Here is a 57,355-nt window from a genome sequence, read left to right on the forward strand (position 1 = left end):
TCTAGGCCGAGGGTCTTTTTAGGACAGTCAGGCGCGATTCTCATCGTGGCGCGGAGAACATTCTCCATCAAGACGCCGGATAGATTTAAGCAAGCCAACCACAACACCCGAAATCAAGGTTGCAAAAAAGGGGGTGACCATAGATTTTTTATGACTTGAGAAGCGAGAGGGGTCAGGCCCTGTCGACAGCCGCAACGGGAGCCGGCAGGCGGATGGTGAGGGAGAGCACCAGGGCCACCACCAGCAACACCAGAATGAGGTTGAATGTGGCCATGAAGCCGCCGAACAGGGAGGCCACAATGGAGCCGATGATGCTGCCCAGACCAAAGCCCAGATAGATGACGCCGTAGTTCTTGGTCAGGTTGTTGAGGCCAAAGAAGTCGCTCACCAGCGAGGGGTAGACGGTGATGGTACCGCCGAAGCTGAACGCCACGCAGGCCACCGCTACGAAGAAGAGGTTGGCATTGAGCGGCACGAACAGCAGCAGCGCCATGCCCGCCAGGGTAATCAACTGGGCGATGGTGATGACCCGGATACGGGACATCTTGTCGGAGAGGATGCCCAGCACCAGCCGGCCGCCCAGGTTGGCCATGGCGATGATGGCGACGGCGTTGGCGGCGACCACGGCCGGCAGGCCCACCATCTTCTCGCCGATGTCCTTGGCCACGCCGATGACGTAGAGACCGCTCATGCAGGCGGTGAGGAACATCAGCGCCAGCATCCAGTACTGCGGCTTGCGCATCGCCTCGGCCAGGGTGAAGTCGCGGCTCTCGCTCTGCTGCACGGCGGCGGCCTGCTTGGGCGCATCCTTCATCAGCATGCCACCCACCAGCACCATGGACATGGCGATCAGCCCCCACAGCTGGAAGGTGGTCTCAAGGCCGTTGCTGGAGAGCAGCAGCAGGTTGATGTACTTGAAGCCCAGGCTGCCGAGGCCGTAGGCACCGATGGAGCAGGCGGAGATGAGCCCCTTGCGCTCCGGGAACCACTTCACGCAGTTGGAGAGGGTCATCAGGTAGCCAGTACCGTCGGCAAAACCGACCAGGATGCCGGCGCAGAGGTAAAGCATCGCCAGGTTGCTGGCATGGGCGGTGAGGAAGAAGCCGATGCCGAGCAGCACGCCGGCGCCCAGGGTGACGTTGCGCACCCCGAACCGCTCCTGCAGCTTGCCTGCCAGGGAGGAGGCCACCGCCAGGGAGAGGCTGAGCAGGCCGAAGGCGAAGGCGACCTGGCTCACCGGCTCGTCCAGCTTGTCAGAGAGCTGGGCGTTGAACAGGCTCCAGGTGTAAACGGATCCCAGCGCGAACTGGGTGATGATGGTCCCCAACAGGGTGAGGTAACGGGTGCGATTCAGCTCTCTGGTCATGATGCGTCTCGAGGAATGGCCTTAAGGAAACTGGGGCCACTATAGGCAAGACGCCGCTCCCACCGACCGATTACGGCATGAAATGCAGATCGGCGGGAATGAATGACAATCAGAGCCGCATCAGCTGACGGAACGCCTTGATGTTGCTGCGGCTGACCGGCACCTCGAACGGCAGGTCATGGAGCCGGATGAGATAGGTGCTGTTGAACCAGGGCACTATCTCGCGGATCTTGTTGATGTTGACGCAGTAGGAGCGGTGGCAACGAAAGAACCCCTCGGCAGGCAACCGACTGACAAACTCGCTGAGGGTCATGGTCATCACGTAGCGATCGGTACGGGTGTAGACATGGGTCAGCTTCTCGTCGGCTTCCGCGTAGTAGATCTGCTCGCAGGGGGTGACGATGATGCGCTCCCCCTTCACCAGATTGACGGTGCGGTTCTGTGGCGTCCCGGACTCCGCACCCTGGGGCTGGGACTTGCCCGCCAGTTCGAGCTTCTGCAGCAGATTGATGAGGCGCGGCTCGTTGTAGGGCTTGAGGATGTAGTCGAATGCCTCCAGCTCGAACGCCTCCACCGCAAACTCCTTGTAGGCGGTGACGAAGACGATGTGGGGCGGATGGCTGGACTTGTGCAGGTTCTTGGCCAGCAGCAGGCCGTCGATGGCGGGGATCTGGATATCCAGAAACACCACGTCCACCTCGTGATCCTGCAGATACTTGAACGCCTCCAGCCCGTCCTCGAAGCTCGCCACTATCTCGATGTTGCTGTGCTGCCCCACCAGAAAGGCCAACTCCTCGCGGGCCAGATACTCATCTTCCACAATGATCGCTTTCAGCATGACATTGCCCCCATAAGGAGCACAGGAGAGGCCAGCTCCTCCCGTATCAAACATTCGTCTTCCACTATGATGGCTTTCAGCATGGCATTGCCTCCTGATCAGGCAGATAGAAACAGACTTCGGTCCCCGGCTCCAGCCGCTTGAGGTGCAGGCCGTCGCCATAGAGCAGCTTGACCCGCTGATGCACGTTCATCAGACCGATGCTGCGGCTTTCCACCCGACCGGCGGCGACCCCGTCGATCACCGCCTGGCTGATGCCGTAGCCGGTGTCGCGCACCGCGACCCGGATGCCGCCCGCCAGCTGCTTCACCTCGATGGTGACCCGACCCGGCGCACTGCGGGGCTGGATGCCGTGCAGGATGGCGTTTTCCACCAACGGCTGCAACAGCAGGCTCGGCACCTGGATATGCACGTCGTCCACCTCGAACACCACCTCCAGCTTGTCGCCGAAGCGGGCCTGCTCGATGGCCACGTAGTCGCGCACCTGCTGCAGCTCCTCCTGGATGTCGATGAGGGTGTCCCCCTTGTTGAGGTTGTAGCGCAGGTAGTCAGCGAGGTTCGCGATCAGCTGGCGTGCCTGCTGGGGACGGATGCGGATCAGCGACGAGATGGCATTGAGGGCGTTGAACAGGAAGTGGGGGTTGATCTTGCTCTGCAGCGCGGTGAACTCCGCCTTGCGGGTCATCTCCTTGAGCTGCTCGATACGCGACACCTCCATCTGGGTGGAGATGAGCTGGGAGAGACCCACCGCCATCTCCTTGAGGGAGCTGGTGATGCTGTGGGTGCGGCGATAGTAGATCTTGAGGGTGCCGCTGACGGCGCCGTTTTCCCGCAGCGGAATAATGATGACCGAGTGAAAATCGGAGAGGTGATACTGGCGCAGATCGTTGTTGATGATGATCTGGTCCAGCAGCACCGCTCTGTGGGTCATGTTGCTGATGGCGTGATGCTCGTCCAGCTCGTAGTAATCCTTGCCCACCCCCACATAGGCCAGCACGTCGCGGGTATCGGTGATGGCCACCGCATCGGCGCTGATCTCGCTGCGAATGATGCCGCACACCTGGCTCAGGGAGTGGCGATCGATGTTCTGGAAAAACGGCAACGTCTTGTTGGCGATGTCGAGCGCCAGCTTGGCCTGCTTGGCGGCAATCCGCTCCTTCTCGTCATCCAGATCCTGCACCAGCTTGATGATGAGCCCGATACAGAGCGCACCGGCGATCATCGGGTAGGCAATATGACTGACTATCTCCACACCTACCGCATGGGGCTCGGTCAGTTGCCAGATAAGCAGCATGGTCAGCCCCTCGCAGGCCATCCCCGCCAGGATGCCATAGAGCCAGAGCCGCGACTTGCGACAGCGCAGGTGCAGCCAGGTGGCCAGCAGGCCGGCGATGATGCTGGCGATGAGACAGGGAATGGAGGTGTGGCCATCCATGTCGATGAGATAGCGGTGCAGCCCCGAGATGACCCCGGCCGGAATGCCGACCCAGGGGCCGAACAGGATGCCGCCCGAGATGATGGCGATGATCCGCACATTGATGAGGGCCCCCTCCACCGGAATGCCGGTGTAGGTACTGAACACCGCGAACAGACAGAAGATGGCCGCCACCAGCACCAGCTCGGCCGGGGTGTGGTCACGCTTCTGGAACAATCGCTGAAACGGCCGGGTGCGGGTGAGAAGAAAGAGCGTCATCAGCATCAGAGCCGCCCGCTCAAACACCGCCAACAACATCATCTGATTTTCGAGCATGGCTCTCCTCCGTCAATGGCATGGCGCCAGGGGGCGGATCATACCCCTTATCTGCCGCCGACTCATGGGCGAATCCGGGGAGAGCGGTTCAGCCTTCGGGGAAAGCGCCGATAAGAGGAGGCCCTCGCCAAGGAGGGCCCAGTCCGACAAAGGAGATAACTATGTTTCAAAAAAGCATGGTGCTGGCAGTGATGATCGGTTGCAGCAGTGCCGCCGTTCACGCCAATACGCAGGTGAGCCAGCTGAACTGGCAGGCCACCGCCAGCAAAGAGACCAACATGGAAGTAGCGCTTACCCACCCAGGCCTCCAGGCCATCAATTCGGATCCGGCACAGGCTCCCGTCCAGATCCTCGCAGCAGACCTGGGCCACCCGGATTTCAACACCACCTATCGTTTGCAAGCCCGCGCACTCTACGGCTCCCTGCCACAGCAGGATGATCTCCGGATCACGCTGGCGCTCAACGGACAACCCCTCGAAGCAAGCCGCGCCCTCCCCCTGGCACAGGCGACCCGCTATTACCTCAGCTATCAAGCCCCGTCAGCCAGACCGGACCAGGTGGGCGACGCCGCCTATGAGTTGATGGTGTACTGGGGAAGGTGCGAATAAGTCATATGGCACGAGAGCATTTACTGGTAACCCATTGATATTAAATGACTAAAATTTTCATTTTTTGTTCGTGGGATACTTGTTCGCACTTTCCCTTGTCTTCGGAGGGCGTCAGCAATCCTTACAGGGAGGGGCAGGTTGGAAAAGACATTCTGAGCTTCTCATACAATATCTCTGATAGCGGCCCCATCAGTGCCGATATGCTGGAAATTTCTATTTCACAGGACAGAGGTTCGCCCTATCGGGGATATTGCACTTTCTATCCGGCAGGCTCCTTCGCACCTGAACAGGCCGTCCCCATCCCTACCAGGCTGGTATTCGATTCGGTGGTTCATGGCGCGGGTTCACGGCACGCCATTCGCTGCGATCGCACACCGGTGGATATTCGCACCCTCGGAATACAGGACAATCAACCACCGCAGGAGTGGAATGATCCCGTCAACGGCCAGGGCATCACCCGGTTTTACAAACTGGCGCTGGAATTCGACCTGACCGATCCCATGGTGCAGCGCACCATGGGCGACGAGATGTGGGAAGGCGAGGTGGAACAAAGCGGCACCATCACCATCAAGGGGACCTGGCGCTGACCATGGAGTACAACATGCATCGTCTACTTTGGCCCTTGCTGGGCGGCTTGCTGGCCTCACAGGCCGCCGCCCTCGACATCGGCGCCATGACTCTTGCCATGGCGACAGAGCAGGAGTTCATTACCAGAACCCTGACCAACAACAGTGCTTCACCCAAGCTGTACGACATACAGATGGAAAAAATCAGCGATCCCACGGTCAGAGGCAGAACACTGCCCACCGTCCCCGGTGAGCTGCTGTTTGCCCCCAGGCGCTTCACCCTGCACGCCAGACATGCCCAGAACGTCAAGTTCTACTACAAGGAGCCCGCCGATGACCATGAGCGTTACTACCGCATCACCTTCACCGAGTCACCGGCAGCCCAGGTGGATGAAGGCAGCCAGACGCAGCACCGGGGAACCGTCGAGGTGAAGCTGGCCCTGCAGTCCATCCTGGTGGTGCGTCCGCGTCAGTCACGTTTTGCATACCAGCTGGACCCGGCACAGAGCACCATCACCAATACCGGCAACACCTATTTCGAGTTCATGGTGAAACGGGGCTGCCAGCAGGCGGACAGCGAGGCGGACAGCAAGTACCTGCTGCCCGGGGAGACCTACCACAATCCCGGGATCAATCAGCCGGGCAACCAGAAGCTCATCGTCTACCAGTCCCGCTTCATCCCGGTGGGCAAGGATTGCTGGCCAGACTAGGTGCCCGACACCGGACGGTCAGCAATCCCCGGGGTCAGGAGGAGAGCGTCGCCAGCCTGGCCGCAAACCCCATGAAGAAGAGGCCGATAAGGCCGTTGCCGAGACGGGCCGCCGTCTGGCGCTGACGGAAAAAGCGGGCCATCAGGGTACCGCCGAAGATCAGCAGGGTCAGGTAGACGAAGCTCATCGCTTCCAGCATGCCAGCCAGCACCAGGTAGGATATCCAGGTGTGGGCATAGCTGAAGTCGATGAACTGCACGAAGAAAGAGACGTAGAACAGAATCGCCTTGGGATTGGTGAGGCTCAGGGTGAGGGCCTTGGTAAAATAGCGCTCACCGGGATCCATCTCGGACGCCGGTCCCGCCTTTTTGGCGATGAAGTTCGCGTGCAGGATCTTCACCCCCAGATAAAGCAGGTAGATCGCGCCCAGATAGCGCACCAGGGTAAACAGCAATGGGGTGGTGCGAATGAGGGACGCGATCCCCAGATAGGCGCAGAAAATGAGGATGGCATCGCCGACGAAGACGCCGAGGGCGGCGCGATAACCCGGGCCTATGCCGCGCACGGCACCGGTTCGCAGCACGTAGAGGGAGTTCGGGCCCGGGGCGATGATGATGAAGAAGAGACCGACCAGATAGGTCCAGACGTTGATGACACCCAGGCTTTCGAACATGTTCCCTCCATGGCGGGTGATGGGCCGGATAACGGCGGCAGGCCTTCTATACTAATCTGCCCTGCGCCAAGCACAAGATCTGACCAGCCATCCACACGCCGTCAGCATGAACGGCCTGCGCGCCACGCGAACGCAATCCGGGCGTTCGCCCACTTTGGTTATGTCCAGATGCGCCGGGATAGGGCATGGTAGAGGGAGTGATACCCCAGCCATGGACAAGACCTTGAGTACCGACACCCCGATCACCGCCCCGCCCGCGGTGGACAACCCGACTACCACCGCTTATCCGGTGATCGCCGCCATCAGCTTCTCGCACCTGTTGAACGACATGATGCAGTCGGTACTGCTGGCCATCTATCCCCTCCTGAAGCTGGGGCTCGATCTGTCGTTCACCCAGATAGGTCTCATCACCCTCACCTACCAGTTCACGGCCTCGCTGCTGCAACCCCTGATCGGCCTCTATACCGACCGCAGACCCATGCCCTACTCCCTGCCTCTGGGCATGGGCTTCACGCTGGTGGGGCTGCTCTACCTGTCGCAGGCAGGCAGCTTTGGCGCCGTGCTATTGTCGGCCATGCTGATCGGCATGGGCTCCTCCGTCTTCCACCCGGAATCCTCCCGGGTCGCCCGCATGGCGGCCGGCAACCAGCCTGGTCTGGCCCAGTCTCTGTTCCAGATCGGCGGCAATCTGGGATCGGCCATCGGCCCCCTGCTCGCGGCGCTCATCATCGTGCCGAAGGGACAGGGCAGTGCGGCCTGGTTCTCGTTGTTCGCACTCATCGGGGTCATCGTGCTCAGCTTCGTCGGCCGCTGGTCCAGCCACCATGCCGCCAGCTTCCATCGGCGGATGAGGGCCCATGCCGGCACCGGCCTGAGCCGCCGCCAGATTGGCTGGTCACTGGCCATCCTCGGTCTGCTGATGTTCTCCAAGTTCTTCTACATGGCCAGCCTGAGCAGCTATTACACCTTCTACCTGATGGACAAGTTCCACCTGTCGCTGGAGAGCGCCCAGCTCTATCTATTCGCCTTCCTGTTTGCCGTCGCGGCGGGGACAGTGCTCGGCGGGCCGCTCGGCGATCGCATCGGTCGCAAGCGGGTGATCTGGATCTCCATCCTCGGCGTCGCTCCCTTCACCCTGCTGCTGCCCCACGTCGACCTGTTCTGGACCTCGGTGCTGTCGATCGTCATCGGCCTCATCCTGGCGTCGGCGTTCTCCGCCATCCTGGTCTACGCCCAGGATCTGGTACCCGGCAAGGTCGGCACCATTTCCGGCCTCTTCTTCGGCTTCGCCTTCGGCATGGGAGGGATAGGGGCCGCCCTGCTGGGCAAATTGGCCGATGCCACCAGCATCGAAACCGTCTATCAGGTCTGCGCCTATCTGCCCCTTATCGGTCTGCTGACCGCCTTCCTGCCCAATATCAGGAGAGGCTAGAGGCCAAGCGGCAGCCAGCGACCGACCATAAAAAACGCGGCCTGAGCAGGCCGCGTCTGGTTCCATCACTCGGGCCGCCTGACACGGCCCGATCCGCTCGGACTCATCCGCCGAGCCTCTTTGTCAGCAGTACGGCCTCTCCCCCAGCCCGACGACCGGGCCCACTGGAAGTTGTCACCCGAGAGGCCGCTGACGGGACCATTCACAGCAAGGATGCGGCATCCCTCAGCAGTACTGGCCTGCCACCCAGCCCGACGACCAGGCCCACTGGAAGTTGTAACCACCGAGCCAGCCGGTCACATCGACCACTTCGCCGATGAAGTAGAGGCCGGGCACGGTGCGCGCCTCCATGGTCTTGGAGGAGAGCGCGTTGGTATCCACTCCCCCCAGGGTCACTTCGGCGGTGCGATACCCTTCGGTGCCGTTGGGCAGGATCTGCCAATCCCCCAGCAGGGTGGCCACCGCCTCCAGCTCCCGTTCGTTGTACTGGCGCATCGGCTTGCTCACCAGCAATTCCAGCTCCACCAGCTTGTCGACGAAGCGCTTGGGCAGCTCGCGCCCCAGCACGGTTTTCAGCTCCTGGGCAGGATGGGCCTGGGCCCAGGTCTTGAGGGTCTCTGGAATGTCGAGATCCGGCAGCAGATTGATGTGGATCTTCTCCCCCGCCAGCCAAAAAGAGGAGATCTGCAGGATGGCGGGGCCGGAGAGGCCGCGATGGGTGAACAGCATGGCCTCCTTGAAGCGGGTGCCATCCTCGGCGGTCACCGCCACCGGCAGGCTGACCCCCGCCAGATCGGCGAAGGCCTCCTTGTCGGCCTGATGCAGGGTAAAGGGCACCAGCCCGGCGCGAGTCGGCAGCACGGTGAGGCCGAACTGCTCCGCCAGCTTGAAGCCATAAGGGGTAGCACCGAGTTTCGGCATGGAGAGGCCGCCGGTGGCGACCACCAGCGACGAGCAGGCGATCTCCCCCTTGCTGGTGTCGAGCACGAAGCCTTCATCTGTCTTGCTGACGGTGAGGATCTCGGTCTGGAACTGCAGGGTCACGCCAGCCCAGTCGCACTCGGTCAGCAGGATGTCGACGATATCCTTGGCGCTGTCGTCGCAGAAGAGCTGGCCCAGCGTCTTCTCGTGGTAGTTCAGGCCATGCCTGTCCACCAGATCGATGAAATCCTGCTGGGTATAGCGCGCCAGCGCCGATTTGCAGAAGTGGGGGTTGGCCGAAAGGAAGGCATGGGGACCCGCCTGATGATTGGTGAAGTTGCAGCGACCGCCGCCGCTGATGAGGATCTTGCGGCCCGGCTTCTTGGCGTTGTCGAGCACCAGCACGGAGCGACCCCGGTAGCCAGCCTGGGCCGCACACATCAATCCGGCCGCCCCGGCACCGATCACCACCACATCCACCTGTTTCATCGTCACTCACCCATCAAAAGAAAAACGGCCCCTTTACCTTAAAGGACCGTCATTGTACCCGGCAGACACCAGCACAGCGGTACAAGGACACCTGCAAATAGAAAACGGCCCCTTTACAAGGGGCCGTCATTGTACTGACTGAACACTAAGTGTCCACGACTATCAGGCGTTGCCGTCCATGATGCTGGCCGGGGCGCCCTTGGCCAGCTCGGCCAGCTCCTTGTCGATGAAATAGAGGCCCTTGCCATCCTCGCCCACCAGGCTCAGACGGTCGACGATGCTCTTGAACAGCTTCTCCTCTTCGTGCTGCTCGGCCACGTACCACTGCAGGAAGTTGAAGGTGGAGTAATCCTGGGTGGTGAAGGCGACGTGGGCCAGACCGTTGATGCACTTGGTGATGTGATACTCGTGCTCGAGGGTGGTGCGGAAGATGTCACCCAGGGACTTGAATTCGTGGGGAGGCGCTTCGATGGCCCCCAGTACCGGCATGGCGCCGGTCTCGCTCACGTAGGTGAACAGGCGTTCCATGTGCTGGCGCTCCTCGACCGCATGCTGGCGCAGGAAGGTGGCGGCCCCCTCGAAGCCCTTGTCCTCGCACCAGGCGCTCATCTGCAGGTAGAGGTTGGAGGAATAGAATTCAAGATTAATCTGCTCGTTCAACTTCTCGATCATGGCTTTGGCCAACATGATGATTCTCCACTGTGATTTGCCCACGATTGTCGCCACTGTTGCATCCTGACGCAACCAGAGACAACCGACGCACCCCGCAGTTGCGACGACTTTTCACCTCATCCTCTCCCCCATACGGTTATAGAGAAGCAAAGAAACATGGTGTAGGTGACATCAGCCATTATGATGGCGCCATTGGTCGGGGAAAGGATTCAATGAGATTCATAATGGCACTGGCGCTGCTCTGGATGACCCAGTTGCAGGCAGCTCCCTCCTTGCTGAAAGAGGCTGAATTGCAGGCGGCGCGCGATCCCGTCGGCTATCTGCAGCACCTCGACGCCAGTCCCCAGCAGGATATGGAACTGTTCTACGCCAGGTCCCTGGCCCAGGCAGCCCTTGGCCGCTATCACCAGGCACAGCGCGACAATGCCCGCGCCCGCGGTCTGGCCAATGCCCAGCAGGAGACCCTGCGCCTGCTCGACTTCCGGTTGCAGCAGATTGCCCTGACCCTGGATGCCGATACGCCGGATCAGGCGCTCGAGCTGCTCACCCAGCTCTGGCCGGCGGTCCGGCATCACCCCAGGCAGGTCTCGGAGTGGCATGCCCTCAACGGGCTCGCCCTCTACCGTACCCAGCAGATGAAAGAGGCGATCCTCGAGCTCAAGACCGCCTATCACCTCAAGCAGAAAGAGCCGGATTCCATCCTCTCCACCTTGCAGTGCGGCCGTCTGCTGATGACCCTCGGCAATCTCTATGCGGACCTCAATCTCTACCGTGAGGCCGAGACCTATTATCAGGATGCCCTCGGCCAGATGGTGCAGCTCAACGAACCCAACAGCCAGGCCATCATCCGGGCCAACATGGCCAGGCTCTACATCGACATGGGCCAGCCTGCCAGAGCCAGCCAGTTGCTCGATACCCTGCTGGCCACGCCGAGCCTGTCACCCCACTATCGCGCCATCGTCCTCGGCTACCAGGCCATGGTGTTCAACGCACGGGCGGACTGGCACTCAGCCTGGCGCAGCCTGGAGGAGGCACAAGCCATCTATGACAGGCTGGATAGCCCGCAGGCGGCCTCCCGTCTGACCGAGATCAGGGCAAGAACCCTGCTGGGTCGTGGCGAGAAGCAGCTGGCCCTGCAACTGCTGATGGAGCACACAGCCCCTCTCTCCATGGATGGTCGGGCGATGCAGGCCAGGTTACTGGCCGATCTGGGCCGCTACCCCGAGGCCTACGGGGCCATGACCCGCTACATGCAGTACTACAAGCAGCACTTCAACCAGACCCTGAGCCAGCACGCGGCTGCCTTCCAGGTCGAGATGGATCTGGCTCGCATCGAGGCCAGCAATCGCGCGTTGCAGCAGGAGAACGAGAGCAAGCGCCAGCAACTGCTCTACCAGCAGAGTGCCCGCTACTACCAATTGCTGCTGCTGGTGCTGCTGGCCGTCGCCCTGATCCTGCTCGGGCTCACCACCCGCAGGCTCCACCGCAGCTCGCGCCACCTCTACAAGCTCGCCACCTTCGATCAGCTGACCGGGCTGCCCAACCGGCGCGCCCTGCTGGAGAGACTGGGTCAGCAATGGCTGCACGAAACGCCCCTGACCCTGCTCATCATCGACATCGATCACTTCAAGCAGATCAACGACAAGCATGGTCACCAGGCGGGGGATCAGGCTATCCGGCAGTTGGCCAGGGAGCTCAAGAGCTGGGCGCCGGACCAGCAATTGACCGGGCGCTGGGGCGGGGAAGAATTTCTGGTGGCCATGACCCAGGACGGGGCCACCTGCTGGCGGCTGGCGGAGCAGCTGAGAAGCCGGATCGCCTACCTGGCCGCCCCCCACATGACCATCAGCATCGGAGTGGCGGAACGCTCGACGCAGGATGACAGCCTGAGCCAGCTCATCCATCGGGCCGACATGGCCATGTATCAGGCGAAACGCCAGGGGCGCAACCAGACCGTACTGGCCCAGTCTCCCAATCTTTCCCCTGAACTGGCCTGCAACGTCGCCTGATGCCCCTCGTGCGGGTGTCAGGGCGTCAGCTCAGTGAGTGACGCCACGTTCACCGGCGCACCGTAATCCACCCCCGGCAGCTCGAAGCCGTTGAGCTGCATGAACTCCTGGCGCAACCCGGCAAAATCCCCCAGGGTGCGGAAGTTCTCCGGCGTCACCTTGGGCCAGAGTGCCGAGACGGCGGCCTGCACCGCTGGCTCAAGCTCGTGGTCATCCATCCGGATCAGCCGGTTGCCATCGGCGACGACCCCTCTGGGCCCGTACATCTTGGCGGCAAACAGTCGCTGCATCTGCTCGATGCAGCCTTCGTGCACGCCGCGCTCCTTCATCACCCCCATCAGCAGCCCCAGATAGACCGGCAGCACCGGAATATAGGCGCTCGCCTTGGTCACCAGCGCCTTGCAGACCGACACCCAGGCATGGCCGCCGATCCCGGCAAGTTGCAGGTTGATGGTCTCGGCGGTGGCGTGCAGGTGCTCCTTGGCATAGCCGATGGTGCCGTCCCGATAGAGGGGATAGGTGGACTCGGGGCCGATATAGGAGTAGGCAACGGTCCGGGCGCCAGGGGCCAGGCAATCCGCCTGCTGCAATGCCTGCATCCAGCGCTGCCAGTCCTCGCCCCCCATCACGGTGACGGTGTCGCGGATCTCCTCCGGGGTGGCTGGCACCAGCGACTGCTGCACCAGGGTGTCCTGTTCCAGATCCAGCCCCCAGCCGCTGAATGGCTGGCCGGTGGTCTTGAGCACGGAGCGCACTTGCGTGCCATCCGGCATCACCCTGACTCCGCTCGCCAGCGAATAGACCACCAGATCCACCTGCCCGAGCTGCTGGCGGATGACGTCGATGGCCTGCTGGCGCATGGTGTCGGAGAAGGCATCCCCGATCAGGTTGACGGCGATGCGACCGGCTTGCTCCGCCGCCTGACGAAACCAGATGTTGTTGTACCAGCCAGCACTGCCGAGCCCCTTGTCGGAGGGACCCCGCTCGAACGAGACGCCCAGGGTATCGGCCCCGGCGCCGAAGGTGAGCGCGATCCGGGACGCCAGCCCGAAACCGGACGATGCCCCCAGCACCAGCACCCGTTTCGGCCCGTTGAACGGCCCCGCCGCCCGCACCAGTTCGATCTGTTGCAGCACGGCGGCGCGACAACCCATGGGGTGGCAATTGCGGGCAACACAACCCTGGATCTGGGGATGAATGATCATGAAGGACTCTCCGGTGCATCGGTGGGACATGAGAAACGGCCATGACAGCGTCACCCGGTTGCAGGTGAGGAGCCCTGGCCGTTTTGCCAAGGGAACTGGCTACAGCATAACCAAGGGGGGCGGGATTACCTTGATGTCGGACTGGATATGGGCTGGAAGAGGGCAGAAAAACAAAAGGGAGCGCGAGGCTCCCCAAAGCGGTATTCAGATGCTTTTTGTTGTTTTGTGTTCATTGCGAAGCACGGGCACATCCTATTCCCCCACCTTCCCGGGGGCAATAGCACGCCTGTGACCGGCGTCAAACTCCTGTTCAAAATATGCACTCCCCGGCCATCTGCACCTCTACGCCTTCCGGTTCGGGGTCAGGCAAATCCTGAAACTGTGGCGACGATGCCGTTTTAGTTTCAGCAGACATTGGTATAGTGGACCCAGGATCAGTGAGGAGAACTCCCATGAATGGAACCTATTACAAACACGTACTGGCCGCGATCGACCTGTCGGAAGACAACCGCAAGGTGATAGAGAAGGCGGTCGACCGGGCCCGCTCCAACGGCGCCAAGCTGTCGGTGATCCATGTGGATGTGGACCTCAAGGATCTCTACACCGAGATGATCGACATCGACATCGACAACGTGCAGGACCAGGTGATCGCCGAAGCGAAGGAGAAGCTGGAAGCCTTCCTCGCCTCGGTGGACTACCCCATCGAGAAGAAATTGGTGATCTGCGGCGATCTGAGCGAGCGGGTCAACCAGGCGGTCAAGGACTACCAGATCGACCTGCTGGTGTGCGGCCATCGCCAGAGCTTCTGGAGCCTGCTCACCTCGAGCGCACGCCAGCTGATGAATACCGTGCCCTGCGACATGCTGGTCGTGCCCTTGCAGAAGTGATCGAACAGGCGTAGTGTGATTTGCCATGAATATGGCCTCATTCAATCACAACTACTGGTGGTGCTGCTTCTAAACAGGTGGCACTGCTTTTCTATGTAAAATTTACCAAAGAAAACACCGTGACCGCCGAGAGGCGGTCATTGTTTTCATCCCTTTGTCGCCTCCCGGCTCACCCAACTGGAGAGAGTGACATGCACAACCCCGTGATCCTGACCGGCGACCGCCCCACCGGCAAACTGCACATCGGCCACTACGTCGGCTCCCTGCGCCAGCGCGTGGCCGCCCAGCACCATTACCGCCAGTTCGTCATGATCGCCGATCTGCAGGCGCTGACCGACAACGGCCACAACCCGGCCAAGGTGACCGACCACGTGCTGGAGGTGATGGCCGACTACCTGGCCGCCGGCCTCGACCCGGCCAAGACCACCTTCTGCCTGCAGAGCGCCCTGCCCGCCCTCGCCGAACTCACGACCTACTACCTCAACCTGGTCAGCGTCGCCCGGCTGGAGCGCAACCCCACGGTGAAGGCCGAGATCCAGCAAAAAGGGTTCGAGCGCAGCCTGCCCGCCGGCTTCCTCGTCTATCCGGTCAGCCAGGCCGCCGACATCACCGCCTTTCGTGCCACTCACGTGCCGGTGGGCGAGGATCAGCTGCCCATGCTGGAGCAGACCAACGAGATAGTGCGCCGCTTCAACACCCTGGTGGGCAAAGAGGTGCTGACCGAGTGCCAGCCCATCCTGAGCGACACCGGCCGCCTGCCCGGCATCGACGGCAAGGCCAAGATGTCAAAGTCCCTTGGCAACACCATCGAACTCGGCATGTCGAGCGACGAGATCAAGCAGGCGGTGTTCGCCATGTATACCGACCCCAATCACCTCAAGGTGAGCGATCCGGGTCAGGTGGAGGGCAATACGGTGTTCGCCTATCTGGATGCCTTCCACCCCGACAAGGCCCTGGTGGCCGAGATGAAGGCCCACTACCAGCGCGGTGGTCTGGGGGACATGCGCTGCAAGCAGGTACTCAACGACTGCCTGCAGACCCTGCTTGCTCCGATGCGGGAGCGGCGCGAGGCAGCCATCGCCGACAAGCGCCAGCTGCTGCGCCTGTTGCAGCAGGGTACCGAGCAGGCCCGGGCCCTCACCGACGAGGTGCTGGCCGAGGTGAAGGGGGCGATGGGGCTGGACTACTTCTCCGGATTGGCGTGATCTGCCCCCTGCGGCGCGGGATGGCCGAGCGCATCCGCGCCGTAGCGCTCCCTCGCCAGCCGGTGCAACAACCCCTTGAACCAGCCGATCGCCTCGTCATGGGCACTGAGCGGGTGGCCCACCATCAGGTAGACGATGGGGATGGCGGGTTCCAGCTGGTGCAGGCGCAACGGATAGTGGCGACAGAAGTGGCGCCCGATCATCTCGGGCACCACCACCAGGTAGCGGCCGGTCGCCATCAGCGGCGGTACCGCCATAAAGCTCGGCAGCCTGACCCCCAGCTCCCGCTCCACCCCGAAACGGGCCAGCCAGAGATCCACCATGGCCTGGCTGTGGCCCCAGCTGGAGGTGTGGATATGGGGGCGGCTGACCAGTTCTCCCGGCCCCAGCATGTCGGGCAGAGCGCTGCCGAGGGGAGACAAACAGACCAGCGGATTGCTGAACCACTCCTCGCGCCACAACCGGGGCGAGAGGTGGTTGGCACCGGCAAACCCGATCACCAGATCCAGTACCCCCTTCTCCAGCTCCCGCTCGTAGTCGCTGTCCGCCAGCTCGCACACTTCCAGTCGGCAGTGGGGAGCCTGCTGCACCATCCACTCCACCAGCACCGGCACCAGGCCGTGCTCCACCGAGCCCGGGGTGGCGATGCGAAAGATCCGCCGCGCACTTGCCGGGTCGAATCCCTTGGCCTGACGCAGCCCCTGCTCCAGCATGGCCAGCGCCTGGCGCACCGGGCTCGCCAGCGCCTTGGCCCGTTCGGTCGGCATCATCTCGCGCCGACTCATCACGAACAGCGGGTCATCCAGCGCCTGGCGCAAGCGCCCCAGCGCATGGCTGACGGTGGATTGGGAGAGGTGCAGCCGTTCGGCGGCACGGGTGACGTTGCGCTCCTGCATCAGCATGTCGAACACGGTGAGCAGGTTGAGGTCGAGGCGGGAGAGAGGCAGTTCCATCGATATTGGCCATAGTTGAATGACGACAATTCATTTTTGGCATAGTAGCAGATTGCATAGAATGCGCAGGCGAATTACATCGGAGATTCAAATGCGTAGCTATCTGTTGTTGCTGGCGATCGGCCTGTTGTGGGGCTCCCAGTTCATTTTCATGCACCAGGCCGTGGCTGAACTGCCCCCCATCATGGTGGCCGCCGGACGCGCCCTGTGCGGCAGCCTGACCCTGGGTCTGCTCTGCCTGTTCATGCGCCTCAAGAGTGAACACACGCCCTGGCGAACCTATATGCTGATCGCCCTGCTCGATGCCACCATCCCCTTCATCATGGTGGCCTGGGGACAACAGTATGTGGACAGCGCCATCGCGGCCGTGGTCATGGGTTGTATCCCCTTTGTGACCATTCTGGCGGCTCCCTTGTTTATTTCTGGTGAAAGAATCACCAAGGGCGGCCTCGTCTCCGTGATCATCGGCTTCATCGGCGTGTTGGTACTGTTCTGGCCCAAGCTGACCAGCGGCATGAATGCCGGCCTGCTCGGTGCCATGGCCATCCTGTTCGGTGCCAGCTGCTTCGCCATCGGCCTGCTGATGATCAAGCGCTTCGCCAAGGACCATCCTGTGGTCGTGGCCCGCAACATCCTGATCTCCTCGGCCATCCAGCTGCTGCTGGCCGCGCCCTTCGTGGCCGACCTGAGCAGCCTCACCCTGCCGAGCCAGCAGGCCATGGGCGCCGTCGCCATGCTGGGGATCTTCTGTACCGGCCTGGTCTACTTCCTCTACATGGCGCTGATCCAGAAGGCGGGCCCGACCTTCGCCTCCTTCAGCAACTACCTGGTGCCGCTGTTCGGCGTCATGCTGGGAGCCCTGTTCCTCGGCGAGCAGATCCAGTCCACCACGGGCGTGGCGCTGGCCCTGATCCTGGGTTCGGTCGCCCTCAACCAGTGGGCACAGCAGCGCCGCCAACAGCGGGAGGCGGCCCTATGTCAGGCATCCTGACCACCCTCTGCGGCGGTCTGGTACTGATAGCCGGCTGGCAGTATCGCCACCGGCTGGCCGGGGTGCTGGGTCTGCTGATGGTGCTGCTGCCCTGGTTCTTCGACAGCAAGCTGCAAGCCATGCTGAACTATGCACTGAATGCCTGAAGACCCTCTCTGCGTGTGTGACGAGAGTGTATCTCTCCTGTTTTTGGGACCGTTTTAACAAAACCTCCGATTTGTCCCCTCTACCGGCGCCCTGCGCCGGTTTTTTTATCTCTGCGCCTCTGGTCCGTAGCGATAACTCAATCGCTCGTTCTTGCGCGGCCCCGTTATCTGCCAGGCGAGCAGGAAGCCCCCGCCGGTTTCGGTCAGCTCGGCGCTGTAGTGATCCTGCCCGCACAGGTGAGGCTCGGCCGTGACCCAGTGCCCGTCCCCCCGGGGCAACAGCTCGAACAGCATCACCGGCTGCTCGTAGCGCAGGTGGGAGAGCATGATCCCCCGTGCGGTGCGCTGCCACCAGAAGCGGTTGTGCATAGTCAGCTCCCGGCCATGGGGCGTGGTGTAGCGACCCGTCTCGGCATACAGCCACCCCCCATGGTGATCGGTCACCACCACGGCACCCTCCCCGCGACCGCACCAGTCGGTGGCGGATCCGACCCCGTTGCTCGCCTCGAAGGCAAATGCTCCGATCTGTGACAACCCTTCCCATAAACGCTGGATCGCGCCTTCCAACTCGGCCATCATAGCGCCCTCCAAATTGACAACTGACGACAATTCAATCACATGAACTACTTGATAGGGGTTACCCTGCTCTGGTCCTTCTCCTTCAGCCTGATCGGGGTCTACCTCGCCGGTCAGGTGGATGCCTACTTCTCGGTACTGACCCGCATCGTGCTCGCCAGCCTGGTGTTTCTGCCCTTCCTGCGCCGTCGCTGGCTGCGCCCCGATCTGGTGGCCAAGCTGATGGCCCTCGGTGCCATCCAGCTCGGCATCATGTATCTCTTCTACTACCACTCCTTCCTGCTCTTGACGGTACCGGAAGTGCTGGTGTTCACCATCTTCACCCCCATCTATGTCACCCTGATCCACGACCTGCTGGAAGGGCGCTTCAAGCCTGTCTATCTGTGGGGGGCCCTGCTGGCGGTGCTGGGGGCGGCCGTCATCCGTTTCGACGGCCTGACCGAAAGCTATGTACTGGGATTCCTGGTGGTGCAGGGCGCCAACGTCTGCTTCGCCCTGGGCCAGGTGGGCTACAAGGTGCTGCTGGCCCGGGAGGCTGAGCAGCCGCCCCAGCTGGCGGTGTTCGGCTGCTTCTATCTGGGCGCCCTGGTGATCGCCCTGCCCGCCTGGTGGCTGCTGGGCAAACCTCAATATCCCACCAGCCCCCTGCAATGGGGCATCCTCTTCTGGCTGGGGGTCGGGGCATCCGGGCTCGGCTACTTCCTGTGGAACAAGGGGGCGACCCTGGTCAGCAGCGGCGTGCTGGCCATCATGAACAACGCCTTGATCCCCGCGGGTCTGCTGGTCAATCTGGTGCTCTGGGGAAAGGATACCGACCTGCTCAGGCTCGGTCTGGGCGCCCTGCTGATGCTGGCTTCCCTCTGGGTCTGCCAGCGTCAGCAGGTCAGTGAGCGCTGACTGAAAATCATTGACGCTGATGGGTCCATCGGCGTCAATGGGTTCGCGGACAGTGACTGGCCGTCAGCCGACCACGGCGTTGTGTTCTCGCTTCGCCTGACCGTGGCAGGAGGCCAACCGGGCCAGCAGGTGATCGAGCTGCTCGGCACTCTGGCTCTGCACCAGGCCGATGCTCACGGTCACCGGACGCTGGGGCAGCAGGCTGGCGTCGGCGATCTCGAGACGCAGCCGCTCGGCAATCTCCAGGCCGCTCAGCCGATCGGTCTGGGAGAGCATCAGGATGAAGCCGTCTTCGTCCCAACGGGCGAAGGGATCTTCCCGGCGCAGCTCGCGGCGCACGATGCGGGCCAGCTTGGCCAGCATGGCGTCGCAAGCCGCCTCCCCGAACAACTGCAGGATCTTGCTGCGGTGATCCACGCTGAACTGCAGCAGACAGAAACTGCCGCTCTCGCTGGCCAGCCGTTCATCCAGCAACAGCTCGAAGTGGCTGCGGCTCTCGAGGCCGGTGAGGGGATCCGTGTCGTGGCGATCCTCCAGGGGCGCCATGGCGGCATCCAGATGGCGAACCACCCCCAGCAGTTGACCCCCTTCGTCGCGACGGACCCGCTCCTCCAGCCGGATGTAATGGCCCTGATGGTGCAGGATGCGGTACTCGAGTCGAAGCCCGTTACTGCGCCCTTGCTGGCAGGCCTCCAGGGCCTCTGCCAGACGGGGAGCATCATCCGGATGTACCCGATCCAGCCAGCCGAGATCCCCCAACTCGCCCCCCTCCAGACCCAGCAGTTGCAGACAGGAAGGGTCCCGCCTCAGACCCTGCCCGGCCGACCAGGTCCAGATCCCGGCCTCCAACATCGCCATGGCCTGTGCCATCAGCGTCACCTCAAGGGGAGTGGTGACCTCAACCCCGGGAGTCTCATACCTTTCCATCACGCGCCTCGAAACCGGATCTGAATATCTGTCCAAGCAATCACACTCAATAAGTAACATTGGTGCTGGCGCCGAGCAACCGCGCCAGCATCGCTGGCCTCGCACCTCTCGCCTCTGGTGGTCCGCCATCAGCGGCCTGCCAGCCTCCAGCTACGAAGTGGAACCCGACGTCACGCCACCTTGCCCTGATAGCCTGCCATCAGGGCCTGCCAGTTCTCCGGCACGAAGTGGAAGCTGGTGTGCAGTTGCGACTCCTTGTTGAAGGAGCGCAGCAACCGCTCCAGGTTGGCCTGCTGCCAGTTGCCGGGGGAGCGGATGGCTCCTTTGTCGAAGTCGATCACCCACACCTTGCCCTCCTTGTCGAGCAGCAGGTTGTGGCTGTTGAGATCCGCATGATAGACCCCTGCATCGTGCAACTGGCGCACCGTTTTGCCTATCTTGTGCCACACCTCACCGGCGATCGGCCCCTGCTTGAGCAGGGCCACCAGATCCTTGGCGCCGCGAATGCGCTCGATCAGGATGTCGGCCCGATAGAAGGGCCCCTGCTTGACCATGCGGGCCGCAAAGGGGCGCGGCACCGGCAGCCCCTGTTCACTCAGGGTCGCCAGCAGACGATATTCAGCCATGGCCCGGCTGCTCTCCACCCCCTCAAACCAGAACCGGTCACGCACCAGCTTGCCCACCATGCCGCCACGGTAGTAGTGACGCAGCACCAAGTGGCGGGATTCATCCTTCACGAACCAGGTCACCCCGCGGCCGATGGAAGAACCCACCACCTGGCGATGGGTCTGCCACCAGACAGGATCGAACAAGGCAGGGGAAGGATCGCGGAAGACTCCGTCGGCATACCAGCAGACCTGGTTGTGGGTGGTGTGTGTCAGCATGATGAGAATTCCGGTCGATAGTGGGTGCAGGGCATCCATTCAGAAAGCCGTGCCGGTCGGGCAACCGGCGCAATTTTACAATCCACAGGGGAGTTTGCATAATGCCATCCATCCATTTTGCCATCGTTGCGCCACATCATGCCGCTGTTCCAAACGCCGCCCTCCTCCATCTGCATCCTGCGGCTCTCCGCCATCGGAGATTGCTGCCACGCGCTGGCGCTGGTACGCGTCATCCAGCGGGAGTGGCCCCAGACCCGCATCACCTGGATCACCGGCAAGATTGAGGCGACCCTGTTCGCCGATCTGCCGGGGGTCGAGGTCATTCCCTTCGACAAGAGCAAGGGGTGGCGCGGCTATCGCGATCTCTGGCAGACCCTCAAGGGGCGCAGGTTCGATGCCCTGCTCCACCTGCAGGCCGCCATGCGCGCCAGCATCGCCACCCTCGGCATCAAGGCCAAGGTCAAACTCGGGTTTGATCGGGAGCGCGCCAGCGACGGTCAGTGGCTGTTCACCAACCATCGGGTCCCCTCACCCACCTCCCCCCACGTGCTGGACGGCTTTCTCGCCTTCGCCAAAGAGCTCGGGATAAAGGATCTGACCCCGGACTGGCAACTGCCCATCAGCGCCGAGCACCAGGCCTGGGCGAAGGAGATAATTGGCGGCAAGCCGACCCTGCTCATCTGCGCCGCTGCCAGCAAGGCATTCAAGAATTGGACTGCCGCCGGCTACGCCGCGCTGGCGGATCACGCCGCAGACAAGGGCTTTCAGGTCTATCTGTGCGGCGGACCGGCCAGGCTGGAGCGGGATCTCGCCGCCGAGATCCAACGCCTCAGCCAGAGCAAGCCGGCAGATTTGGTGGGGCAAACCAGCCTCAAGCAATTGCTGGCGCTGATTGGCGAGGCGAGCCTGGTGCTGGCCCCGGATACCGGCCCTGCCCACATGGCCACCCTGGTGGGGACACCCGTGATCGGCCTCTACGCCCACCACAACCCGGAGCGTACCGGCCCCTATCTGTGCCGGGATTATCTGGTCAGCGTCTATCAGGAACTGATTGAGCAGGAGACCGGCAAGCCGCTGGCCGAGCTCGGCTGGCGCACCCGCCTCAAGGATCCGGACGCCATGGCCACGATAAGCCGCGAGCGGGTCATCGCCGCCTTCGAGCGCCTCTGTACCGACAAGCATCTTCTACCGACCCAGGGCAACTCGGAAATTCCGAGCCCTGGCGCAGGGATAATCTGATGGCCCGGCCCCGGCTCCGTGGGCAGAATGGCCCTCTATGCGGGTAACGCCCGCACAGCAAGCTACGGATATTTTGATCGGCTGGAATATGATTCCGGCCGTTTTTTTATCCGCCCCCATCTGCTAACATTCGCCGCCTTTACATCCTCCTGACTCTGATTCCTCCGCGCATTGCGAGCAACCGTCTCCCTTATCGGGCACAAGACGGCGGCCTCTGCTACAACCAAAGCGCGGATCATCGCTTAAAGGTACAGACATGGCGCAACAAGGCACTCTCTATATCATCTCTTCCCCGAGCGGGGCCGGTAAGTCCAGTCTGCTCAATACCTTGCTGACCCAGCACAACGCCGCCGGCAAGATGCAGCTGTCGGTCTCCCATACCACCCGCGCCACCCGTCCCGGTGAAGAGCACGGGGTGCACTACCACTTCGTCAAGGTGGAAGAGTTCAAGGCGCTGATCGAGCGCGGTGACTTTCTGGAGTGGGCAGAAGTCTTCGGCAACTACTACGGCACTTCCCGCGCCGCCATCGAGGCCTGCCTGGCGCAGGGCATCGACGTCTTCCTCGACATCGACTGGCAGGGCGCCCGCCAGATCCGCGAACAGATGCCGACCAAGTCCATCTTCATCCTGCCTCCCAGCCGCGAGGAGCTGGAGCGCCGCCTGATCGGCCGCGGCCAGGACAGCGCCGAGGTGATCAAGGGCCGGATGGAGAAAGCCATTGCCGAAATGGTGCACTATGACGAGTATGACTATGTCATCATCAATGAAGACTTTGAGCTGGCACTGTTCCAACTCAGGGCCGTCATCGAGTGCCAGCGCCTGGAAATGCGTCAGCAACAGCAGGCCCAGCAAAACTTGCTGAAACAGCTACTGGCAGAGTAAGCCAAAAACAAGTAAACTTTTGCGTCATTTTTAAACACTGCTTTTTCAATCACAGAAAGCCCAAACACTGGAGTCCCGCATGGCCCGCGTTACTGTAGAAGATGCTGTAAAACAGGTAGGTAACCGTTTTGACCTGGTGCTGGTCGCCGCGCGCCGCGCTCGTCAAATCGCGGTACAAGGCAAGGATCCCCTGGTCGACGAAGAGAACGACAAGCCGACCGTGATCGCCCTGCGCGAGATCGAACTGGGTCTGGTCAACAACCAGGTGATGGATACTCAGGACCGCTACGAGCAGCAAGAGCAGGAAGCCGCCGAGCTGGCTGCCGTTGCTGCCATCGCAGAAGGTCGCGGCTAAGTCAGTCGCCTCCCATAGTCGGCGCCCGCCCGGGTGCCGGCTGTTCTCCCCATTTACAACCGCTCGAAAACCTCGCAAACTCGAGGGCATACCCTCAATTTCACGGATTGCCGTTTAACCGCTGCGGGGACTGTCTTGTATTTATTTGAAAATCTTAAAGAAATAGCCAGTTCCTACCTGCCACCCGAGCAGGTTGAGAAGCTCAGGCAAGCCTATGTGGTAGCCCGTGATGCTCACCAGGGACAGATGCGTTCCAGTGGTGAACCCTACATCACTCATCCCGTTGCCGTGGCCCGCATCCTGGGCGACATGCGCCTCGATCATGAGACTCTGATGGCTGCCGTGCTGCACGACGTCATCGAAGATACCCCTGTCACCAAGGACGATCTTGCCGAGCAGTTTGGCAACGCCGTCGCCGAGCTGGTCTCCGGTGTCTCCAAGCTCGACAAGCTGAAGTTCCGCGATCGCAAGGAAGCCCAGGTCGAGAACTTCCGCAAGATGATGATGGCCATGACCCAGGACATCCGGGTCATCCTGATCAAGCTGGCCGACCGCACTCACAACATGCGTACCCTCGGCTCCTTGCGACCGGACAAGCGCCGCCGCATCGCCCGGGAAACCCTCGAGATTTTCGCCCCCATCGCCAACCGCCTCGGTATTCACACCATGAAAAACGAGCTGGAAGAGCTCGGCTTCGAGGCGCTCTACCCCATGCGCTCCCGGGTGCTGCGGGAATCGGTGCGCCGCGCCCGTGGCAACCGGCGTGAGATCATCGACTCCATCCAGAGCGAGATTGAGGGGCGTCTGCGGGAAGCCGGCATCGATGCCCAAGTGAGCGGACGCGAGAAGAACCTGTTCTCCATCTACAACAAGATGGAGAAGAAAGAACTGCAATTCCACGAAGTGATGGATATCTATGCTTTCAGAGTGAGAGTGAAAGACATAGACACCTGCTACCGGGTGCTTGGGCAGATGCACAGCCTCTACAAGCCGCGCCCCGGTCGCTTCAAGGACTACATCGCCATCCCCAAGACCAACGGCTACCAGTCCCTGCACACCTCCCTGGTGGGCCCCCACGGGGTACCGGTGGAGGTGCAGATCCGCACCGAGTTCATGGACCAGATGGCCGACAAGGGCGTCGCCGCCCACTGGGCCTACAAGCAGGATGGGGACAGCTCGGGCACCACGGCCCAGATCCGCGCCCAGCGCTGGATGCAGAGCCTGCTGGAGCTGCAACAGAGCGCCGGCAGCTCCTTCGAGTTCATCGAGGGAGTCAAGACCGACCTCTTCCCCGACGAGATCTACGTCTTCACACCAGAGGGCCGCATCATGGAGCTGCCCGCCGGCGCCACCCCGGTGGACTTCGCCTACACGGTGCACACAGACATCGGTCATGCCTGCGTCGGTTCCCGGGTCGACCGCCACCCCTATCCGCTGAGCAGCCCGCTGCACTCCGGTCAGACGGTGGAGATCATCACGGCCCCCGGCGCCCGCCCGAACGCGGCCTGGCTCAACTTCGTGGTGACCACCAAGGCGCGCTCCAAGATACGTCAGTTCCTCAAGAACCTGCGCACCGAAGAGTCCGTGGTGCTGGGCCGCCGCCTGCTCAACCATGCCCTCGGCGCCAAGAACATCGAAGACATCCCGGAAGCCCGCGTCAAGCAGGTGCTGGCCGACACCAAACACGAGAACCTGCAGGGGCTGCTGGCCGACGTGGGCCTTGGCAACGCCATGAGCGTCATGGTGGCCCGCCGCATGCTGGGGGATGAGCTGCCGCCGGAAGAGCAGCCCAAATCCACCAGCAAGAAGATGCCGATCAAGGGTGCCGACGGCATGCTGGTCACCTTCGCCAACTGCTGCCGCCCCATCCCGGGGGATGCCATCATCGCCCACATCAGCCCGGGCAAGGGACTGGTGATCCACCAGGAGTCCTGCCGCAACATCAAGGGCTACAGCCGCGAACCGGACAAATACCTGCCGGTGCAGTGGGAGGTGGACAAGGAGCAGGAGCAGGAATTCCGCACCGGCATCAGCATCGAGATCGTCAATCACCAGGGCGCCCTGGCGGAGCTGGCCAACGTGATTGCCGCCACCGGCGCCAACATCCACGCCATCAGCACCGAGGAGAAAGATGGCCGGGTCTATGTGGTCACCCTGCTCATCACCACCAAGAGCCGGATCCACCTCGCTAACATCATGCGCAAGATCCGGGTCATGCCCAACGTGCTCAGGGTGAGCCGACAGAAAAACTGAACACAGGCGGCGCAAGCCGCCTGCTGCTTTTCAAGAGATACCCAGGGCCCCATGCCGCAAGCCACCAGCCTTGTTGCATGCACCGGCCTCACGACATAGAAACCGACATGACTCCTGAACGCTTCAAACGCATTTCCGACATGCTGGCCCAGCGCCAGCTCGACCTGACCGTCTGCATGGAAGAGGTTCATAAACCTCACAACCTGGCCGCCATCGTGCGCACTGCCGATGCCATCGGCATCCACCGGGTGCACGCGGTCTGGCCCAAGAGCTGGATCCACAAGCGCAAGGGCACCGCCCGCGGCAGCCAGAACTGGGTGGACGTGAAGCTGCACCCGGACATCGGCAGTGCCGTGACCGAACTCAAGGCCTCCGGCATGCAGATCCTGGCGACCCACCTCTCCGACAGCTCCGTGGACTTTCGCGCCATCGACTACACCAGACCCACCGCCATCCTGGTGGGCCAGGAGAAGCACGGCATCGGCGAAGAGGCGCTGGCCCTGGCCGATCACCATATCGTCATCCCCATGGTGGGCATGGTGCAGTCCCTCAACGTCTCGGTGGCCGCCGCCGCCATCCTCTACGAGGCCCAGCGCCAGCGCGAACTGGCCGGCTGTTATCAGCGCGGCTGCCCACTCACACTCGAAGAACAGAACACCATCTTGTTCGAGGGGGGCTATCCCGTCTATGCCCAGCTCTGCAAGGAGAAAGAGATGCCCTACCCCCAGCTCGGCCCGACCGGCGAGATCCTGGCGGACGAACGCTGGTGGCAGCAGATGCAGCTGACCCGCAAAGGATGGGCCGCACAACAATCGGATGATCCTTCGGAAGAGTACACTGATGAAGCTTAACCACCTGCCCCTGCTGGCCCTGACCCTGTTTTCTGCCGGAGCCCTTGCCGTGAGCAATCCTTACCAGCTGACCACTGAAGCCGACGTCCCCGCCCTCTATCAGCAGACCCTGCCCGACTTCTGGCGCCAGCATGCCGTCGAGGGGGAGTTCAAGGGCAAAGACGGGGTCACCCTCCGCTATGCCGCCCTGCGCCAACCCAAGATCGATCGCGCCATCCTCATCGTCAACGGCCGGGTCGAGAGCTACCTCAAGTATCAGGAGCTGGCCTGGGATCTCTGGCGCCAGGGTTACAGCCTCTACCTCATCGATCATCGCGGCCAGGGAATGTCAGACCGCATGCTGGCCGACAAAGAGAAGGGGTATGTCGACCAGTTCGACGACTATGTCGCCGATCTCAAACAGTTTCATGACGAAGTGATTGTACCGGACAAGCCTGCCAAGCTGTTCCTGCTGGCCCACTCCATGGGGGGGGCCATCTCGGCCCGCTATCTGGAACGCTGGCCGAACGACATCCAGGCGGCGGTGCTCTCCTCCCCCATGATGGGCATCAACCTCGGCGGCCTGCCCAAGTGGCTGGCCAAGGGGTTGGCGGCCACCATCGGCACGGTCGGCGGCTGGGTGGGCGAGCCCCCCTACGGCCCGGGTCAGGGACCCTATGAGGATCACGGCTTTGCCGACAACGAGCTGACCCACAGCACGGCGCGTTATCAGGCCTTCCGCCAGATCTACGAACAGCATCCCCAGGTCAGGCTGGGGGGCGCCACCGCCCACTGGATCCATCAGGCCATCACAGGATCGGACACGGCCGTAGCCGACGCCGGCGCCATCAAGACGCCGCTGCTGCTGCTGCAGGCCGGCGAGGACAGCGTGGTGGACAACGCCACCCAGGAGGCCTTCTGCGCCAAGGCACAATGTGAAGGGAGCAAGCCGCTGCGCATCGAAGGGGCCTGGCACGAGCTCTTCATCGAGGCGGATCCCCAGCGCCACGCCGCGCTCAATGCAACCCTGGCCTTCTTCGCGCGCTACTGACGCGACCAGAAGGGGCTGGTTATTTTTTGGATCCCTAAATAAATGGGGTGACGGCAGACGCTGGGGTACACTCCCCCGGCGTTCAATTGAAGTCGAGGTAATGATGTTCAAGGTAGTTGTGTCCGATCTCGATGGTACCCTGCTCAACGGGCAGCACCAGATCTCCTCCCGCACCCGGGATACCCTGCACCGCCTGGTCGACCAGGGCGTCAAGTTCGTGGTCGCCACCGGCCGTCACCATGTGGATGTGCGCAGCATCCGCGATGCGCTGGGGCTGGATATCTACCTCATTACCTCCAACGGCGCCGTGGTACACGACAAGCAGGATCAACTGGTCTACAACCAGGCGCTACCGAGCACGGTGGCGGCCGAGCTGATCGCCATGGAACGCGACCCGTCCATCCACATCAACGTCTACTACGGCGACGAGTGGCTGGTGGAAGAGGAGCTGCCCTGGTTGCTGAAGTTCCATCACGACTCCGGCTTCAGCTACCGTCTGGCGGATCTCGCCAGCCACCCGATGGACAGGGTCAACAAGGTGTTCTACATCGGCGACCACGACAAGTTGCTGAAGATAGAGGCGCACCTCAACCAGCAATATGGTGATCGACTCAACGTCACCTTCTCCCTGCCTGACTGCCTCGAGGTGATGCATGCCGGTGTGCACAAGGGTAATGCCGTGCGCGCCGTGCTGGAGCAGCACGGCCTGGAGATGTCACAGGCCGTGGCCTTCGGCGATGGCATGAACGACTTCGAGATGCTGAGCATGGTGGGCCGTGGCGTGGTCATGGGCAACGCCCATGATCGCCTCAAACTGGCCCTGCCAGAGCACGAACAGACCCTCACTTCCGATGAAGATGGCGTTGCCGTCTATCTGGAGAAACTGTTCGCCTCCCAGACCCGCTGATAAGGCATCCCCATCGCGGATCGAAAAAGGGTGGCCCATGTGGCCACCCTTTTTGTTTCTCGCTCTCTTGTCACCACACCAGAGCCGGGTGCATCAGACGGTTCAACAGCGTGCCGGAGGGCGTCCACTCAAAGCTCTGGTTGGCGCCGCCATAGCATTCGGCGAGGCGCAGGGGGACGGCCGGCTTGTGACGGCGACCCGCCACATCCAGGCACAACGACACCTGCCGATTGAACAGCCGATCCCCCTGCCACTGCCATTGATGGCTCTCCTCCCGGCACGCCTCCATCCCCAGACCATCTTCCCCTCTGGCGACCAGGCAATCCCCGGCCAGTTGTAGGGCACCGACATCCCAGCTGAATGACTGGTTCGGTTGCTGATCGCAGGGCTGGGTCAGCAGACGGCCCTGCTCGCTCAGGGTCACGCAGAAGCCACCACTGGTTACCAAGGTGGCCTCGAGTTCGGCCTTTGGCTTGGGGGCGGCGCCCATCAGAAGATCTTCCGGTTTCGGCTGCAGGGCGCAACCACCCAGCAGCAGTGCGGCCATGGCCAGCACGGAGAGTTGAAGAGAAGTGATATGGTGATGCATAGGCCTTGTATCTGGTCCGTGCCCGAGCGTCCCCTGTCTCGCGGCTCCGGGCCCCAGCATAGCGAACTCGTGGCGAACAGGCGCCTGAAGAAGTGTAAAAAGACGTGACAGGAAAAAGCGAAAGAGAAACGCCAAAAAGCAAAAACCCCGCCTGAGCGCAATGCTGTTCAGATAAGCACTTTTTTGACTGATTATTCATAAATTGGATTTGAGTTGAGGGGGCAAGGCTGTGTCCAGTCGATCTTCCTCCAGCCTTTATCCAGCGGGGCTTGCAATAGAAAGAGGGAGGCATCATGCCTCCCTCGCTTTTTTGTCCTGATACTACGTGGACTGGAACTCAAATTCTCTTAAGTGAACAGCATTGCCGCCTGAGCGGGGTTTTCAAATGTGGTCGGTGATAAAGGATTCGAACCTTTGACCCTCTGGTCCCAAACCAGATGCGCTACCGGGCTGCGCTAATCACCGAGGGGGTATTCCAAAAACACAAAGATGACCATCTGGTCATCCTCGTCATACAGCAAGTATGGTGCGAAGAGAGGGACTCGAACCCTCACACCCGGGGGGCACTAACACCTGAAGCTAGCGCGTCTACCAATTCCGCCACCTTCGCGTACCTGACAAGCTGTAAAATGGGGTGGCTGATGGGGCTCGAACCCACGACAACCGGAATCACAATCCGGGACTCTACCAACTGAGCTACAGCCACCACAGCTGTTTTCGTTCTTCAACACGCCCGTTTAACCGGCGCACTTTTGATGGTGCGCCCGACAGGATTCGAACCTGTGACCTCTGCCTCCGGAGGGCAGCGCTCTATCCAGCTGAGCTACGGGCGCTACGCTGTCGAACGGGGCGCATTATTGATGATGATGCCGACCTTGTCTACTCTTTTTTTGACACAAAGAATCAAGTGCCTGTTTTTCAATCACTTCCGACCCTTTTCAACTATTTTTGTTTTGTTCAGGCTGGATCCAGCAATTCCCCACTACTTTTTGAATCCCTCACCCCATAGGGTCAGAGATGATGGGCAATGCTTGACTTGCCTTTGCGCCCACCTAGAATGAATGAACGTTCATTCAGTCGTTGACCTCTGATAACTATGGATAAGAAAGAACGCATTTTCGAAGCAGCTCACGAGATCCTCGGCGAGCAGGGCTTCTACGGCCTTTCCATTGCCGTGGTCGCCAAGAAAGCCAAGGTGGCGGCAGGCACCATCTATCGCTATTTCAGCGACAAGGATGACCTGATCCGCCAGCTCTATCAGCACACTATCCTCAAGTTTCATCCCCTGGTCATGGAAGGTGTGCAGATAGAAGAGGTGTCCTATGAGCAGTATCGGCGCCTCTGGCTCAACATCGATGCCATCTTCACCAGCTACCCCAATGCACTCAAGTGCAAATTGCAGTACGAAAGTTCTCCATTGGGGGCTGAATTGGAGCGGGATCCGGTCATAATGGCGACGTGGGCGCCACTTGAGCGCTTCTTTGAGCAAGGACGCCAACAGGGACTCTTCATCGATCTCCCCATTCTGGTGTTGCAAGCATTGAGTCTGGATTGCGTGGCCAACCTGGCACAGCAGCGCCGGGTTCACGATTTCGAATTGACGCAGGAACAGCTGGAGACGGTCATCCGGGCCAGCTGGAATGCCATTTTAAACCCTAATGTTTCCATCACAGGAGCCTGTTCATGAAAAAGTGGATGGCCATCATGTTACTGATAGCACTCGCCCTGTTTGGCAGTGTCATCGGCTTCAATATGTTCAAGCAGAAGAAGATTGCAGAGTTCATGGCCAATCGGCCCGAGCCCGAGTTCCCGGTCACCGCCATGGTCACCAAGGCGCAAGACTGGGTCCCCACCATTGAAGCCATCGGCTTCATCGAGCCGAACCAGGGGGTCACCCTCTCCAGCGAGCTGTCAGGCACCATCGACAGCATCCGGTTCGAATCGGGGGCACATGTCAAAGCGGATCAACTGCTGCTGAGCCTGGACTCCAGTGTGGAAAAAGCCAATCTGAACTCCTCCCAGGCCAGGCTGCCGGCAGCCAGGGCCAAGTTCGAACGCTACAAGAACCTCTATCAGAAGAACTCCATCTCCCGGGACCAGCTGGATGATGCCGAGGCAAGCTACCGCTCCCTGGAGGCGGACATCGACAGTCTGAAGGCCACCATCGCCCGTCGTGAGGTGCGAGCCCCCTTCAGCGGCGCCGTGGGCCTGCGCAACGTCTTCCTCGGCCAGTATCTGGAACCGGGTACCCAGATTGTGCGCCTCGAAGACACCAGCGTGATGCGCCTGCGCTTCACCGTGCCCCAGACCGACATCTCCAAAATCACCCTGGGACAGACCATCAAAATCAACGTGGATGCCTATCCCCAGACCCAGTTTGACGGCCAGATCACGGCCATCGAGCCCGCGGTCAACTATCAGAGCGGCCTGATCCAGGTGCAGGCAGACATTCCGAACAACGACGGCCAGCTCCGTTCCGGCATGTTCGCCCGCGCCAGCATCATACTGCCCACGGTGAAAGACCAGATCGTGATCCCGCAGTCCGCCATCTCCTTCACCCTCTATGGCGAGAACGTCTACGTCATTCACGAGGCTGACGGCGTGAAACGCGCCAAGCAGGTGGTGGTCAAGGCAGGTGAGCGTCGCGGCAACGATGTCCATGTGCTGTCCGGCATCAAGGCTGGCGATCAAATCGTGCTGTCGGGTCAGGTTCGCCTGAGCAACGATACCAAGGTGCACGTGGTCGAGAACGATGCCCTTGCCGTTCCGGCACAAACCCCGATGCTGTAAGCGCGGAGAGCTGCGATGCGATTTACTGACATATTCATAAAACGGCCTGTGCTGGCGATCTCGCTCAGCTTCCTGATAGCCCTGCTGGGCTTCCAGGCCATCTTCAAGATGCAGGTGCGTGAATACCCCGAGGTGATCAACACCGTCATCACGGTCAACACCAGCTACTATGGCGCCAGTGCGGATCTGATCCAGGGCTTCATCACCCAGCCCCTGGAGCAGGCGGTCGCCCAGGCCGACAACATCGACTTCATGACCTCCTCGAGCCAGCTGGGCAGTTCCACGGTGACGGCGTACATGAAGCTCAACACCGATCCGAACGCCGCGCTGTCCGACATCCTGGCCAAGGTCAACTCGGTGCGTTCCCAGTTGCCCAAAGAGGCGGAAGACCCTTCGGTCACCTCCTCCACCGGCTCCACCACGGCGGTGCTCTACATGGGCTTCACCAGCCCGGAGCTCAACTCCAGCCAGATCACCGACTACCTGGAGCGGGTCATCAAGCCCCAGCTGTTTACCGTGGGCGGGGTCTCCAAGGTGGATCTGTATGGCGGTGTCGAATTCGCCCTGAGGGTGTGGCTGGATCCGGCCAAGATGGCCGCCTTTGACCTGACCTCAAGCGACGTGATGACGGTGCTCAACAGCAACAACTATCAGTCCGCGACCGGCCAGGCCACCGGCTATTTCACCCTGTTCAACGGCAACGCCGAGACCCAGGTCGGCAACATCGAAGAGCTCAAGCGTCTGGTGGTCGCCACCCGCGACAGCAAGGTGATCCGTCTCTCCGACATCGCCAAGGTCTCCCTGGAGAAGAGCCACGACATCTATCGCGCCAGCGCCAACGGCCGCGAAGCCGTGGTTCTGGCCATCAACGCAGCCCCGACAGCCAACCCCATCAACATCGCCCACGATGTGCTGGAGCTGCTGCCGAGCCTGAAGCGCAACATGCCGAGCACCATGCAGGTGAACGTCCTGTATGACTCCACCATCGCCATCAACGAATCCATCCACGAGGTCATCAAGACCATACTGGAGGCGGCCGCCATCGTACTGGTGGTGATCACCCTGTTCCTCGGTTCGTTCCGGGCGGTCATCATCCCCATCATCACCATTCCCCTGAGCCTCATCGGCGTGGTGATGATGATGGACATGTTCGGCTTCTCCATAAACCTCATGACCCTGCTGGCGATGGTGCTGGCCATCGGTCTGGTGGTGGATGACGCCATCGTGGTGCTGGAGAACGTCGATCGTCACATCAAGGAAGGGGAAGAGCCGTTCCGGGCCGCCATCATAGGTACCCGGGAGATCGCCGTGCCCGTCATCGCCATGACGGTCACCCTGGCGGCGGTGTATGCGCCCATCGCCCTGATGGGGGGCATCACCGGCTCCCTGTTCAAGGAGTTCGCGCTGACCCTGGCGGGCGCCGTGTTCGTCTCGGGCATCATCGCCCTGACCCTGTCGCCCATGATGTGCGCCAAGATGCTCAGGGCCAACGAGGAGCCCGGCAAGTTCGAGCGTACCGTACACGACCTGCTGGACCGGATGACGGCCCGCTACGACGCCATGCTCCATGCCGTGATGCAAAAGCGCATCGTGGTCATCCTGTTTGCCGTCATCGTGTTCGCCAGCCTGCCGCTGCTGTTCAAGTTCATTCCGAGCGAGCTGGCCCCGTCCGAGGACAAAGGCGTCATGGCGGTGCTGGGGACGGCCCCTTCCAACGCCAACCTGGACTACATCGAAAACACCATGGCGGACGTGAACAAAGTCCTGGACGACCAGCCGGAGATCGCTTACTCCCAGGTCTTCTCGGGGGTGTTCAACTCCAACCAGGCGTTCGGTATCGCCTCCATGGTGCCCTGGAGCCAGCGTGAAGCGAGCCAGAAAGAGGTGCTGGATCGGGTTGCCGGTCTGGTGAAGGACATCCCCGGGATGGCCATCACCACCTTCCAGTTCCCGGAACTGCCGGGGGCCTCGAGCGGTTTGCCCATCCAGTTCGTCATCACCACCCCGAACAGCTTCGAGAGCCTGTTCCTGATCGCGGGTGAGATGCTGGCGGCAACCCAGGCCAACGGCCAGTTCGTCTATTCGGATCTCGATCTGAACTACGACTCGGCCACCATGAAGATCAGCATCGACAAGGACAAGGCGGGGGCCTACGGCATCACCATGCAGGACATCGGCATCACCATGGGCACCATGATGGCGGACGGTTACGTCAACCGTATCGACCTGGATGGCCGCTCCTACGAGGTGATCCCGCAGGTGGAGCGCAAGTTCCGTCTCAACCCCGAGTCCATCAAGGGGTACTACGTGCGTGCCGCCGACGGCAAGTCGATCCCGCTGGGCAGCCTGATCAAGATTGAAGTGAAGGGAGAGCCCCGTGCCCTGCCCCACTTCAACCAGCTTAACTCCGCCACCATCGGCGCCGTACCGGCACCGGGCGTGGCCATGGGGGATGCGATCAACTGGTTCAAGGCGACCGCGGAAGAGAAGCTGCCCCAAGGCTATCGTTACGACTTCATGGGTGAAGCCCGCCAGTTCGTGACCGAAGGGAATGCGCTCTACGCCACCTTCGCCCTGGCCCTGGCCATCATCTTCCTGGTGCTGGCGATCCAGTTCGAATCCGTGCGTGACCCGCTGGTCATCATGGTGTCGGTGCCGCTGGCCATCAGTGGCGCGCTGATCGCCCTGGCGTGGGGCATGGCCACCATGAACATCTACTCCCAGGTCGGTCTCATCACCCTCGTCGGTCTGATTACCAAGCACGGTATTCTGATCTGCGAGGTGGCGAAGGAGGAGCAGCTGCTCCATGGTCTGAACCGGATGCAAGCCGTGATGCAGGCTGCCAAGGTCCGTCTGCGCCCCATCCTGATGACCACGGCGGCGATGATCGCAGGCCTCATCCCGCTGCTCTATGCCTCGGGTGCGGGGGCGGCACAGCGCTTCAGCATCGGCATTGTCATCGTGGCGGGTCTGGCCATCGGCACCCTGTTCACCCTGTTCGTGCTGCCGGTCATCTACACCTTCCTGGCATCCGAACACAAGCCGCTGCCGGAATTCGACGAATCCATCCCGGCAAAAGCCAAGGGTGGTCACTGATCCCAGCCCACACAAACAAGGCCCCGAAAGGGGCCTTATTTTTATCCATTGGATGACACACGACATAAGTCCATGAAGCAGTTAAACTAAACCGCACTCAATCCAGACCGCAAGGACGCCATGTCAGGAATCTTCTCCAAGGCCGTCGGCCTTAACGGACTCTCTTATCGTCTGCTTTCCTACATTCTGATCTGCAGTACGGTGCTGGCACTGCTCATCACCGTGCTTCAGCTCGCCTGGGACTACAACAAGGATGTGACCGTCATCGAGGCCAGCATCGGCCAGATCGAGGCCTCCTTCCTGCAACCCATCTCGGCCAGTCTCTGGAATCTGGATGAAGAGCAGGTGAAGGTGCAGATCGAGGGCATCATGAACCTGCCCAACATGCAGTTCGTCATGGTCAAGGAGATGCTGGGCAATTCGGAAGTGCCCCTGCTCACCCAGGGGGTGGAGCAGCCCCAATACGACATCTCCCGCGAGTTCACCCTGAGCTATCAGGGGGAAGTGGTCGGCAAGCTTTTCGTCGCCGCCTCCCTGGAGCAGGTCTACCAGCGCCTCATCGAGAAATCCGTGCTAATCCTGGTCAGCCAGACCATCAAGACCCTGGTCGTCTCGTTCTGCATCCTGGTCATCATCTACTATCTGGTGATCCGTCATATCAACCGCATCGTCAGCTATGCCCAGAAACTGAGCCTGGATCGCCTCGCGGTAGAGCTGACCCTGGAAGGTCGCCCCCTGCCCCGCAAGTCCCCTGACGAATTCGATACCCTGGCCGCCACCCTCAACCAGATGCGCACCCGGCTGAACGACGAGTTCACGGCCCGCCATCAGGCCGCCGATCAGCTCCAGCAGGAGCGGGACTTCTCCGCCACCCTGATCAACTCCGCCAACATGGTCATCTGCTGCATGGAGCCTGATCTCAACATCGCCAGCATCAACCCGGCGGCCATCCTGCTCACCGGCTATCACCACCAGGAGCTGTTGCAGCACAACTGGCTGGATCTCTTCGTCAGCAAGGAGCAGCGTAACGAGCTGGCCGCCACCCTGGCCGATCAGGGCGCCCTGGAGGACAGGGAGATCACCATGCACGACCATCAGGGCAACGAGCTGGTACTGCAGTGGACCTTCGCTCCCTTCTACGAGGGGCCCAACCTCAAGTACCTGATCGGCTTTGGCTATGACATCACCCCCCTCAAGAAGGTGGAGCGGGAGATCACCCTGTTCAACGAGCAGCTGGAAGGTAAGGTGGCGGAACGCACCCGCAGCCTGAGCGATGCCAACGACCAGCTGGGCAAGGCCTATGACGATCTCAAGCAGGCCCAGCAGACCCTGGTGGAGTCGGAGAAAATGGCCTCGCTCGGTTCCCTAGTTGCCGGCGTGGCCCACGAGATCAACACCCCCATCGGCATCAGCGTCACCGCCTCCTCCTACCTGCAGGAGCGAGTGGCCGACTTCAAGCAGCATATCGAGGCCAAGCAGCTCTCCCGCACCTACCTCAACGAATTCACCCAGAATCTCGACGAGTCGATGCAACTGCTGCAAGGCAACCTGCGCCGCGCTTCCGAGCTCATCGCCAGCTTCAAGCAGGTAGCGGTCGATCAGTCCTCCGAGGCCCGCTACAACTTCAGCCTCGCCGACAACCTGCATCAGGTGGTGGTCTCCCTCGGCTACAAGCTCAAGAAGGCCCAGTGCGAGGTGGACATCCAGTGCGATCCCAAGCTGAGCATCTACTCCTTCCCGGGCAGCTTCACCCAGATCTATTCCAACCTGATCCTCAACTCCATCCATCACGGTTTCGATGGCTGGGACAGGCCCAGAAAGATCACCATCCAGGTGGCGCAGCAGGGAGACGAGCTGGTCATCGACTACAGTGACAACGGCCGCGGCATCCCCCCGGAGATACTGCCGCGCATCTTCGATCCCTTCGTCACCTCCAAGCGGGGCCAGGGTGGCAGCGGGCTCGGCACTCACATCATCTACAACCTGGTGGTCCAGCTGCTGCGCGGCCGCATCCACTGCGCCAGCGAACCGGGCCAGGGCGCCCAGTTCCACATTCGCCTGCCCATCCAGCAGAACTGAGCACCGGCTCTTGTGGGCCGGCCGCTTTGTCCCCATCATGCTGTGACTGCATTCTTAACGAGCGGAGAACCTCGCAATGGCACAGCATTTTGACTACATCGCCATCGGTGGCGGCAGCGGCGGCATCGCCTCGGCCAACCGGGCAGCCATGTACGGCAAGAAAGTCGCCCTGATCGAAGCCAAAGAGCTGGGTGGCACCTGCGTCAACGTCGGCTGCGTACCGAAGAAGGCCATGTGGTATGCAGGCCAGATCGCCGATGCCCTGAAATATGGCGCCGACTACGGCTTCGACACCACGCTCAACCACTTCAGCTGGGCCAAGCTGGTCGAATCCCGTCAGGCCTATATCGGGCGCATTCACCAGTCCTACCAGAACGTGCTGGGCAAGAACCAGATCACCGTCATCAAGGGCTTCGCCCGCTTCGTCGACAGCCATACCGTCGAGGTGAACGGCGAGCACTACAGCGCCGATCACATCCTGATTGCCACCGGCGGCCGCCCCGAGGTCCCGACCATTCCGGGCGCCGAACTGGGTATCGACTCCGACGGTTTCTTCGACCTGCAAAGCCAGCCCAAACGGGTTGCCGTGGTGGGTGCCGGCTATATCGCCGTGGAGATCGCTGGCGTGATGCAGGCACTTGGCTCCGAGACCCATCTGGTGGTGCGCAAACATGCGCCGCTGCGCAACTTCGACCCCATGATCCACGAGACCCTGGTGGAGATCATGGCGCAGGAAGGGCCCAAGCTGCACACCCACGCCATTCCCAAGGCCGTCATCAAGAACGCCGACGACAGCCTGACCCTGCAACTGGAAGATGGTCGCCACCTCACCGTGGACTGCCTCATCTGGGCCATCGGTCGCGTGCCCGCCACCGACAACCTCAATCTGGCTGCCACCGGCATCACCCTGGACGAGAAGGGCTTCATCCCCACAGACAAGTTCCAGAACACCGCCGTCGCCAACCTTTATGCCGTCGGTGACAACACCGGCCGCATCCAGCTCACCCCGGTGGCTGTTGCGGCAGGCCGCCGCCTCTCGGAGCGGCTGTTCAACAACAAGCCGGGCGAGCACCTCAACTACGAGCTGGTGCCGACCGTGGTGTTCAGCCACCCGCCCATCGGCACCATCGGCCTGACTGAGCCGGAAGCCGTCGCCGAATACGGGGAAGATCAGGTGAAGGTCTACCGCAGCCAGTTCACCGCCATGTACTCGGCCCTGACCCAGCATCGCCAGCCCACCCGGATGAAACTGGTCTGCGTCGGGCCGGAAGAGAAGGTAGTCGGCCTGCACGGCATCGGCTTCGCCATGGACGAGATCCTGCAAGGCTTCGGCGTCGCCATGAAGATGGGCGCCACCAAGGCGGACTTCGACAACTGCGTCGCCATTCATCCAACCAGTGCGGAAGAGTTTGTGACCATGCGATAAGCGGGGTTGAAGCTGGCCTGTCATTATCAGACCAGCTTCTACAACTGTGTTTACACTCTCCATCCCACCAGCGCGGAAGAGTTTGTGACAATGCGATAAGCATGGTTGAAGCTGGCCTGTCACTATCAGGCCAGCTTCAACCACTTACTGCACAACCCGGCCCAGGCCGCAATGCTGTTCAGATAAGCACATTTTTGACTAATTATTCATAAATGCGACTTGAGTTGGGGGAGCAAGGCTGTTTCCAGTCGATGTTCCTTCAGCCTTTATCCAGCGTGGCTTGCAATAGAAAGAGGGAGGCATCATGCCTCCCTCATTTTTTAGCCCTGATACTACGTGGACTGGAACTCAAATTCTCTTAAGTGAACAGCATTGGGCCCAGGCCGGGTTTTTTGTGCCTTGCCCGTCCACCAGCCGGCAACACCCGCCTTCTTTACGCCGATTTTACGCCCGCTCCCGGCCGCTTTATGGCGCCTTTACGCCCGTTTTTCATACCCTTTCAGCGTCAATGAGACCTATGGGATCGACACGGATATGCATCGATCCCTGACGCTAATTACCTCAACGGAGTCGTTATGAATTGGCTATATCTGCTGCTGGTCCTCGCCCTCGCGGGTTATCTGCTGCGCGCCCTCGCGCGCACCCATGAGTGAGGAACCGGATATGTGGCAAGAGATCATCTATCCCGTCGCGTTCGTGCTGCTGGTGCTGCTGCCAGCGCCTCTGCTTGGCAACTACCTCTATCGGGTGTTTGAAGGCAAGAGTCGCTGGCTGGCCCCGCTTGAGCGCGCCACCCTGGCCTGCTGCGGCACGGACGGGCGCGAGCAGGACTGGAAGTCCTACGCCCTCAGCCTGCTGGCCTTCAACGGCGCGGGCTTCGGCCTGCTGTTCCTGATCCTGCTGGCGCAGGGGCTGCTGCCCCTCAACCCGCAGCAACTGCCCGGGCTGAACTGGCAACTCGCCTTCAACACCGCGGTCAGCTTCATGACCAACACCAACTGGCAGGCCTACTCCGGCGAAGCCAGCCTCTCCTACTTCAGCCAGATGGTGGGACTCACCACCCAGAACTTCGTCTCCGCCGCCACCGGCGCCGCCGTCGCCATCGCCCTGTTTCGCGGCATCGCCCGCCAGCAGACCACCCACCTCGGCAACTTCTGGCAGGATCTGGTGCGCTTCTGTCTCTACGTGCTGCTGCCGATGGCGCTGATCCTAGCGCTGCTGCTGGTCTGGCAGGGGGTACCCCAGAGCCTGTCGGCCTACCTGCCGTTCCACGGACTGGAAGGCCAGGAGCAGCTGCTGCCGCTCGGCCCGGCCTCCTCCCAGATCGCCATCAAACAGCTCGGCTCCAACGGCGGCGGCTTCTTCGGCATCAACTCGGCCCATCCGTTCGAAAACCCCACCGCCCTCTCCAACTGGCTGGAGATGGTCGCCCTGCTGACCCTGGCTGCCGCCATGGTCTGCACCCTGGGTCGCTACGTGAAGGATCTGGCCCACAGCCGCGCCATCCTCATCGCCATGACCATCATGCTGGTGCTGGGGCTCTGTCTCGCCATCGGCCAGGAGCTGAAACCAGATCCCGCCCTCGCCCACCTCACCAGCGAAGCCGGCAACTGGGAAGGCAAGGAGAGCCGCTTCGGCCCCGTGCTGTCCAGCATCTGGGAGGTGGCCACCACCGCCGCCTCCAACGGCTCGGTCAACGCCATGCACGACAGCTTCGCCCCGCTCGCCGGCATGGTCGGCATGATCAACATGCTGCTGGGTGAAGTGGTGTTCGGCGGCGTCGGCGCCGGCATCTACGGCATGATGCTGTTCGTGCTGCTCACCGTGTTCCTGTGCGGCCTGATGGTGGGGCGCACCCCGACCTATCTGGGCAAACGGCTCGGCATCACCGAGATGAAGTGGGTGGTCGCCAGCATGCTGGTGATGCCGGTCGGGGTATTGGTGATCGGCGGCATTACCCTGCTGATGCCGGACTCCGCCACCGTCATCGGTCACGATGGCCCCCATGGCCTGTCACGACTGATCTATGCCTACGCCTCGGCCGCCGGCAACAACGGCTCCGCCTTCGCCGGCTTTGCCGCCGCCGACAGCTGGCAGTGCATCGCCATCGGGCTGGCCATGCTGCTCGGTCGCTTCGGCTACATCATCCCCGTGCTGGCCATCGCCGGCCAGCTGGCCCGCGCCCCTCGTCAGGAGCGAAGTGAAGGGGACTTCCCCGTCAGCGGCCCGCTCTTCATCACCCTGCTGATCGTCACCGTGCTGCTGATGGGGGGTCTCTCCTTCCTGCCGGTGCTGGCGCTGGGCCCGGTGGCGGAACACCTGAGCCTGCTGGGAGGTGCCTTCTGATGCTGCACACCCGACTGATCTGCGTGACCAACTATTCGATGCTGGGAGCTTTCCAATGAGCAAGTCCGCTTCAATGAGCACCGACACCATTCAGGTGAAGGGCAAGAAACAGAAATCACAGATCCTGCAGGCCATGGTGGAAGCCCTCTATCGCTTCAACCCCAGGGCACTGCTGGGCAGCCCCATCCTGTTCACTCTCTGGCTGGCGGCCGTGATGGCGACCCTGGAGTCGCTGCTGGGGCAACCGCTCTCCGGCGTCGCTCCTTCTCTGGCCTGGCAGCTGACCGCCTGGCTCTGGCTCACCCTCTGGTTTGCCAACTTCGCCGAGACCCTGGCCGAGGGGCGCGGCAAGGCGCGGGCCGACAGTCTGAAGGCCGGCATGAGCCAGCTCAAGGCTCGTCGGGTCACCAGCCCGCAGGATGACAAGGGCGAGTGGGTGCCGGCCACCAGCCTGCTCAAGGGCGATCTGGTGCTGGTGCGCAGCGGCGAAATGATCCCCGCCGACGGCGAAGTGGTCGCCGGCATCGCCTCGGTCAACGAGGCGGCCATCACCGGCGAATCCGCCCCCGTCATCCGCGAGTCGGGCACCGACCGCAGCGGCGTGACCGGCAACACCACCGTCGTCTCCGACCAGATCTGGGTGCACATCAGCAACAACCCGGGCGAAAGCACGCTGGATCGCATGATTGCCCTGGTGGAAGGAGCCAAGCGGCAGAAGACCCCCAACGAGATGGCGCTGGACGCCCTGCTGGTGGGGCTGACCCTGATCTTCCTGCTGGTAGTGGCCACCCTGCCCTGGTTCCTCGACTACAACGGTACCCAGGTGCCCCGGCTCTATCTGCTGGCGCTGTTCATCACCCTGATCCCGACCACCATCGGCGGTCTGCTCTCCGCCATCGGCATCGCCGGCATGGACCGGCTGGTGAAGCTCAACGTGATCGCCAAGTCGGGCCGGGCGGTGGAAGCCGCCGGCGACGTGCGCACCCTGCTGCTGGACAAGACCGGCACCATCACTTTCGGCAACCGGATGGCGGACGAGCTGATCCCGGCCCCCGGCGTGGACCCCTCCCTGCTGGCCCAGGCCGCCATGCTGGCCTCGCTCGGTGACAATACCCCGGAGGGCAAATCCATCCTGACCCTGGCGGGCAAGAGCCACACCAAGCCGAGCCAGCTGGAGAGCGACATCCTCATCCCCTTCAGCGCCGAGACCCGGCTGAGCGGGCTGGATCGCAACGGCCATCACTATCGCAAGGGGGCGGTAGACGCGGTGCTGCGCTACCTCTCGCTCGATCGCAAGGCGGTGCCCGAGCTCATCCTCAAATCGGTGGACAACATCGCCCGCCAGGGCGGTACCCCGCTGCTGGTCTGCACACACGAGAAGCTGCTGGGGGTAGTGTTCCTCAAGGACATCATCAAGCCAGGCATCAAGGCACGCTTCCAGATCCTGCGCCACATGGGGATCCGCACCGTGATGATCACCGGTGACAACCCGCTGACCGCCGCCGCCATCGCCGCCGAGGCTGGGGTGGACGACTTCATCGCCGAGGCGACGCCGGAGAAGAAGCTGGCCTACATCCGTCAGGAGCAGGCCGACGGCCGGCTGGTCGCCATGTGCGGGGACGGCGCCAACGACGCACCAGCGCTGGCCCAGGCCGACGTGGGCCTGGCCATGAACGAGGGGACCCAGGCCGCCAAGGAGGCTGGCAACCTGGTGGATCTCGACTCCAACCCCACCAAGCTGCTGGACGTGGTGCTGGTGGGCAAGCAGCTGCTGGTGACCCGCGGCGCCCTGACCACCTTCTCCATCGCCAACGACGTGGCCAAGTACTTTGCCATCCTGCCGGCCCTGTTTATCGCCGCCTATCCGCAGCTGGGGGTGCTGAACCTGATGCAGCTGGGCAGCCCCGAGAGCGCCATCCTGTCGGCCATCATCTTCAACGCTCTGATCATCGTCGCGCTGGTGCCGCTGGCCCTGCGCGGGGTCAGCCTGCAGGGCTCGGCCGCCAGCCTGCTGCGCCGCAACCTGCTGATCTACGGCGTCGGCGGCCTGATAGTGCCTTTCATAGGCATCAAGTTGATCGACCTGGTCATCACCGGCCTGGGGCTGGTGTAACGGCACACCGGATGCGGGACAGACCCGCATCCACCCAACGCATTTGGAGCAAGAAAATCATGATAGCAATCAGAACCCTGCTGACCCTGACCCTGCTGCTGGGGGTAGCGTATCCGCTGGTCGTCACCGGGCTGGCCCAGCTGCTCTTCCCCTGGCAGGCCAACGGCAGCCTGCTCACCAACGCCAAACAGCAGGTGGTCGGCAGCGCCCTGCTGGCACAGAAGTTCGAGCGGGCCGACTACTTCCACTCCCGCCCCTCCGCCAGCGATTTCGCCACCATAGGTGGCGGCGGAAGCAACCTGGGGATGAGCTCGCCCCTTCGGGCCGAGTTTGCCGCAGCTGCGGTCAGGGCGCAGCCGGAAGCCAGGGTCCCCGCCCTGCTGACCCGCTCCGCCTCCGGCCTCGATCCCCATCTGCCCCTCGATGCAGCGCTGGCCCAGGTGGATAGGGTCGCCGGGCAACGGGGGCTGGATCCCGTTCAGTTGACGGAGCAGGTCAAGTCGGCGGCACAAGCTGGTATCCTTGGCCCGCAGGTGGTCAACATTCTCCAGTTGAACCTGCAACTCGATCATCAAAAGGGCGCCTGAGGGCGCTCCTTGCCGTTCGGGAAGGCTCCCTTTCGACAACGGGGACAAGCATGAGCAATGAGGTCACGGCCGCAGTTCGGCCGATGCAACGGGAGCACGGGGATGCGTGATGAAGTGAGGGCAGACGCCCTGCTGGCGAGCCTGGAGCAGGAGCACAGGGGCAAGCTGAAGGTGTTTCTCGGCGCGGCCCCCGGCGTCGGCAAGACCTACGCCATGCTGCAGGCGGTGCGGGAGCAGGCCAGGGAGGGAGTCGACATCCTGATCGGGGTGGTGGAGACCCACGGCCGCCAGGAGACCCTGGCCCTGCTCGACAAGCTCGCCATCCAGCCGCGCAAGCTTCACCTGCACCGCCAGCAGCGACTGGAGGAGATGGATCTGGACGGTCTGCTGGCGCGAAAACCCGCCATCGCCGTGGTGGACGAGCTGGCCCACAGCAACGCCTCCGGCAGCCGCCACGAGAAGCGCTGGCAGGATGTGGAGGAGTTGCTCGGTGCCGGCATCGATGTCTACACCACCCTCAACGTGCAGCACCTGGAGAGCCTCAACGATCTGGTGTGGCAGCTGACCGGGGTCAGGGTCAAGGAGACCCTGCCGGATCAGGTGCTGCTGGAGGCCGACAGCCTGGTGCTGATAGACCTCCCCCCCAAGGAGCTGCTCGGCCGCCTCAAGGAGGGCAAGGTCTATGTGCCCCACCAGGCCAAGGCCGCCCTGCAGTCCTTCTTCTCCCTCAACAACCTGACCGCCCTGCGGGAGCTGGCAATGCAGACCGCCGCCAGCCACGTGGAGGGGGATCTGCAGTTGCAGTGGCAGGCGGCCGGCAAGACCACCTTGCCGCTGCGGGGCAAGCTGATGGTCTGCATCGGGGATGAGCACGGCGCCGCCCTGGTGCGTTACGGCCACCGCTTCGCCCAGCGCAGGCAACTGCCCTGGCTGGTGGCGCACATCGACAGCAAGGGGCAGCGCTCCCCCGAGCTGGAGCAGGCGCTGGCCCTCGCCTCCCAGCTGGGGGCCAGGGTGCTGACCCTCTCCAGCCCGGCCGTGGCCGATGCCCTGCTGGAAACCGCCGAACAGCAGCAGGTCTCCCAATTGCTGCTCGGCAAATCCCGCAACCCGCCCTGGCGTCGATCCCTGGTACAGCACCTGCTCAAACAGGCGCAGGGATTCGAGATCACGCTGGTGGATACCGAGAAGCGCAAGCCCGGCCTGACCCTGCCTACGGCAGGCCCGGGTGAGCTTCGCCAGAGCCTGCTCGCGGTGGCCATCATGGGGGGGACCTCGGCCGTGGTCTGGGCCCTCTCCCACTGGCTGCCCCCCGCCTCCCTGCCCATGCTGTTCGTGCTGGGGGTGCTGGCCACCGCGCTCACCACCAGCCTGGTCCCCGCCATCCTGGCCGCCGTGCTGGGCTTCGTCGGCCACAATCTGCTGTTCACCTTCCCCTACTTCTCCCTGAGCGTGGCCAGCCACAGCGACCTGCTCACCCTGTTCGTGCTGCTCATCGTCGGCATCGCGGCCGGGCGCCTCGCCTCCCGCCAGCGTCAGCAACTGGTCAGTCTGCGCGAGACCCAGCAGCTCGGTAACGCCCTGCTCTCCCTGAGCCAGGGGCTGGCCACCGCCAGCAGCCCGGTGGACGTGCTGAGACAGGGAACCCAGGCCATCGCCCTCGCCCTTGGGCAGCCCGTGTTCGCGCTCGATGGGGATTACCAGTACCGGGCCGGTGACACCCAGACCGGGCCGGGCCAGACAGACAAGGCCGCCATTGATTGGTGCCTGGCCCAGAAACAGAGTGCCGGTGCCCATACCGCCACCCTCAACGCCGCCGAGGCCCAGTATCATCACCTCGGCGATGACCTGGTGCTGGGCATCCGGCTGGCCAGCCCGCTCACCTCCGCCGCCGAGCACCAGCTGCAGGCCCTGCTCACCGATATCCGCGCCGCCCTGGCGCGGATCGATCTCAACGAGCGGCTGGCGGACAGCCAGTTGCAGGCGGAGACCGACCGGATGCGCGCCGCCCTGCTCTCCTCGGTCTCCCACGACCTGAAGACGCCGCTGGCCACCATCATGGGGGCCGGCAGCACCCTGCTGGAATACGGGGACCGGATAAGTGCGGAGGACCGCATCGAACTGCTGCACTCGGTGCAGGACGAGGCGCGCCGCCTGCACGGCTATGTGCAGAACCTGCTGGACATGACCCGCATCGGCTCACCGGACTTCCAGTTGAAACGGGACTGGGTCGACCTGGCGGACCTGGTGGAGAGCGCCCGCCGCCGGCTCGACTCCTCCTGGCGCCAGCACAAGCTGCTGGTGCACTTCGATCAGCAGATCCCCCGGCTCTATGTGCACGGCGCCCTGATCGAGCAGGTGCTGGTCAACATACTCGACAACGCCTCCCGCTACTCACCGGCCGGCACCCCCATCGAGTTCAAGGTGATGCTGGCGGACCCCGACCTCATCATCGACATCATCGATATCGGGGTCGGCATCGCCGAGTCGGATCGGGACAAGATCTTCAACCTCTTCTACACCCAGCCGGTCGGCGACTGCGGCAGCCGCGGCACCGGGCTTGGCCTCGCCATTTCCCGCGCTATGATAGAGGTCCACGGCGGCCGTATCTGGGCATTCGCCGGCCCCAACGGCAACGGCACCTGCATGCGCATCTCCCTGCCGCTGGCCCTCAACGCACCGGCGGCCTGATGGTCGCCGCCCTTTTCAATCAGCAAACGGGAGGCTGAATGGCTCACATACTGGTCATCGACGATGAGGCGGCCATCCGCCGTTTTTTGCGGATCAGCCTGATCGCCGAGGGACATCAGGTGAGCGAGGCGGTCGGCGTCACCGAGGGGATGGCGCAGTATCGCCACCTCAACCCCGACCTGGTGATCCTGGATCTGGGCCTGCCGGATGGCGATGGTATCCAAATCCTGCACGCCATCCGCGAGCACCACGCCAATCCCGTGCTGGTGCTCTCGGCGCGGGACTCCGAGCAGGAGAAGGTGCGGCTGCTGGATGCGGGGGCCAACGACTACATGAGCAAGCCGTTCGGCGTCGGGGAGATGATGGCCCGTATCCGGGTGCTGCTGCGCCAGCGAGTCGGTGCCACCAGCGGCGAGTGTCGACACTTCCCCCACTGTGGCCTGACCCTGGATAGCAACAGCCACAAGGTGACCCTGCAGGGCGAGGAGATCCCCCTCTCCCGCAAGGAGTTCGCCCTGTTGCAGGCGCTGGTGTGCCACCCCGGCAAGCTGGTGCAACAGACCCAGCTGCTCATCGACATCTGGGGACCGAGCCACAAGGAGGACACTCACTACCTGCGCATCGTCATCGCCAGCCTGCGCAAGAAGCTGGGAGATAACCCCCAGCAACCCACCCTGATCGAAACTGAAGCCGGCATCGGCTACCGTTTTATCGGCAGCTGATGTTTCACGTGGAACGACGCCAACCGCAGCACAGGGCCAGCAGACCGCATCCCCCGAGCAGCAGCCCGAGATCCTGCAAGCTGGCGGCAACCGCCAACCCCAGGCTGAGCAACAGGTAGTAACCGAGCCCGAACAGGGCCCCGGCACTGCCCGCCACCTCCCGATAGGCCAGCAGCGCCTGGCTCAGCACATTGGGGATAGCCAGCCCGAACGCGATCACCACTCCCGTCATGGGCAGCAGAAACCAGAGCAATGCCTGACTGGCCCACACCAGCCAACCCGAACCCAGCGCCAGCACGGCGGCGAGCCGTATTAACGAGGCAGGCGTCCAGCCACGGCCCAGCAGACGCTTGTTGAGCAGGCTGCCCACCAGGGTCGCCAGCGCCAGCACGATGCCGGAGTAACCAAATTCCCCCGCGCTCAACCCCAGACTGGCAAACAGAAACGGCGCCAGGCTGTAGTAGCCGAACAGCATGGTGTTGAACAGGGCGACCAGGGCGGCGCTGCGCCACAAGCCGGTATCACGCACCATCCGGCAGGCCAGTGGCCAGAGTGCGACCCTTTGGGTGGTGGCCGGGCGGGTTTCCGGCAGTTGCCAGCAAGCCATCAGCAACAAGCCAATTGCCAGCGCCAGCAGGGCGCCGAATACCCCGAGATAACCCAAGCCATCAGCCAGCAGGCCACCGCTCACCAGCCCCAGCACAGGACTCAGGGAGAGCGCGATGCCCATCACCGAAAAGACCCGCGCCAGATCGCTGCCCTGATAGCTGTCGCGCAGCATGGTCTGGGTCACCACGGAACCCACGGCGGCGCCGAAGGCCGCGATGACCCGGGCCAGCAGCAGGGTTTCAAATTGAGTAGCCAGCAACGCCAGCAGGGTGCCGGCGCCATAGGTCAGCAACCCCGCCAGCATGGCGGGACGCCGCCCGATGAGATCGCACAGTCGGCCCCAGCAGACCACGCCCGCCGCAAACGCCAGAAAATAGACCGACAGGGTCTGGGACGCCTTCCACTCGCTCACCCGAAACTCAGTGGCGATATGGGTCAGCACCGGCCTGTAGATGGTCTCCACTATCTGGGGAAACATCATCAATCCGACCACCAGCCAGCGCGGTGGCAACCTGTTGTTCATGACACACCTCCTTCACAAGAGGTCGCCATTCTAGAGAGGGATAACATGTCCGATTACAATAAGGCGGACTATAAATAGCAAGAATCGGACACATGGCCTTTATTCTTCCCGATCACCCCTTTGATCCGGACCAGCACGACGGCAGCGCCATCGGTATTGCCGCCGCCCTCGGCTGGCACGACTCCGGCCGCCATCAGCACCAGCGCCACCAGCTGCTGTTCGCCCAGGCAGGCTGCATGACCATAGAGCTGGACGATCAGGTCTGCCTGCTGCCGCCGACGCGAGCGGCCTGGTTGCCAGCAGGTCTGCCCCACCGGGTGTTGATGCGCGGGGTAGTGGCCTATCGCTCCCTCTACTTCCAGCCGGAGCCCGCGTTGCCAAACGAGATGGCGGTGCTGGCGGTCAACCCGCTGCTGCGGGAGATCATCGAGCGGATGGCGCTCTGGCCCTGGGACAAGCCGGAAGCAGAGCAAACCTGCACACTGGCATTATTGAAAGAAGAGCTGGCGCAAGCGCCGCGGGAATCCTGGCAGTTGCCGCTGCCGTCAGACGGACGTCTGACCGGCTGGCTGCAGGAGATAAAGCGGGGTGACACCCTGCCCGATCGGCTCAACCGGCTGGCCGAACGGGTGGGTGCCAGTGACAAGACCATAGGCCGCATCTTCATGCGGGAGACCGGCATGAGCTACCAGGCCTGGCGCCAGCAGTGGCGACTGCTGCGGGCCATGGAACTGCTGGCCGAAGCCGAGCCCATCAGCCGGGTGGCCGCTGCCCTGGAGTTCGCCAGCGACAGCGCCTTCATCGCCTTCTTCAGGCAGCACACGGGGCAGACCCCCTTGCGCTACCTCAGCTCTCGGGATGAGTCGCATCGGCCGAGCTCGCCTCCACCACCAGGGTCTCCAGGGCCAGCGGCTTGAGGTTGTGGATGGCCTCTGCCACCACGTCATGGGAAGCCTGCTGCTGCAAGGCCAGCATCTCCTGCTGCAGGGCGGCGCTGTCCAGCTCGGGTCTGGGGTTCTCGGCGGCCATGGCATTCAGGCTCAGGCTGCTGGCAATCAGGGTAGCGATCAGGATCTTCATCTGGCGTGCTCCGGTGTGGTTGAGATGACCACATAACTATTCCAATAGTTGTGCCAGATTTATAACAACATGATTTTATTGATATAAATGATTTTTTGATGCTACCACCCCCCTTCCTGAATCGAATATTGGTTATTTTAAAACCTATAAATGGTTTTTTTTACCACCTCCATCATGGCAACCCTGTTCCACGTGAAACGCCCCGTTTTTTTGATCGACACCCGCTTTTGAAGTGAGCTATGGTGCTAGCTCCCCCCTTAACTGACTCTGGATTTGCCACCGAATGGAATTCTCCTTGTTCGGCGAGAAGTTCACTCGCCACGCCGGTATTACCCAACTCATGGACGACCTCAATCAAGGGCTGCTGAATCCCGACGCCATCATGCTGGGAGGCGGCAATCCGGCCCCCATCCCCGCCATGCTGGAACGCTTTCAGGCCGAGGCCAATACCCTGCTCGACAACGGCGAACTGATCAAGGCCATGGCCAACTACGATGGCCCCCAGGGCAAGGACAGGTTCACCAAGGCGCTGGCGACCCTGCTCAGCAAGGAGCTGGGCTGGGAGATCTCCGCCCGCAACATCGCCCTGACCAATGGCAGCCAGAACGCCTTCTTCTATCTGTTCAACCTGCTGGCCGGCGAGTTCGCCGACGGTCGCAAGAAGAAGGTGCTGTTCCCCCTGGCCCCCGAATACATCGGCTATGCCGACTCGGCCCTCTCGTACGATCATTTCGTCGCCTACAAGCCCACCATCGAGAAGCTGCCCGACGGCCAGTTCAAATACCACGTGGATTTCGAGAGCCTGCAGGTGGGCGACGACATCGGGGTGATCTGTGTCTCCCGGCCGACCAACCCCACCGGCAACGTGCTCACCGACGAGGAGATCGAGCACCTCGATCAGATCGCCCGTGACAAGGGGATCCCGCTGCTCATCGACAATGCCTACGGCGTGCCCTTCCCCGGCATCATCTTCAGCGACGCCAAGCCGTTCTGGAACGCCAACACCATCCTCTGCATGAGCCTCTCCAAGCTCGGCCTGCCGGGCACCCGTTGCGGCATCGTCATCGCCGACGAGAAGATCATCCGGGCCATCACCAACCTGAGCGGCATCATCAATCTGGCGCCGGGCAGCCTGGGTCCGGCCATCACCATTCCGATGATCGAGAGCGGTGACATCATCACCCTGAGCGAACAGGTGGTGAAACCCTTCTACCAGCAGAAAGCCACCTTCGCGGTCCAGCTGCTGCGCGAGGCCATTCCGGATCCGCGCTTCCACATCCACAAGCCGGAGGGAGCCCTCTTCCTCTGGCTCTGGTTCGAAAACCTGCCGATCCACTGCCAGGAGCTGTATGAGCGACTGAAGGCGAAGAACCTGCTGATCGTGCCCGGCCACTACTTCTTCCCCGGCATCGACGACCCCGAGTGGCGCCACAGCCAGGAGTGCATCCGCCTCAACTATGCCCAGAGCGAAGATCTGGTGCGTCGCGGCATCGCCATCCTGGCCGACGAGATCAACGCCCTCTACGCCGGTTGATTCCCCCTTCGGCATGAAAAAAAGAGGCCTGCAGATGCAGGCCTCTTTTCTATCAGGTGGTCAGCGATGTTGTTTAACCGGGCAGTGCCAGCTGATCGGGTTTGCCGATGGGGATGGCACGGGGCTTGAGCGCTTCCGGCAGCTCCCGGGCCAGCTCTATGGTCAGCAGACCGTGCTCCAGCCTGGCCCCCTGCACTTCCACGTGCTGGCTCAGCTTGAAGGCGAGCTCGAAGTCCCGCTCGGCGATCCCCTGATGGAGGAACTGGCGCTCGCCCATGGTGGCGACCTTGCGCCCCTTCACCTTGAGGGTACCGTTTTCGGTCTCCAGCTCCAGCTCATTGCGATCGAAACCGGCCACGGCAACCGTGATGAGGTAGCTGTCGTCATCCCGCTTTTCGATGTTGTACGGGGGGTAGGCCGAGGTCTTCTGATCGAACAGGCCTTCCAGCTCGCGGGCCATCCGCTCGAAGCCGACGGCATTGGAATAGAGATGAGAAAAATCGAGGTTACGCATGATCCTATCCTTCTATAAAGCAACAGGGTTTACTCTCCACGGGCCCGCCATCGGCACCCGGGAAACATCAGCAATGCAACGAGGTCAGGCTGTCAGCCGTTGATCTCGATCTTGCGGGGCTTCATCGCCTCGGGCACTTCGCGCACCAGGTCGATGTGCAGCAGACCGTTCTTCAGGTCGGCCCCCTTCACCCGCACATAGTCGGCCAGCTGGAAGCGACGCTCGAAGCCGCGTTCGGCGATCCCCTGATAGAGGTAGTTGCGCTCGGTGTCGGCCTGCTTGCTGCCCTTCACCGTCAGCAGATTTTCCTGGAAGCTCAGCTCCAGCTCTTCCTGGGTAAAGCCCGCCACCGCCATGCTGATGCGGTAGTCGCTGTCACCCAGCTGCTCGATGTTGTAGGGGGGATAGCCGGCATTGCCATTGCTGGCGGCAGATTCGATGAGAGTGGCCAGACGATCGAAACCGATGGCAGAACGATAGAGCGGAGAAAAGTCGATAGAACGCATAGTATTACCCTCTTGTGAGCGATAACGGATTGTTTGCCCTCCTGATGGACGGGCGCCTGGTCGAAACCTCTGTCGAGCGTTCCGGCCTTGTTATCTATATAGGGGCCAACATTTGGCTTTCAAGGGGTAAAAACAAAAGAAATGCAGGCCATCAAAAATGGCCCGATTAGATCGATAATAGGCCTGCGGGCCACTCATGATCCGTCCCTCATCCCTCCATACTGGCCGTGTCCCCAACGAGAAACCGGAGCACGCCATGAAGATTACCCAGGTTCGCAACGCCACCCTGCTCATCCACTACGCAGGAACCCGCTTCCTCATCGACCCCATGCTGGCCCCCAAGGGGAGCTACCCCGGCTTCGAAGGCATGGCCAACAGCCATCTTCGCAACCCCCTGGTCGAGCTGCCGCTGCCCATGGCGACCCTGCTGGAGGTGGATGCGGTGATCGTCACCCATGACCATCTGGATCACTGGGACGATGTCGCGAAAGCGAAGATCCCCAAGCACCTTCCCCTGTTCGTGCAGCATCAAAAAGATGCCGACACCATGAGGGGATGCGGCTTCGAGGATGTGCGCCTGCTGGGCGAGGTCGGCGAGTTCGCCGGCATCCGCCTGCAACAGACGGAAGGCCGACACGGCAGCGATACCATCATGGCCCTGCTGGGGGATCGCCTTGGCGAGGTCAGCGGAGTGGTCTTCTCCCATCCCGCCGAAAAGACCCTCTATCTGGCCGGCGACACCGTCTGGAATGCCCAGGTTGAACAAGCGCTGCACCGGCACCAACCCGAGGTTGTCGTCCTCAACTGCGGTGATGCCCAGGTGACGGGTCTGGGCGCCATCATCATGGGCAAGGAGGATGTGGCCGCCGTCTATCAGGCCGCCCCGCAGGCCACCCTGATCGCCAGCCACATGGAGGCGGTCAATCATGCCCTGCTGTCCCGGCGGGAGCTGCGCGACTACCTGGACAGCCAGGGGATGGCCGCCCGGGTAAGGGTGCCCGAGGATGGCGACACCATGGTGCTCTGAGCGGGGGGCCGGGCACCACATGGCTCTTCGGCTTTCTGTTGCTGCCCCGTATGATGGGGATCCGAGTGCAAAGGAGTTTGCCACCATGCCCCGTCCCCTCATCGTCGCCGTCATCACCTTCGATCGCTTCAGCCCCTTTCACTGCTCGGTGCCCTGCCTCATCTTTGGCGACAAGATGATGCCGGGCCAGTCGTTGTTCGAGCTGAGACTCTGCGCCGGGGATGACACGCGACAACCCGCCTCCTCCCAGGGCTTTCGCATGGAGGCCGACTATGGCCTGGAGGGTCTGCTGGAGGCGGATATCATCATCATCCCCTTCTGGCGCGATCCGGCCGAGCGCCCCGCCCAACCCCTGCTCGATGCCCTGGTTGCCGCCCGGATCAGGGGAGCCCAGATCGTGGGGCTCTGTCTCGGCACCTATGTGCTGGCCTATGCCGGCCTGCTGGACGGGCGCGGTGCAGCCACCCACTGGGAATTTGAACAGGAGTTCGTCCAGCGCTTCCCCCGGGTGCGGCTCGATACCAATGCCCTCTACGTCGACGACGACGGGCTCATCACCTCGGCTGGCACCGCCGCCAGCCTGGACTGCTGCCTCTATCTGGTTCGCCAGCATCACGGCAGCCAGATTGCCAACAAGCTGGCCAGGCGGCTGGTGGTGCCTCCCCACCGGGAGGGTGGCCAGGCCCAGTTCATCGAGCAGCCGGTACCCGCCTCCACCCGGGATGCCAGGATCAACCAGCTGTTCGATCACCTGCGCCTGCACCTGGCCGCGCCCCACACCCTGGACAGCCTGGCGGAACATTGCATGATGAGCCGACGCACCTTTAGCCGCCGCTTCCAGCTCGCCACCGGTCTCTCCCTCGGGGAGTGGCTGATGGCGGAGCGTCTGCGCCGCAGCCAGACGCTGCTGGAGTCCAGCTCCCACACCGTGGAACGCATCGCCGAACTGGTGGGGCTCGGATCTGCCACCATATTGCGCAAGCACTTTCGCGCCCGCTTCGGAGTGTCGCCGCGGGAGTGGCGCCGCACCTTTCGCGGTGACAGAGTCTAGGTCCCACATGTTTCACGTGGAACGCGCCCTTTTCCTTGCCCCAGAAAACAAAAAGCCGCTCACGAGGAGCGGCTTTTGATGGTTGTCGGACCGTCTGTTAGACGTCGAGGTTGGCAACCCGCAGGGCGTTGGTCTCGATGAAGTCGCGACGGGGCTCTACGGCGTCACCCATCAGGGTGGAGAAGAGCTGGTCGGCGCCGACTGCGTCGTCGATGGTGACGCGTAGCATGCGACGGGCTTCCGGATCCATGGTGGTTTCCCACAACTGCTCCGGGTTCATCTCCCCTAGCCCTTTATAGCGCTGGATGTAGATGCCACGCTTGCCTTCGCCCATCAGCCACTCGACCGCTTCAACGAAGCTGGCGACCGGCTTCACCTTCTCGCCACGCTTGATGTAACCGCCTTCCTCGATCAGGTTGGCGATCTCCTTGCCCAGGGAGACCAGCTGACGGTACTCGGAGGATTGCAGGAAGTCGTAGCTCAGCGGATATTCACGGTCGACCCCGTGCTGGCGTACCACGGCGTGGGGCACGAACAGGCTGCGCTCCTCGTCGCGGCGTACCTGCATCTGGTACTGGATACCGTGGTTGCTCTCGTTGAGCACGGCTTCCATGCTCTGGCACCAGGTCTGCAGATCGCTCTCGCTGGCCAGCAGGGTTTCGTTCAACTCAGGCTGATAGATCAGCTGGGTCAGCACGGCTTCCGGGGCGCGGCGGGACATGCGGGTGATGAGGTGAGTCACGGAGCGATGCTGGTTGACCAGACGCTCCAGCGCCTCGCCACCGATGGCCGGGGCAGACTCGTTGACGTGCAGGGTCGCACCGTCCAGCGCCATGGCGGTCTGGTACTGCAACAATGCGTCTTCGTCTTTCAGGTACTGCTCCTGCTTGCCCTTCTTCACCTTGTAGAGCGGCGGCTGGGCGATGAAGACATAGCCACGCTCGATGATTTCCGGCATCTGACGATAGAAGAAAGTCAGCAGCAGGGTACGGATGTGCGCACCATCGACGTCCGCATCCGTCATGATGATGATGTTGTGATAGCGCAGCTTGTCCGGGTTGTACTCGTCGCGACCGATGCCACAGCCCAGAGCGGTGATCAGGGTACCCACCTCCTGGGAGGAGATCATCTTGTCGAAACGGGCCTTCTCCACGTTCAGGATCTTGCCCTTGAGGGGCAGGATGGCCTGGTTCTTCCGGTTGCGACCCTGCTTGGCGGAGCCACCAGCAGAGTCCCCTTCCACGATGTAGAGTTCGGAGAGCGCCGGGTCTTTCTCCTGACAGTCCGCCAGCTTGCCGGGCAGACCGGCGATATCCAGCGCGCCCTTGCGGCGGGTCAGTTCGCGGGCCTTGCGGGCCGCTTCGCGGGCACGGGCCGCATCGATGATCTTGTTGACCACGATCTTGGCGTCGCCCGGGTTTTCCAGCAGGAAGTCCGCCAGCTTCTCACCCATCGCCTGTTCTACGGCGGTCTTCACCTCGGACGAGACCAGCTTGTCCTTGGTCTGGGAGGAGAACTTGGGATCAGGCACCTTGACGGAGATAACGGCAATCAGACCTTCACGGACGTCGTCACCACTGGCGGCGGACTTGGCCTTCTTGCTGTAGTCCTCCTTGTCCATGTAGTTGTTCAGCGTCCGGGTCAACGCGGTACGGAAGCCCACCAGGTGGGTACCGCCATCCCGCTGCGGAATGTTGTTGGTGAAGCAGTAGACCCCTTCCTGATAGGCGTCGTTCCACTGCATGGCGACTTCGACACCGATGCCGTCCTGCTCAGTGGTGAAGTGGAACACCTTGGGGTGGATCGGGGTCTTGTTCTGGTTCAGGTACTCGACGAAGGCCTTGATGCCCCCTTCGTAGCAGAAGTGCGCCTCGCGGCCGTCACGCTCGTCCATCAGACGGATGGAGACGCCGGAGTTGAGGAAGGATAGCTCGCGCAGACGCTTGGCCAGGATCTCGTAGTGGAACAGGGTGTCGCTGAAGATGGTCGGGCTCGGCCAGAAGCGGACTTCGGTCCCGGTACCGGTGCTGTCACCAATCTGCTTGAGGGGTGCCTGCGGCTCGCCCAGGTGATAGGTCTGCTCGTAGACATGACCGTTGCGGCGGATGGTCAGCAGCAGCTTGTCGGAAAGCGCGTTTACCACGGAGACGCCCACACCGTGCAGACCGCCGGACACCTTGTAGGAGTTGTCATCGAATTTGCCGCCGGCGTGCAGCACGGTCATGATGACTTCGGCGGCGGAGCGGCCCTCTTCCGGGTGGATGTCCACCGGAATGCCGCGACCGTTGTCGCGCACGGAGACGGAGCCGTCGGAATGGATCTTGACCTGGATATCGGAGCAGTAGCCAGCCAGAGCCTCGTCGATGGAGTTGTCGACGACCTCGAACACCATGTGGTGCAGGCCCGATCCATCGTCCGTATCGCCGATATACATCCCCGGGCGCTTGCGGACCGCATCCAGGCCCTTGAGCACCTTGATATTCGAGGAGTCGTAAGTATTTTCACTCATAGCTTACTCTCTGCCTTCTCTAACGTTTCGGAGATCTTGCCTTGTTCCACGTGGAACAGCTTGCAGTCACTCGCATCCATCATGTCTGCGAGCTGACCGGTATCGATGGCGGTGATGAACACCTGGGACGCGCACTGCTTCAGCCTTGCGGCCAGCAGACGACGTTTGTCGACATCCAGTTCAGAGGCAAAATCATCAATTAAAAAAATACAGCCGCGGCTGCTATGTTGATTCAAATAGAGCCCTTGGGCCAGCCGCATGGCACAGACCAGCAACTTCAGCTGACCCCTGGACAAAATATCCTGCGCGGGCACGCCGTTCGCCTTGAGCCGCACGTCCGCCTTCTGCGGACCGACCCCAGTGTACCCCAGCGAACGATCCCGTTCGAACCCCGCCTCCAGCAATGCGTCGAGGGGAGTGTCTTTTTCCCAGCCTCGATAGAATCCAAGACTGATATCGAACTCCGGCAGAAAATCTGCCGTCATCTCCTTGATCAGGGGTGTAATGGCCTGACAATAACTGGCGCGAAAACCCGCCAGCTCGCCACCCAGTCGCACCAGCTCCTGATCCCAGAACGCCAGTTGACGATACTGGGTGCTCTGGCGCAGCAAGGCATTGCGCTGCTTCAGCAGCCGACGCACCCGCCCCCAGAGGGAGAAGAAGGTCGGCTCCTGATGGAAAACACCCCAGTCGAGCCAGGCACGGCGGGCCTGGGGCCCACCGGTCAGCAGGCTGAAACCATCGGGGTGGATCAACTGTACCGGCAACAGCTCCGCCAGATCGGCCAGGCGCTGGGCCTGGGCACCGGCGATCTTGAGCTGGGTTTCGCCCCCCTTGTCCTTGGCAAGCCCGATGGGCACCTGACGCCCCTCCAGCTCGCACTGGGCAAACAGGGTAAAGGCCCGCTCGCCCTGGCGGATGACCCGCCCGGTCAAATGGGTACGAAACGAGCGGCCGAGACCAAGGTAATGAATGGCTTCCAGCACGCTGGTCTTGCCGCTGCCGTTGCTCCCGACCAGGATATTGAGGCCGGGAGACAGCGCGAGACTGGCGTGCTGAATGTTGCGAAAGTCGCTGAGCTGGAGTTTGACCAGGGACACGACTAGATCCGCATCGGCATCACCACATACTGGGCATCTTGGTTCTCAAAATCCTCAATAATGGCGCTGCTGATGGAATCGCTCAGGCTGATCCGGATTTGGTCACATTTTAACGTATTCAACACGTCCAGCACATAGGAGACGTTGAAGCCGATCTCCATCTCGCCAGCGGCGTATTGTACGTCAAGCAGCTCTTCGGCTTCTTCCTGTTCCGGGTTGTTGGCGGTGATGCGCAGCAGG

At 62.1% G+C, this 57,355-nt stretch carries 50 protein-coding genes and 4 tRNA genes (1 of these 54 cut by a window edge); 31 read left to right on the forward strand and 23 right to left on the reverse strand.

Features of this window, described 5'->3' with window-relative positions; genetic code table 11:
- Positions 1–172: 172 nt before the first annotated feature.
- The 3 genes from J9889_RS08040 to J9889_RS08050 all read right to left on the reverse strand — a co-directional run bounded on the left by J9889_RS08040 (position 173) and on the right by J9889_RS08050 (position 3,954).
- Positions 173–1,366 carry an MFS transporter gene (locus tag J9889_RS08040; protein ID WP_039040686.1) on the reverse strand — a complete coding sequence of 398 codons (1,194 nt, stop codon included), beginning with the start codon at positions 1,364–1,366 and terminating at the stop codon, positions 173–175.
- Positions 1,367–1,475: 109 nt separating this feature from the next.
- Positions 1,476–2,204, reverse strand: coding sequence for a LytTR family DNA-binding domain-containing protein (locus J9889_RS08045; protein ID WP_039040685.1), 729 nt, complete (start codon positions 2,202–2,204; stop codon positions 1,476–1,478).
- 76 nt (positions 2,205–2,280) lie between these two features.
- On the reverse strand, positions 2,281–3,954 hold the full coding sequence (locus tag J9889_RS08050) for a sensor histidine kinase (RefSeq protein WP_210556318.1): 1,674 nt from the start codon (positions 3,952–3,954) through the stop codon (positions 2,281–2,283).
- 161 nt (positions 3,955–4,115) lie between these two features.
- Between J9889_RS08050 and J9889_RS08055 the strand changes: the two genes are divergently transcribed.
- From J9889_RS08055 to J9889_RS08065, 3 genes are read left to right on the forward strand one after another with little or no spacing between them, the layout of a single operon-like run.
- On the forward strand, positions 4,116–4,562 hold the full coding sequence (locus tag J9889_RS08055) for a hypothetical protein (protein WP_210556320.1): 447 nt from the start codon (positions 4,116–4,118) through the stop codon (positions 4,560–4,562).
- Positions 4,563–4,606: 44 nt separating this feature from the next.
- Positions 4,607–5,149 carry a hypothetical protein gene (locus J9889_RS08060; RefSeq protein WP_246878062.1) on the forward strand — a complete coding sequence of 181 codons (543 nt, stop codon included), beginning with the start codon at positions 4,607–4,609 and terminating at the stop codon, positions 5,147–5,149.
- A gap of 14 nt (positions 5,150–5,163) precedes the next feature.
- Positions 5,164–5,838, forward strand: coding sequence for a fimbria/pilus periplasmic chaperone (locus tag J9889_RS08065; protein WP_246878063.1), 675 nt, complete (start codon positions 5,164–5,166; stop codon positions 5,836–5,838).
- A 34-nt stretch (positions 5,839–5,872) separates the two neighbouring features.
- On the opposite strand, the gene leuE is transcribed toward J9889_RS08065, so the two are convergent.
- Positions 5,873–6,511, reverse strand: coding sequence for a leucine efflux protein LeuE (leuE, locus tag J9889_RS08070; RefSeq protein ID WP_010672336.1), 639 nt, complete (start codon positions 6,509–6,511; stop codon positions 5,873–5,875).
- A 211-nt stretch (positions 6,512–6,722) separates the two neighbouring features.
- Here leuE and J9889_RS08075 point away from each other — a divergent pair, with 211 nt between their 5' ends.
- Positions 6,723–7,943, forward strand: coding sequence for an MFS transporter (locus J9889_RS08075; protein WP_039040678.1), 1,221 nt, complete (start codon positions 6,723–6,725; stop codon positions 7,941–7,943).
- Between the two features lie 225 nt (positions 7,944–8,168).
- Here the strand turns inward: J9889_RS08075 and J9889_RS08080 are convergent, their stop codons facing one another.
- On the reverse strand, positions 8,169–9,353 hold the full coding sequence (locus J9889_RS08080) for an NAD(P)/FAD-dependent oxidoreductase (protein WP_210556322.1): 1,185 nt from the start codon (positions 9,351–9,353) through the stop codon (positions 8,169–8,171).
- Positions 9,354–9,515: 162 nt separating this feature from the next.
- Positions 9,516–10,040: a non-heme ferritin gene (gene ftnA, locus J9889_RS08085; RefSeq protein WP_010672333.1), complete on the reverse strand. Its 525-nt coding sequence runs from the start codon at positions 10,038–10,040 to the stop codon at positions 9,516–9,518.
- 209 nt (positions 10,041–10,249) lie between these two features.
- Between ftnA and J9889_RS08090 the strand changes: the two genes are divergently transcribed.
- Positions 10,250–12,034, forward strand: a complete 1,785-nt coding sequence (locus J9889_RS08090; protein ID WP_210556361.1) for a GGDEF domain-containing protein — start codon at positions 10,250–10,252, stop codon at positions 12,032–12,034.
- Positions 12,035–12,051: 17 nt separating this feature from the next.
- Here J9889_RS08090 and fabV read toward each other — a convergent pair whose 3' ends face one another.
- A complete protein-coding gene (fabV, locus tag J9889_RS08095) occupies positions 12,052–13,239 on the reverse strand; it encodes an enoyl-ACP reductase FabV (protein ID WP_210556323.1) in 1,188 nt (395 codons plus the stop codon).
- Between the two features lie 452 nt (positions 13,240–13,691).
- On the opposite strand from fabV, the gene J9889_RS08100 reads away from it, so the two are divergent.
- A complete protein-coding gene (locus J9889_RS08100; RefSeq protein WP_010672329.1) occupies positions 13,692–14,126 on the forward strand; it encodes a universal stress protein in 435 nt (144 codons plus the stop codon).
- Between the two features lie 191 nt (positions 14,127–14,317).
- The gene (trpS, locus tag J9889_RS08105; RefSeq protein ID WP_104455000.1) at positions 14,318–15,331 is read left to right on the forward strand and encodes a tryptophan--tRNA ligase; all 1,014 of its coding nucleotides are present in this window, start codon (positions 14,318–14,320) and stop codon (positions 15,329–15,331) included.
- Here trpS and J9889_RS08110 read toward each other — a convergent pair.
- On the reverse strand, positions 15,310–16,284 hold the full coding sequence (locus tag J9889_RS08110; protein WP_210556324.1) for a LysR family transcriptional regulator: 975 nt from the start codon (positions 16,282–16,284) through the stop codon (positions 15,310–15,312). The genes trpS and J9889_RS08110 overlap by 22 nt on opposite strands.
- A 91-nt stretch (positions 16,285–16,375) precedes the next feature.
- On the opposite strand from J9889_RS08110, the gene J9889_RS08115 reads away from it, so the two are divergent.
- Positions 16,376–17,275 (forward strand): EamA family transporter, encoded by a 900-nt coding sequence (locus tag J9889_RS08115; RefSeq protein ID WP_041212088.1) that lies wholly within the window; start codon positions 16,376–16,378, stop codon positions 17,273–17,275.
- A complete protein-coding gene (locus J9889_RS08120) occupies positions 17,260–17,421 on the forward strand; it encodes a hypothetical protein (protein WP_010672325.1) in 162 nt (53 codons plus the stop codon). Before J9889_RS08115 ends, J9889_RS08120 begins: the two co-directional genes overlap by 16 nt.
- A 105-nt stretch (positions 17,422–17,526) precedes the next feature.
- Here J9889_RS08120 and J9889_RS08125 read toward each other — a convergent pair whose 3' ends face one another.
- Positions 17,527–17,997 (reverse strand): DUF6314 family protein, encoded by a 471-nt coding sequence (locus J9889_RS08125; RefSeq protein ID WP_041215799.1) that lies wholly within the window; start codon positions 17,995–17,997, stop codon positions 17,527–17,529.
- Between the two features lie 42 nt (positions 17,998–18,039).
- Here J9889_RS08125 and J9889_RS08130 point away from each other — a divergent pair, with 42 nt between their 5' ends.
- Complete coding sequence (locus J9889_RS08130; protein WP_042016171.1) at positions 18,040–18,894, forward strand: DMT family transporter; 855 nt, start codon at positions 18,040–18,042, stop codon at positions 18,892–18,894.
- Between the two features lie 63 nt (positions 18,895–18,957).
- Here the strand turns inward: J9889_RS08130 and J9889_RS08135 are convergent, their stop codons facing one another.
- Positions 18,958–19,821, reverse strand: coding sequence for a sensor domain-containing diguanylate cyclase (locus J9889_RS08135; protein ID WP_039040669.1), 864 nt, complete (start codon positions 19,819–19,821; stop codon positions 18,958–18,960).
- 170 nt (positions 19,822–19,991) lie between these two features.
- A complete protein-coding gene (locus J9889_RS08140; RefSeq protein WP_010672321.1) occupies positions 19,992–20,705 on the reverse strand; it encodes a 3-deoxy-D-manno-octulosonic acid kinase in 714 nt (237 codons plus the stop codon).
- Between the two features lie 138 nt (positions 20,706–20,843).
- On the opposite strand from J9889_RS08140, the gene J9889_RS08145 reads away from it, so the two are divergent.
- From J9889_RS08145 to J9889_RS08175, 7 genes are all read left to right on the forward strand, one after another.
- Positions 20,844–21,944 (forward strand): glycosyltransferase family 9 protein, encoded by a 1,101-nt coding sequence (locus J9889_RS08145; protein ID WP_210556325.1) that lies wholly within the window; start codon positions 20,844–20,846, stop codon positions 21,942–21,944.
- A 256-nt stretch (positions 21,945–22,200) separates the two neighbouring features.
- Entirely contained in the window at positions 22,201–22,827 is a 627-nt protein-coding gene (gene gmk, locus J9889_RS08150; RefSeq protein WP_210556326.1) for a guanylate kinase, read from the forward strand.
- A gap of 79 nt (positions 22,828–22,906) precedes the next feature.
- Positions 22,907–23,182 (forward strand): DNA-directed RNA polymerase subunit omega, encoded by a 276-nt coding sequence (rpoZ, locus tag J9889_RS08155; RefSeq protein WP_005307060.1) that lies wholly within the window; start codon positions 22,907–22,909, stop codon positions 23,180–23,182.
- Positions 23,183–23,317: 135 nt separating this feature from the next.
- A complete protein-coding gene (spoT, locus tag J9889_RS08160; protein WP_039040667.1) occupies positions 23,318–25,435 on the forward strand; it encodes a bifunctional GTP diphosphokinase/guanosine-3',5'-bis pyrophosphate 3'-pyrophosphohydrolase in 2,118 nt (705 codons plus the stop codon).
- Between the two features lie 107 nt (positions 25,436–25,542).
- Positions 25,543–26,286 carry a tRNA (guanosine(18)-2'-O)-methyltransferase TrmH gene (trmH, locus tag J9889_RS08165; protein ID WP_202044895.1) on the forward strand — a complete coding sequence of 248 codons (744 nt, stop codon included), beginning with the start codon at positions 25,543–25,545 and terminating at the stop codon, positions 26,284–26,286.
- The gene (locus tag J9889_RS08170) at positions 26,276–27,316 is read left to right on the forward strand and encodes an alpha/beta fold hydrolase (protein WP_210556327.1); all 1,041 of its coding nucleotides are present in this window, start codon (positions 26,276–26,278) and stop codon (positions 27,314–27,316) included. The genes trmH and J9889_RS08170 overlap by 11 nt, the downstream gene beginning before the upstream one ends.
- Positions 27,317–27,419: 103 nt before the next feature.
- A complete protein-coding gene (locus J9889_RS08175) occupies positions 27,420–28,223 on the forward strand; it encodes a Cof-type HAD-IIB family hydrolase (protein WP_102949268.1) in 804 nt (267 codons plus the stop codon).
- A 70-nt stretch (positions 28,224–28,293) separates the two neighbouring features.
- Here the strand turns inward: J9889_RS08175 and J9889_RS08180 are convergent, their stop codons facing one another.
- The 5 genes from J9889_RS08180 to J9889_RS08200 form a co-directional block, all read right to left on the reverse strand.
- On the reverse strand, positions 28,294–28,812 hold the full coding sequence (locus J9889_RS08180) for a ricin-type beta-trefoil lectin domain protein (protein ID WP_069651594.1): 519 nt from the start codon (positions 28,810–28,812) through the stop codon (positions 28,294–28,296).
- Between the two features lie 388 nt (positions 28,813–29,200).
- Positions 29,201–29,277, reverse strand: a tRNA-Pro gene (locus J9889_RS08185).
- Positions 29,278–29,336: 59 nt separating this feature from the next.
- Positions 29,337–29,422 (reverse strand) — tRNA-Leu (locus tag J9889_RS08190).
- A gap of 20 nt (positions 29,423–29,442) precedes the next feature.
- Positions 29,443–29,518: transfer RNA gene (locus J9889_RS08195), tRNA-His, on the reverse strand.
- A gap of 50 nt (positions 29,519–29,568) precedes the next feature.
- Positions 29,569–29,645, reverse strand: a tRNA-Arg gene (locus J9889_RS08200).
- A gap of 263 nt (positions 29,646–29,908) precedes the next feature.
- Between J9889_RS08200 and J9889_RS08205 the strand changes: the two genes are divergently transcribed.
- The 10 genes from J9889_RS08205 to J9889_RS08250 all read left to right on the forward strand — a co-directional run bounded on the left by J9889_RS08205 (position 29,909) and on the right by J9889_RS08250 (position 46,662).
- Positions 29,909–30,499 (forward strand): TetR/AcrR family transcriptional regulator, encoded by a 591-nt coding sequence (locus J9889_RS08205; protein ID WP_042016162.1) that lies wholly within the window; start codon positions 29,909–29,911, stop codon positions 30,497–30,499.
- Complete coding sequence (locus J9889_RS08210) at positions 30,496–31,602, forward strand: efflux RND transporter periplasmic adaptor subunit (RefSeq protein WP_039040661.1); 1,107 nt, start codon at positions 30,496–30,498, stop codon at positions 31,600–31,602. Before J9889_RS08205 ends, J9889_RS08210 begins: the two co-directional genes overlap by 4 nt.
- 15 nt (positions 31,603–31,617) lie before the next feature.
- Positions 31,618–34,698: a multidrug efflux RND transporter permease subunit gene (locus J9889_RS08215; RefSeq protein WP_039040660.1), complete on the forward strand. Its 3,081-nt coding sequence runs from the start codon at positions 31,618–31,620 to the stop codon at positions 34,696–34,698.
- A gap of 120 nt (positions 34,699–34,818) precedes the next feature.
- Positions 34,819–36,777: an ATP-binding protein gene (locus tag J9889_RS08220; RefSeq protein ID WP_210556329.1), complete on the forward strand. Its 1,959-nt coding sequence runs from the start codon at positions 34,819–34,821 to the stop codon at positions 36,775–36,777.
- A 76-nt stretch (positions 36,778–36,853) separates the two neighbouring features.
- Positions 36,854–38,203 carry a glutathione-disulfide reductase gene (gene gorA, locus J9889_RS08225; protein ID WP_210556331.1) on the forward strand — a complete coding sequence of 450 codons (1,350 nt, stop codon included), beginning with the start codon at positions 36,854–36,856 and terminating at the stop codon, positions 38,201–38,203.
- Positions 38,204–38,866: 663 nt separating this feature from the next.
- Positions 38,867–40,549, forward strand: coding sequence for a potassium-transporting ATPase subunit KdpA (gene kdpA / locus J9889_RS08230; protein ID WP_210556333.1), 1,683 nt, complete (start codon positions 38,867–38,869; stop codon positions 40,547–40,549).
- Positions 40,550–40,604: 55 nt separating this feature from the next.
- A complete protein-coding gene (gene kdpB, locus J9889_RS08235; RefSeq protein WP_210556337.1) occupies positions 40,605–42,662 on the forward strand; it encodes a potassium-transporting ATPase subunit KdpB in 2,058 nt (685 codons plus the stop codon).
- A 59-nt stretch (positions 42,663–42,721) separates the two neighbouring features.
- A complete protein-coding gene (kdpC, locus tag J9889_RS08240) occupies positions 42,722–43,249 on the forward strand; it encodes a K(+)-transporting ATPase subunit C (protein ID WP_210556339.1) in 528 nt (175 codons plus the stop codon).
- A gap of 102 nt (positions 43,250–43,351) precedes the next feature.
- A complete protein-coding gene (locus tag J9889_RS08245; RefSeq protein WP_210556341.1) occupies positions 43,352–45,940 on the forward strand; it encodes a sensor histidine kinase KdpD in 2,589 nt (862 codons plus the stop codon).
- A 38-nt stretch (positions 45,941–45,978) separates the two neighbouring features.
- Positions 45,979–46,662 carry a response regulator gene (locus J9889_RS08250; protein ID WP_210556343.1) on the forward strand — a complete coding sequence of 228 codons (684 nt, stop codon included), beginning with the start codon at positions 45,979–45,981 and terminating at the stop codon, positions 46,660–46,662.
- A 4-nt stretch (positions 46,663–46,666) separates the two neighbouring features.
- On the opposite strand, the gene J9889_RS08255 is transcribed toward J9889_RS08250, so the two are convergent.
- Positions 46,667–47,794, reverse strand: a complete 1,128-nt coding sequence (locus J9889_RS08255) for a multidrug effflux MFS transporter (protein ID WP_210556349.1) — start codon at positions 47,792–47,794, stop codon at positions 46,667–46,669.
- Between the two features lie 92 nt (positions 47,795–47,886).
- On the opposite strand from J9889_RS08255, the gene J9889_RS08260 reads away from it, so the two are divergent.
- A complete protein-coding gene (locus tag J9889_RS08260) occupies positions 47,887–48,711 on the forward strand; it encodes a helix-turn-helix transcriptional regulator (protein ID WP_103261040.1) in 825 nt (274 codons plus the stop codon).
- On the opposite strand, the gene J9889_RS08265 is transcribed toward J9889_RS08260, so the two are convergent.
- Positions 48,641–48,874 (reverse strand): hypothetical protein, encoded by a 234-nt coding sequence (locus J9889_RS08265; RefSeq protein ID WP_041214189.1) that lies wholly within the window; start codon positions 48,872–48,874, stop codon positions 48,641–48,643. The two genes, J9889_RS08260 and J9889_RS08265, sit on opposite strands and share 71 nt — an antisense overlap.
- Positions 48,875–49,157: 283 nt before the next feature.
- Between J9889_RS08265 and J9889_RS08270 the strand changes: the two genes are divergently transcribed.
- Positions 49,158–50,408 carry a valine--pyruvate transaminase gene (locus J9889_RS08270; protein ID WP_210556352.1) on the forward strand — a complete coding sequence of 417 codons (1,251 nt, stop codon included), beginning with the start codon at positions 49,158–49,160 and terminating at the stop codon, positions 50,406–50,408.
- Positions 50,409–50,481: 73 nt separating this feature from the next.
- On the opposite strand, the gene J9889_RS08275 is transcribed toward J9889_RS08270, so the two are convergent.
- Positions 50,482–50,922 carry an Hsp20 family protein gene (locus tag J9889_RS08275; RefSeq protein WP_119197098.1) on the reverse strand — a complete coding sequence of 147 codons (441 nt, stop codon included), beginning with the start codon at positions 50,920–50,922 and terminating at the stop codon, positions 50,482–50,484.
- A gap of 92 nt (positions 50,923–51,014) precedes the next feature.
- Entirely contained in the window at positions 51,015–51,428 is a 414-nt protein-coding gene (locus J9889_RS08280; RefSeq protein WP_010672291.1) for an Hsp20 family protein, read from the reverse strand.
- A 256-nt stretch (positions 51,429–51,684) separates the two neighbouring features.
- Between J9889_RS08280 and J9889_RS08285 the strand changes: the two genes are divergently transcribed.
- Entirely contained in the window at positions 51,685–52,455 is a 771-nt protein-coding gene (locus tag J9889_RS08285; protein WP_039040649.1) for an MBL fold metallo-hydrolase, read from the forward strand.
- An 85-nt stretch (positions 52,456–52,540) separates the two neighbouring features.
- Positions 52,541–53,506 (forward strand): helix-turn-helix domain-containing protein, encoded by a 966-nt coding sequence (locus J9889_RS08290; RefSeq protein ID WP_042864676.1) that lies wholly within the window; start codon positions 52,541–52,543, stop codon positions 53,504–53,506.
- A 97-nt stretch (positions 53,507–53,603) separates the two neighbouring features.
- Here J9889_RS08290 and gyrB read toward each other — a convergent pair whose 3' ends face one another.
- The 3 genes in view from gyrB to dnaN are tightly spaced (at most 2 nt apart) and all read right to left on the reverse strand, a layout consistent with a single transcriptional unit that may run on beyond the window.
- The gene (gene gyrB / locus J9889_RS08295; protein ID WP_010672288.1) at positions 53,604–56,015 is read right to left on the reverse strand and encodes a DNA topoisomerase (ATP-hydrolyzing) subunit B; all 2,412 of its coding nucleotides are present in this window, start codon (positions 56,013–56,015) and stop codon (positions 53,604–53,606) included.
- A complete protein-coding gene (gene recF / locus J9889_RS08300; RefSeq protein ID WP_010672287.1) occupies positions 56,012–57,115 on the reverse strand; it encodes a DNA replication/repair protein RecF in 1,104 nt (367 codons plus the stop codon). The genes gyrB and recF overlap by 4 nt, the downstream gene beginning before the upstream one ends.
- 2 nt (positions 57,116–57,117) lie before the next feature.
- On the reverse strand, positions 57,118–57,355 hold the 3' portion of the coding sequence (gene dnaN / locus J9889_RS08305) for a DNA polymerase III subunit beta (protein WP_039040646.1). Its footprint extends 866 nt past the window's final position; only the last 238 of its 1,104 coding nucleotides appear in the window; its start codon lies beyond the right edge, outside the window; its stop codon occupies positions 57,118–57,120.

This window comes from Aeromonas sp. PrichA-15 (assembly GCF_017939245.1).
GTDB lineage: Bacteria > Pseudomonadota > Gammaproteobacteria > Enterobacterales > Aeromonadaceae > Aeromonas > Aeromonas caviae.

Bases quoted from the DNA above. Each gene is read 5' to 3' on its own strand.
- J9889_RS08040 (WP_039040686.1), bottom strand. From the start codon at position 1,366: ATGACCAGAGAGCTGAATCGCACCCGTTACCTCACCCTGTTGGGGACC.
- J9889_RS08045 (WP_039040685.1), bottom strand. From the start codon at position 2,204: ATGCTGAAAGCGATCATTGTGGAAGATGAGTATCTGGCCCGCGAGGAG.
- J9889_RS08050 (WP_210556318.1), bottom strand. From the start codon at position 3,954: ATGCTCGAAAATCAGATGATGTTGTTGGCGGTGTTTGAGCGGGCGGCT.
- J9889_RS08055 (WP_210556320.1), top strand. From the start codon at position 4,116: ATGTTTCAAAAAAGCATGGTGCTGGCAGTGATGATCGGTTGCAGCAGT.
- J9889_RS08060 (WP_246878062.1), top strand. From the start codon at position 4,607: ATGACTAAAATTTTCATTTTTTGTTCGTGGGATACTTGTTCGCACTTT.
- J9889_RS08065 (WP_246878063.1), top strand. From the start codon at position 5,164: ATGCATCGTCTACTTTGGCCCTTGCTGGGCGGCTTGCTGGCCTCACAG.
- leuE (WP_010672336.1), bottom strand. From the start codon at position 6,511: ATGTTCGAAAGCCTGGGTGTCATCAACGTCTGGACCTATCTGGTCGGT.
- J9889_RS08075 (WP_039040678.1), top strand. From the start codon at position 6,723: ATGGACAAGACCTTGAGTACCGACACCCCGATCACCGCCCCGCCCGCG.
- J9889_RS08080 (WP_210556322.1), bottom strand. From the start codon at position 9,353: ATGAAACAGGTGGATGTGGTGGTGATCGGTGCCGGGGCGGCCGGATTG.
- ftnA (WP_010672333.1), bottom strand. From the start codon at position 10,040: ATGTTGGCCAAAGCCATGATCGAGAAGTTGAACGAGCAGATTAATCTT.
- J9889_RS08090 (WP_210556361.1), top strand. From the start codon at position 10,250: ATGGCACTGGCGCTGCTCTGGATGACCCAGTTGCAGGCAGCTCCCTCC.
- fabV (WP_210556323.1), bottom strand. From the start codon at position 13,239: ATGATCATTCATCCCCAGATCCAGGGTTGTGTTGCCCGCAATTGCCAC.
- J9889_RS08100 (WP_010672329.1), top strand. From the start codon at position 13,692: ATGAATGGAACCTATTACAAACACGTACTGGCCGCGATCGACCTGTCG.
- trpS (WP_104455000.1), top strand. From the start codon at position 14,318: ATGCACAACCCCGTGATCCTGACCGGCGACCGCCCCACCGGCAAACTG.
- J9889_RS08110 (WP_210556324.1), bottom strand. From the start codon at position 16,284: ATGGAACTGCCTCTCTCCCGCCTCGACCTCAACCTGCTCACCGTGTTC.
- J9889_RS08115 (WP_041212088.1), top strand. From the start codon at position 16,376: ATGCGTAGCTATCTGTTGTTGCTGGCGATCGGCCTGTTGTGGGGCTCC.
- J9889_RS08120 (WP_010672325.1), top strand. From the start codon at position 17,260: ATGTCAGGCATCCTGACCACCCTCTGCGGCGGTCTGGTACTGATAGCC.
- J9889_RS08125 (WP_041215799.1), bottom strand. From the start codon at position 17,997: ATGGCCGAGTTGGAAGGCGCGATCCAGCGTTTATGGGAAGGGTTGTCA.
- J9889_RS08130 (WP_042016171.1), top strand. From the start codon at position 18,040: ATGAACTACTTGATAGGGGTTACCCTGCTCTGGTCCTTCTCCTTCAGC.
- J9889_RS08135 (WP_039040669.1), bottom strand. From the start codon at position 19,821: ATGGAAAGGTATGAGACTCCCGGGGTTGAGGTCACCACTCCCCTTGAG.
- J9889_RS08140 (WP_010672321.1), bottom strand. From the start codon at position 20,705: ATGCTGACACACACCACCCACAACCAGGTCTGCTGGTATGCCGACGGA.
- J9889_RS08145 (WP_210556325.1), top strand. From the start codon at position 20,844: ATGCCGCTGTTCCAAACGCCGCCCTCCTCCATCTGCATCCTGCGGCTC.
- gmk (WP_210556326.1), top strand. From the start codon at position 22,201: ATGGCGCAACAAGGCACTCTCTATATCATCTCTTCCCCGAGCGGGGCC.
- rpoZ (WP_005307060.1), top strand. From the start codon at position 22,907: ATGGCCCGCGTTACTGTAGAAGATGCTGTAAAACAGGTAGGTAACCGT.
- trmH (WP_202044895.1), top strand. From the start codon at position 25,543: ATGACTCCTGAACGCTTCAAACGCATTTCCGACATGCTGGCCCAGCGC.
- J9889_RS08170 (WP_210556327.1), top strand. From the start codon at position 26,276: ATGAAGCTTAACCACCTGCCCCTGCTGGCCCTGACCCTGTTTTCTGCC.
- J9889_RS08175 (WP_102949268.1), top strand. From the start codon at position 27,420: ATGTTCAAGGTAGTTGTGTCCGATCTCGATGGTACCCTGCTCAACGGG.
- J9889_RS08180 (WP_069651594.1), bottom strand. From the start codon at position 28,812: ATGCATCACCATATCACTTCTCTTCAACTCTCCGTGCTGGCCATGGCC.
- J9889_RS08205 (WP_042016162.1), top strand. From the start codon at position 29,909: ATGGATAAGAAAGAACGCATTTTCGAAGCAGCTCACGAGATCCTCGGC.
- J9889_RS08210 (WP_039040661.1), top strand. From the start codon at position 30,496: ATGAAAAAGTGGATGGCCATCATGTTACTGATAGCACTCGCCCTGTTT.
- J9889_RS08215 (WP_039040660.1), top strand. From the start codon at position 31,618: ATGCGATTTACTGACATATTCATAAAACGGCCTGTGCTGGCGATCTCG.
- J9889_RS08220 (WP_210556329.1), top strand. From the start codon at position 34,819: ATGTCAGGAATCTTCTCCAAGGCCGTCGGCCTTAACGGACTCTCTTAT.
- gorA (WP_210556331.1), top strand. From the start codon at position 36,854: ATGGCACAGCATTTTGACTACATCGCCATCGGTGGCGGCAGCGGCGGC.
- kdpA (WP_210556333.1), top strand. From the start codon at position 38,867: ATGTGGCAAGAGATCATCTATCCCGTCGCGTTCGTGCTGCTGGTGCTG.
- kdpB (WP_210556337.1), top strand. From the start codon at position 40,605: ATGAGCAAGTCCGCTTCAATGAGCACCGACACCATTCAGGTGAAGGGC.
- kdpC (WP_210556339.1), top strand. From the start codon at position 42,722: ATGATAGCAATCAGAACCCTGCTGACCCTGACCCTGCTGCTGGGGGTA.
- J9889_RS08245 (WP_210556341.1), top strand. From the start codon at position 43,352: ATGCGTGATGAAGTGAGGGCAGACGCCCTGCTGGCGAGCCTGGAGCAG.
- J9889_RS08250 (WP_210556343.1), top strand. From the start codon at position 45,979: ATGGCTCACATACTGGTCATCGACGATGAGGCGGCCATCCGCCGTTTT.
- J9889_RS08255 (WP_210556349.1), bottom strand. From the start codon at position 47,794: ATGAACAACAGGTTGCCACCGCGCTGGCTGGTGGTCGGATTGATGATG.
- J9889_RS08260 (WP_103261040.1), top strand. From the start codon at position 47,887: ATGGCCTTTATTCTTCCCGATCACCCCTTTGATCCGGACCAGCACGAC.
- J9889_RS08265 (WP_041214189.1), bottom strand. From the start codon at position 48,874: ATGAAGATCCTGATCGCTACCCTGATTGCCAGCAGCCTGAGCCTGAAT.
- J9889_RS08270 (WP_210556352.1), top strand. From the start codon at position 49,158: ATGGAATTCTCCTTGTTCGGCGAGAAGTTCACTCGCCACGCCGGTATT.
- J9889_RS08275 (WP_119197098.1), bottom strand. From the start codon at position 50,922: ATGCGTAACCTCGATTTTTCTCATCTCTATTCCAATGCCGTCGGCTTC.
- J9889_RS08280 (WP_010672291.1), bottom strand. From the start codon at position 51,428: ATGCGTTCTATCGACTTTTCTCCGCTCTATCGTTCTGCCATCGGTTTC.
- J9889_RS08285 (WP_039040649.1), top strand. From the start codon at position 51,685: ATGAAGATTACCCAGGTTCGCAACGCCACCCTGCTCATCCACTACGCA.
- J9889_RS08290 (WP_042864676.1), top strand. From the start codon at position 52,541: ATGCCCCGTCCCCTCATCGTCGCCGTCATCACCTTCGATCGCTTCAGC.
- gyrB (WP_010672288.1), bottom strand. From the start codon at position 56,015: ATGAGTGAAAATACTTACGACTCCTCGAATATCAAGGTGCTCAAGGGC.